At 63.0% G+C, this 56,094-nt stretch carries 59 protein-coding genes and 1 tRNA gene (1 of these 60 only partly in view); 33 read left to right on the top strand and 27 right to left on the bottom strand.

The features are described 5' to 3' along the window. From IT775_RS18380 to IT775_RS18345, 8 genes are all read right to left on the bottom strand, one after another. Positions 1-421, bottom strand: partial view of a carbon-nitrogen hydrolase family protein gene (locus tag IT775_RS18380; protein ID WP_212702715.1) — the beginning only. Its footprint begins 458 nt before the window's first position; the window shows 421 of its 879 coding nt (coding positions 1-421); it begins with the start codon at positions 419-421; its stop codon lies off the left edge, out of view. A gap of 45 nt (positions 422-466) precedes the next feature. Continuing rightward, positions 467-1,057: a GNAT family N-acetyltransferase gene (locus tag IT775_RS18375; protein WP_212702700.1), complete on the bottom strand. Its 591-nt coding sequence runs from the start codon at positions 1,055-1,057 to the stop codon at positions 467-469. Positions 1,058-1,219: 162 nt separating this feature from the next. Beyond that, positions 1,220-1,681, bottom strand: coding sequence for an arsenate-mycothiol transferase ArsC (locus tag IT775_RS18370; RefSeq protein ID WP_212702699.1), 462 nt, complete (start codon positions 1,679-1,681; stop codon positions 1,220-1,222). 3 nt (positions 1,682-1,684) lie between these two features. Continuing rightward, positions 1,685-2,164, bottom strand: coding sequence for a UPF0262 family protein (locus tag IT775_RS18365; RefSeq protein WP_212702698.1), 480 nt, complete (start codon positions 2,162-2,164; stop codon positions 1,685-1,687). 183 nt (positions 2,165-2,347) lie between these two features. Further along, a complete protein-coding gene (gene hisD, locus IT775_RS18360; RefSeq protein WP_212702697.1) occupies positions 2,348-3,652 on the bottom strand; it encodes a histidinol dehydrogenase in 1,305 nt (434 codons plus the stop codon). Positions 3,653-3,908: 256 nt separating this feature from the next. Then, on the bottom strand, positions 3,909-4,385 hold the full coding sequence (locus tag IT775_RS18355) for a DUF2948 family protein (protein ID WP_212702696.1): 477 nt from the start codon (positions 4,383-4,385) through the stop codon (positions 3,909-3,911). Next, positions 4,382-5,650 (bottom strand): UDP-N-acetylglucosamine 1-carboxyvinyltransferase, encoded by a 1,269-nt coding sequence (murA, locus tag IT775_RS18350; protein WP_212702695.1) that lies wholly within the window; start codon positions 5,648-5,650, stop codon positions 4,382-4,384. The genes IT775_RS18355 and murA overlap by 4 nt, the downstream gene beginning before the upstream one ends. Continuing rightward, positions 5,650-5,820, bottom strand: coding sequence for a hypothetical protein (locus IT775_RS18345; RefSeq protein ID WP_212702694.1), 171 nt, complete (start codon positions 5,818-5,820; stop codon positions 5,650-5,652). Before IT775_RS18345 ends, murA begins: the two co-directional genes overlap by 1 nt. A gap of 118 nt (positions 5,821-5,938) precedes the next feature. On the opposite strand from IT775_RS18345, the gene IT775_RS18340 reads away from it, so the two are divergent. Continuing rightward, positions 5,939-6,013: transfer RNA gene (locus IT775_RS18340), tRNA-Thr, on the top strand. 523 nt (positions 6,014-6,536) lie between these two features. Here the strand turns inward: IT775_RS18340 and IT775_RS18335 are convergent. Beyond that, positions 6,537-6,782: a hypothetical protein gene (locus IT775_RS18335; protein WP_212702693.1), complete on the bottom strand. Its 246-nt coding sequence runs from the start codon at positions 6,780-6,782 to the stop codon at positions 6,537-6,539. Positions 6,783-6,955: 173 nt separating this feature from the next. Next, the gene (locus IT775_RS18330) at positions 6,956-8,701 is read right to left on the bottom strand and encodes an SLC13 family permease (RefSeq protein WP_212702692.1); all 1,746 of its coding nucleotides are present in this window, start codon (positions 8,699-8,701) and stop codon (positions 6,956-6,958) included. A 146-nt stretch (positions 8,702-8,847) separates the two neighbouring features. On the opposite strand from IT775_RS18330, the gene IT775_RS18325 reads away from it, so the two are divergent. Further along, positions 8,848-10,236 carry an SLC13 family permease gene (locus tag IT775_RS18325; RefSeq protein ID WP_212702691.1) on the top strand — a complete coding sequence of 463 codons (1,389 nt, stop codon included), beginning with the start codon at positions 8,848-8,850 and terminating at the stop codon, positions 10,234-10,236. Positions 10,237-10,242: 6 nt separating this feature from the next. Here IT775_RS18325 and IT775_RS18320 read toward each other — a convergent pair whose 3' ends face one another. Continuing rightward, positions 10,243-10,728 carry a MarR family winged helix-turn-helix transcriptional regulator gene (locus tag IT775_RS18320; RefSeq protein ID WP_212702690.1) on the bottom strand — a complete coding sequence of 162 codons (486 nt, stop codon included), beginning with the start codon at positions 10,726-10,728 and terminating at the stop codon, positions 10,243-10,245. 215 nt (positions 10,729-10,943) lie between these two features. Here IT775_RS18320 and ectA point away from each other — a divergent pair, with 215 nt between their 5' ends. The 9 genes from ectA (at position 10,944) to ptsP (ending at position 20,429) form a co-directional block, all read left to right on the top strand. Continuing rightward, on the top strand, positions 10,944-11,474 hold the full coding sequence (ectA, locus tag IT775_RS18315) for a diaminobutyrate acetyltransferase (protein WP_212702689.1): 531 nt from the start codon (positions 10,944-10,946) through the stop codon (positions 11,472-11,474). Positions 11,475-11,530: 56 nt separating this feature from the next. Then, positions 11,531-12,817 (top strand): diaminobutyrate--2-oxoglutarate transaminase, encoded by a 1,287-nt coding sequence (gene ectB / locus IT775_RS18310; RefSeq protein ID WP_212702688.1) that lies wholly within the window; start codon positions 11,531-11,533, stop codon positions 12,815-12,817. Positions 12,818-12,822: 5 nt separating this feature from the next. Beyond that, positions 12,823-13,224, top strand: a complete 402-nt coding sequence (locus tag IT775_RS18305) for an ectoine synthase (RefSeq protein WP_212702687.1) — start codon at positions 12,823-12,825, stop codon at positions 13,222-13,224. Between the two features lie 14 nt (positions 13,225-13,238). Further along, a complete protein-coding gene (locus IT775_RS18300; RefSeq protein ID WP_212702686.1) occupies positions 13,239-14,663 on the top strand; it encodes an aspartate kinase in 1,425 nt (474 codons plus the stop codon). 191 nt (positions 14,664-14,854) lie between these two features. Further along, positions 14,855-15,313 carry a DUF1178 family protein gene (locus IT775_RS18295; RefSeq protein ID WP_212702685.1) on the top strand — a complete coding sequence of 153 codons (459 nt, stop codon included), beginning with the start codon at positions 14,855-14,857 and terminating at the stop codon, positions 15,311-15,313. Between the two features lie 20 nt (positions 15,314-15,333). Beyond that, positions 15,334-15,978: an SDR family NAD(P)-dependent oxidoreductase gene (locus IT775_RS18290; RefSeq protein ID WP_212702684.1), complete on the top strand. Its 645-nt coding sequence runs from the start codon at positions 15,334-15,336 to the stop codon at positions 15,976-15,978. A 120-nt stretch (positions 15,979-16,098) separates the two neighbouring features. Next, positions 16,099-16,740: a LysE family translocator gene (locus IT775_RS18285; RefSeq protein ID WP_246525722.1), complete on the top strand. Its 642-nt coding sequence runs from the start codon at positions 16,099-16,101 to the stop codon at positions 16,738-16,740. Positions 16,741-16,880: 140 nt separating this feature from the next. Beyond that, positions 16,881-18,119, top strand: a complete 1,239-nt coding sequence (locus tag IT775_RS18280) for an aspartate kinase (RefSeq protein ID WP_212702682.1) — start codon at positions 16,881-16,883, stop codon at positions 18,117-18,119. Positions 18,120-18,188: 69 nt separating this feature from the next. Beyond that, a complete protein-coding gene (gene ptsP, locus IT775_RS18275; protein ID WP_218958648.1) occupies positions 18,189-20,429 on the top strand; it encodes a phosphoenolpyruvate--protein phosphotransferase in 2,241 nt (746 codons plus the stop codon). A 4-nt stretch (positions 20,430-20,433) separates the two neighbouring features. Here the strand turns inward: ptsP and IT775_RS18270 are convergent, their stop codons facing one another. From IT775_RS18270 to IT775_RS18260, 3 genes are all read right to left on the bottom strand, one after another. After that, positions 20,434-21,594 carry a cytochrome P450 gene (locus IT775_RS18270; RefSeq protein ID WP_212702681.1) on the bottom strand — a complete coding sequence of 387 codons (1,161 nt, stop codon included), beginning with the start codon at positions 21,592-21,594 and terminating at the stop codon, positions 20,434-20,436. Positions 21,595-21,661: 67 nt separating this feature from the next. Further along, the gene (locus tag IT775_RS18265; protein ID WP_212702680.1) at positions 21,662-22,429 is read right to left on the bottom strand and encodes an EcsC family protein; all 768 of its coding nucleotides are present in this window, start codon (positions 22,427-22,429) and stop codon (positions 21,662-21,664) included. Positions 22,430-22,480: 51 nt separating this feature from the next. Then, positions 22,481-22,969, bottom strand: coding sequence for a GNAT family N-acetyltransferase (locus IT775_RS18260; RefSeq protein WP_212702679.1), 489 nt, complete (start codon positions 22,967-22,969; stop codon positions 22,481-22,483). Positions 22,970-23,082: 113 nt separating this feature from the next. Between IT775_RS18260 and IT775_RS18255 the strand changes: the two genes are divergently transcribed. From IT775_RS18255 to IT775_RS18245, 3 genes are all read left to right on the top strand, one after another. Further along, positions 23,083-23,688, top strand: a complete 606-nt coding sequence (locus tag IT775_RS18255) for a flavin reductase family protein (RefSeq protein ID WP_212702678.1) — start codon at positions 23,083-23,085, stop codon at positions 23,686-23,688. Between the two features lie 67 nt (positions 23,689-23,755). Next, positions 23,756-24,625 carry an S-methyl-5'-thioadenosine phosphorylase gene (locus IT775_RS18250; protein ID WP_212702677.1) on the top strand — a complete coding sequence of 290 codons (870 nt, stop codon included), beginning with the start codon at positions 23,756-23,758 and terminating at the stop codon, positions 24,623-24,625. 289 nt (positions 24,626-24,914) lie between these two features. Next, positions 24,915-25,457 carry an adenine phosphoribosyltransferase gene (locus IT775_RS18245; protein ID WP_212702676.1) on the top strand — a complete coding sequence of 181 codons (543 nt, stop codon included), beginning with the start codon at positions 24,915-24,917 and terminating at the stop codon, positions 25,455-25,457. 68 nt (positions 25,458-25,525) lie between these two features. On the opposite strand, the gene IT775_RS18240 is transcribed toward IT775_RS18245, so the two are convergent. The 11 genes from IT775_RS18240 to coxB all read right to left on the bottom strand — a co-directional run bounded on the left by IT775_RS18240 (position 25,526) and on the right by coxB (position 35,531). Continuing rightward, positions 25,526-26,941: an FAD-binding oxidoreductase gene (locus IT775_RS18240; protein WP_212702675.1), complete on the bottom strand. Its 1,416-nt coding sequence runs from the start codon at positions 26,939-26,941 to the stop codon at positions 25,526-25,528. Between the two features lie 39 nt (positions 26,942-26,980). Continuing rightward, the gene (locus IT775_RS18235; RefSeq protein WP_212702674.1) at positions 26,981-27,808 is read right to left on the bottom strand and encodes an MBL fold metallo-hydrolase; all 828 of its coding nucleotides are present in this window, start codon (positions 27,806-27,808) and stop codon (positions 26,981-26,983) included. A 104-nt stretch (positions 27,809-27,912) separates the two neighbouring features. Continuing rightward, a complete protein-coding gene (locus IT775_RS18230; RefSeq protein WP_212702673.1) occupies positions 27,913-28,497 on the bottom strand; it encodes a GNAT family N-acetyltransferase in 585 nt (194 codons plus the stop codon). After that, positions 28,497-29,759: a M16 family metallopeptidase gene (locus IT775_RS18225; protein WP_212702672.1), complete on the bottom strand. Its 1,263-nt coding sequence runs from the start codon at positions 29,757-29,759 to the stop codon at positions 28,497-28,499. Before IT775_RS18225 ends, IT775_RS18230 begins: the two co-directional genes overlap by 1 nt. Continuing rightward, positions 29,756-31,144, bottom strand: coding sequence for a threonine synthase (thrC, locus tag IT775_RS18220; RefSeq protein WP_212702671.1), 1,389 nt, complete (start codon positions 31,142-31,144; stop codon positions 29,756-29,758). The genes IT775_RS18225 and thrC overlap by 4 nt, the downstream gene beginning before the upstream one ends. Continuing rightward, a complete protein-coding gene (locus IT775_RS18215) occupies positions 31,141-31,839 on the bottom strand; it encodes an SURF1 family protein (protein ID WP_212702670.1) in 699 nt (232 codons plus the stop codon). Before IT775_RS18215 ends, thrC begins: the two co-directional genes overlap by 4 nt. A 242-nt stretch (positions 31,840-32,081) precedes the next feature. Further along, the gene (locus IT775_RS18210; RefSeq protein WP_212702669.1) at positions 32,082-32,882 is read right to left on the bottom strand and encodes a cytochrome c oxidase subunit 3; all 801 of its coding nucleotides are present in this window, start codon (positions 32,880-32,882) and stop codon (positions 32,082-32,084) included. Between the two features lie 24 nt (positions 32,883-32,906). Further along, on the bottom strand, positions 32,907-33,482 hold the full coding sequence (locus tag IT775_RS18205; RefSeq protein ID WP_212702668.1) for a cytochrome c oxidase assembly protein: 576 nt from the start codon (positions 33,480-33,482) through the stop codon (positions 32,907-32,909). Between the two features lie 2 nt (positions 33,483-33,484). Then, a complete protein-coding gene (locus IT775_RS18200) occupies positions 33,485-33,655 on the bottom strand; it encodes a hypothetical protein (RefSeq protein WP_212702667.1) in 171 nt (56 codons plus the stop codon). 1 nt (position 33,656) lies between these two features. After that, entirely contained in the window at positions 33,657-34,595 is a 939-nt protein-coding gene (gene cyoE, locus IT775_RS18195) for a heme o synthase (RefSeq protein ID WP_212702666.1), read from the bottom strand. 87 nt (positions 34,596-34,682) lie between these two features. Beyond that, positions 34,683-35,531 carry a cytochrome c oxidase subunit II gene (gene coxB / locus IT775_RS18190; protein WP_212702665.1) on the bottom strand — a complete coding sequence of 283 codons (849 nt, stop codon included), beginning with the start codon at positions 35,529-35,531 and terminating at the stop codon, positions 34,683-34,685. 195 nt (positions 35,532-35,726) lie between these two features. Here coxB and tldD point away from each other — a divergent pair, with 195 nt between their 5' ends. Together tldD and dprA are read left to right on the top strand one after the other, a co-directional pair. Further along, complete coding sequence (gene tldD / locus IT775_RS18185; RefSeq protein WP_212702664.1) at positions 35,727-37,148, top strand: metalloprotease TldD; 1,422 nt, start codon at positions 35,727-35,729, stop codon at positions 37,146-37,148. A gap of 125 nt (positions 37,149-37,273) precedes the next feature. After that, complete coding sequence (gene dprA / locus IT775_RS18180; RefSeq protein WP_212702663.1) at positions 37,274-38,407, top strand: DNA-processing protein DprA; 1,134 nt, start codon at positions 37,274-37,276, stop codon at positions 38,405-38,407. 11 nt (positions 38,408-38,418) lie between these two features. Here the strand turns inward: dprA and IT775_RS18175 are convergent, their stop codons facing one another. Next, entirely contained in the window at positions 38,419-38,862 is a 444-nt protein-coding gene (locus IT775_RS18175) for a hypothetical protein (protein WP_212702662.1), read from the bottom strand. A gap of 153 nt (positions 38,863-39,015) precedes the next feature. On the opposite strand from IT775_RS18175, the gene topA reads away from it, so the two are divergent. The 3 genes from topA to IT775_RS18160 all read left to right on the top strand — a co-directional run bounded on the left by topA (position 39,016) and on the right by IT775_RS18160 (position 43,140). Then, positions 39,016-41,607, top strand: a complete 2,592-nt coding sequence (gene topA, locus IT775_RS18170; protein WP_212702661.1) for a type I DNA topoisomerase — start codon at positions 39,016-39,018, stop codon at positions 41,605-41,607. Between the two features lie 205 nt (positions 41,608-41,812). Beyond that, complete coding sequence (locus IT775_RS18165) at positions 41,813-42,517, top strand: CoA transferase subunit A (protein ID WP_212702660.1); 705 nt, start codon at positions 41,813-41,815, stop codon at positions 42,515-42,517. Then, positions 42,517-43,140, top strand: a complete 624-nt coding sequence (locus IT775_RS18160) for a 3-oxoacid CoA-transferase subunit B (protein ID WP_212702659.1) — start codon at positions 42,517-42,519, stop codon at positions 43,138-43,140. The genes IT775_RS18165 and IT775_RS18160 overlap by 1 nt, the downstream gene beginning before the upstream one ends. A gap of 33 nt (positions 43,141-43,173) precedes the next feature. Here IT775_RS18160 and IT775_RS18155 read toward each other — a convergent pair whose 3' ends face one another. After that, positions 43,174-43,992 carry a lytic transglycosylase domain-containing protein gene (locus IT775_RS18155; RefSeq protein WP_212702658.1) on the bottom strand — a complete coding sequence of 273 codons (819 nt, stop codon included), beginning with the start codon at positions 43,990-43,992 and terminating at the stop codon, positions 43,174-43,176. A gap of 359 nt (positions 43,993-44,351) precedes the next feature. Here IT775_RS18155 and IT775_RS18150 point away from each other — a divergent pair, with 359 nt between their 5' ends. The 14 genes from IT775_RS18150 (at position 44,352) to IT775_RS18085 (ending at position 56,012) form a co-directional block, all read left to right on the top strand. Further along, positions 44,352-44,549: a Flp family type IVb pilin gene (locus tag IT775_RS18150; protein ID WP_212702657.1), complete on the top strand. Its 198-nt coding sequence runs from the start codon at positions 44,352-44,354 to the stop codon at positions 44,547-44,549. Positions 44,550-44,817: 268 nt separating this feature from the next. After that, positions 44,818-45,012 (top strand): Flp family type IVb pilin, encoded by a 195-nt coding sequence (locus tag IT775_RS18145; protein WP_212702656.1) that lies wholly within the window; start codon positions 44,818-44,820, stop codon positions 45,010-45,012. Positions 45,013-45,261: 249 nt separating this feature from the next. Next, positions 45,262-45,456, top strand: coding sequence for a Flp family type IVb pilin (locus IT775_RS18140; RefSeq protein ID WP_212702655.1), 195 nt, complete (start codon positions 45,262-45,264; stop codon positions 45,454-45,456). Positions 45,457-45,643: 187 nt separating this feature from the next. Next, the gene (locus IT775_RS18135) at positions 45,644-45,850 is read left to right on the top strand and encodes a hypothetical protein (protein WP_212702654.1); all 207 of its coding nucleotides are present in this window, start codon (positions 45,644-45,646) and stop codon (positions 45,848-45,850) included. Between the two features lie 119 nt (positions 45,851-45,969). Beyond that, complete coding sequence (cpaB, locus tag IT775_RS18130) at positions 45,970-46,836, top strand: Flp pilus assembly protein CpaB (protein ID WP_212702653.1); 867 nt, start codon at positions 45,970-45,972, stop codon at positions 46,834-46,836. Positions 46,837-47,043: 207 nt separating this feature from the next. After that, on the top strand, positions 47,044-48,471 hold the full coding sequence (locus IT775_RS18125) for a type II and III secretion system protein family protein (RefSeq protein ID WP_212702652.1): 1,428 nt from the start codon (positions 47,044-47,046) through the stop codon (positions 48,469-48,471). A 4-nt stretch (positions 48,472-48,475) separates the two neighbouring features. Beyond that, entirely contained in the window at positions 48,476-49,144 is a 669-nt protein-coding gene (locus tag IT775_RS18120; protein ID WP_212702651.1) for an OmpA family protein, read from the top strand. Positions 49,145-49,358: 214 nt separating this feature from the next. Further along, entirely contained in the window at positions 49,359-50,612 is a 1,254-nt protein-coding gene (locus tag IT775_RS18115) for a CpaE/TadZ family protein (RefSeq protein WP_212702650.1), read from the top strand. A gap of 22 nt (positions 50,613-50,634) precedes the next feature. After that, positions 50,635-52,086 carry a TadA family conjugal transfer-associated ATPase gene (locus tag IT775_RS18110; RefSeq protein ID WP_212702649.1) on the top strand — a complete coding sequence of 484 codons (1,452 nt, stop codon included), beginning with the start codon at positions 50,635-50,637 and terminating at the stop codon, positions 52,084-52,086. A 5-nt stretch (positions 52,087-52,091) separates the two neighbouring features. Continuing rightward, a complete protein-coding gene (locus IT775_RS18105) occupies positions 52,092-53,060 on the top strand; it encodes a type II secretion system F family protein (RefSeq protein ID WP_212702648.1) in 969 nt (322 codons plus the stop codon). Positions 53,061-53,071: 11 nt separating this feature from the next. Next, the gene (locus IT775_RS18100) at positions 53,072-54,028 is read left to right on the top strand and encodes a type II secretion system F family protein (RefSeq protein WP_212702647.1); all 957 of its coding nucleotides are present in this window, start codon (positions 53,072-53,074) and stop codon (positions 54,026-54,028) included. 11 nt (positions 54,029-54,039) lie between these two features. Continuing rightward, a complete protein-coding gene (locus tag IT775_RS18095) occupies positions 54,040-54,600 on the top strand; it encodes a tetratricopeptide repeat protein (RefSeq protein ID WP_212702646.1) in 561 nt (186 codons plus the stop codon). 30 nt (positions 54,601-54,630) lie between these two features. Beyond that, positions 54,631-55,479, top strand: a complete 849-nt coding sequence (locus IT775_RS18090; RefSeq protein ID WP_212702645.1) for a tetratricopeptide repeat protein — start codon at positions 54,631-54,633, stop codon at positions 55,477-55,479. 8 nt (positions 55,480-55,487) lie between these two features. After that, entirely contained in the window at positions 55,488-56,012 is a 525-nt protein-coding gene (locus IT775_RS18085; RefSeq protein WP_212702644.1) for a prepilin peptidase, read from the top strand. The last annotated feature ends 82 nt before the right edge of the window (positions 56,013-56,094 follow it).

Genomic DNA, 56,094 nt, shown 5'->3' with positions numbered 1-56,094 from the left:
TCTTCAGCGCACCGCCCCCAGCAACGCCCCAGTCTTCGCGTTCGAACCGGGTCATGATCTGCTTGTCCTGATGGTCGATATCGCCGGACGGCGCGAAAAACGGCGCCCGGTTCACCACCTTGCCGCCATCCTCGACCGGGGCCGAACCGCCGAGGATATAAACCCCGAATTCCCGCGCCAGCCGCGCCAGCACGGTATTGGACCGCCCCACCAGTTCGGACACCGCCCGGATCGACCCGGCCAGATCGGCAGCCACCTCGGTCCCGGCAAGCGAAGCCAATTCCATCGCCGCATATTCCGGAAACACCAGCAGATCGGCCCCCTGCCCCGCGGCCTCGGACACCCAGGCCCGCATTTTGTCCTCGTAGCCCGACCAGTCGTGAAACCAGTCCAACGGATAAGCTGCTGTTGCCACTTTCACGATGGATCCCTTCTTCATTTCAAATTCACCCGCACCGGCATCGCTTCAACGCTCCAACCCACGCATCCAGAATTGCAGGGGCTTTTCGGTCTGCACGCTGTCGCCCACGTCCTTCCAGCGAAACCGCGCCACCACCCCGGGCAGCTTTGCGTATCCGCGCTTGGACCAGAAATCGTCCAGGGGCCGATAATTCTCCGGGCGCATCGGATGATTTCCCGGTCGCATTACCGCGCAGAAGGCGGTTTTCGTGCGCCCCAGGTTCCGCGCATGGTCTTCGCGCAGATCGAAAAAACGGTGTCCGATCCCGCGCCCGCGATACCCCGGCAGCAGCACCGATTCGGCGCAGTAGAAAACATTTTCCAACCGCTCGTCCGTACCCGCGAAGGCTGCTGCGAAATCATCGGCATGGTCTTCCATCGGGGTGCCGGTCGCCGCGCCGACCAGCCGGTCACCGTCGAAAGACCCCACCACCACCGCACCCTCGCTGTCACGGTAGCTTTGCATGTAGCGTTTTTCGTAATCCAGATCGCCGTCGTAGAGATACGGCCAGTCACGGAACACCGCGATCCTGAGCCGCGCGACATCCTCCAGCGCCGCCTCGAGCGCGCTGCCGGTGAGAACCTCAACCCGGATCATCGCAATATCTGCCGGTTACGCCCCGCCGGCCCGGAAAAGATGGACATTGGAAATACCTTTAACATTTTCCCGCAAAAGAAAAGCCCAAAGGTACGGATGCGGGACGGGCATCCGTTTCCACGGCGCGAACCGTTTCCCCGCGTCACGGCTAGGGGAAGGCGTTCACACCTCTTGGCGCGGCTCGCCCCAGCGGGCGATCAGCTGCTCGACGATCTGGTCGCGGCTTATGCGATAGGCTTCGAGCTTGTTCTCGCGGGTTTCGCCCTGGCCGCTGGGATCGAAGATCGGCCAATAGTCGACCTCAAGATGGTAGATCCGGGTCAGTTCCTCGGCCTGGAGCTTGCTGGCCGGGGTCAGCGCCACGATCAGGTCGAAGGAGGACAGGTCTTCGCCATATTCCTTCAACTCGTCGAAACCGCGCGCCTTGTGGCGCGACAGCTCCACCCCGATTTCCTGGCACACGGCAATCGCGAAACCGTCGATTTCCATGTCGCCCTTGACACCCACCGACTGCACATAGGTGCCGGAGCCGTAGAATTTCTTCATGATTCCCTCCGCCATCGGCGAGCGGACGGAGTTGTGGTCGCAACAGAACAGGACCGATTGTGGCAGGGGATCGACCACGCCTCAGCCTCCGAAATGCAGCACGCAGATCAGCGTGAACAGGCGCCGCGCGGTGTCGCTGTCGACCACGGCCTTGCCTTCCAGCCGGTCCTGCAGAATGCGGGCGCCTTCGTTGTGGATGCCGCGCCGGGCCATGTCGATGGTTTCGATCTGGCTCGGCGGCATGTTTTTCACCGCGTCATAATAACTTTCGCAGATCGCCCAGTAATCCTTGACCACCTGACGGAACGGCGACAGCGACAGATGGAATTCCGCCGCCTTCTGCGCATCCTCGGTGACGATGTCGAACACCAGCCGTTTTTCCTTGATCGACAGCCCGACCCGATAGGGCCCGTCGGGTATCACCCGATCGTCGCGCTTGGGCAGATCGAAGCTGTTGTCTTCCAGCAGATCGAACATCGCCACCTTGCGCTCCTGCTCGATCTCGGGCGTCGGCGGCGGCAGGTTGCGGTCATCCAGTTCGATGTGACTGATACGGGACATGGGTTCAATCTCGCTGTGCTTTTGACAAAACCCTGTTAGCCTGCGACCTCTTCCGGCGCAATACGCAGGCAAGATACGTGGCGGCACAGAGCACCGCCGGCCCCGCGGGGACAAGCCACGGCCGTTTGGGATTGTTGCGCAGCCCCCGCCCACCCTGATGGACAAGCTGAAGGGGGAGCCCCCTCAGTCCTCGTTCAATTGATCGAGCCGCGCCCGCACCGACAGCCCATGCGCCTGCAGGCTTTCCGAAATCGCCAGCGTTTCGGCGGCCGGGCCGATGGCGCGCAGCGCCGCGGGCGTCATCTTGGCCAGCGTGGTGCGCTTGAGGAAATCCATCACCGATAGACCCGAGGAGAACCGCGCCGAGCGCGCGGTGGGCAGCACGTGATTGGGGCCGCCGACGTAATCTCCGATCGCTTCGGGGGTCCAGCCGCCGAGGAAAATCGCCCCCGCATGGGTGATCTTCTCGGCCAAAGCATCGGGATCGGCGACGCAAAGCTCCAGGTGTTCCGGCGCCACCCGGTTCGACAGCTCCGCGGCCCGGTCGAGGTCATCCACCACGATCACCGTGCCGAAATCGCGCCAGCTCGCCCCGGCAATGGCGCGCCGTTCCAGCGTTTCGAGGTTGCGCTCCACCGCCGCGATCACCGCCTTGGCGAAATCCGCGCTGTCGGTGATCAGGATCGATTGCGCGCTTTCGTCATGTTCGGCCTGGCTCAGCAGATCCAGCGCGACCCAGTCGGGATTGGCATCGCCATCGGCGATGACGAGGATTTCCGACGGACCGGCGATCATGTCGATGCCCACCTTGCCGAACACCCGCCGCTTGGCGGCAGCAACGAAAGCGTTGCCCGGCCCGGTGATCTTGTCCACCGGCTGCACGGTTTCGGTGCCATAGGCCAGCGCCGCCACTGCCTGCGCCCCGCCGATGCGGTAAATCTCGTCCACGCCGGCGATCTGTGCCGCCAGCAGTACCAGCGGATTGGCCACCCCGTCCGGGGTCGGCACCACGATGGCAAGCCGCTCCACCCCGGCCACCTTGGCCGGGATCGCGTTCATCAGAACCGAGGACGGGTAAGAGGCCAGCCCGCCCGGCACGTAAAGCCCCGCCGCCGACACCGGCGTCCAGCGCCAGCCCAGCCCGGCGCCAGCCTCGTCGGTCCAGTAGGCATCCTCGGGCAGCTGCTTTTCGTGATAGGCGCGGATGCGCGCGGCGGCCAGTTCCAGCGCCTCACGTTCGGGCCCGGGCACTTGGGCCACGAGGTCCGCGATCTCGTCTTGCGAAAAGCGCAAAGTCTGAGGGGTCAATTCCAGCCGGTCGAACTTCGCCGTCAGCTCGATCAGCGCCGCGTCGCCGCGCGCGCGCACATCGGCGATGATGCCGGCCACGACATCGTCCACATCAGGGCTGTCCTCGCGCTTGGCGCCCAGAAGCGCGGTGAAGGCGGTTTCGAAATCGGCGTCGGTTGCGTTCAGGAATACAGGCATGGTCCCTCCGGGTGATTGCCCCGACATACAAGCCCCGCGCGCCAGCCTCAAGCATTCCTGTGGCGGGAAATGAGGGGCGCTGCCCCTCTTGGCCCAAGGGCCAATTCACCCCGGGATATTTTCAAAAAGGAGAAGCATAGAGGGCAACAATCCTTCTCCTTTTTCCAAATATCCCCGCCGGAGGCATCCCCGAGCGAATTTGGCGCAGGCAAATTCGCGAGATATCAAGCGCGCGCTGAAAGCGCGCACGATCAGGTCACGCCTCGTCTGGATGTCCCGGTGCCTTGCCCGAGGGTGCGCGATAGGGGCGGGTGACGTCCTTCAGAACCGCTTCCAGCGCCTCCACCTGCAGCCGGATCGCGCCGTCGCCGGCAAGCGTCAGCTCCACCGTGCCGCCCGGCGCCTCGCCCGGCTGCCAGTCGAGCGCCAACAGCGACAGGACCATGTCCTTGTCGCCGCGCTCGATGCCTTGCGAGGCAACCTTTGCGACATTTTCAAAGACCAGCAGCGATTGCACCCGCTCGGCGCCGTGGCGGTCGCGGCCACGGTCTTCCCAGCGGAACCGGTTGAGCAGCAGCGCAAAGCGCCTCTCGCCCGGGCGCCATGTCATTTCGCCGGCCGGGAACACCGCATCCTGCACCAGCGCCGAGATCACCCGCAGGTCATCCGGTTCCAGCGCGCCGAGATTCAGAGGCGTCTCGCGCCCGTCTTCGAACCGTGCGTCTTCGCTCATTCCGCGTTCACCCGTTCTATCCGCGCGCCGATATTGCGCAGTTTTTCCTCGACCCGTTCATAGCCGCGATCCAGGTGATAGACCCGGTTCACGATGGTTTCGCCTTCCGCCGCCAGCCCGGCGAGGATCAGTGAAACGGAGGCGCGCAGGTCGGTCGCCATCACCGGCGCACCCTTGAGTTTTTCCACCCCCGTCACCGTCGCGGTGCCGCCGTGGACCTCGATTTCGGCCCCCATGCGCATCAGTTCGGGCGCATGCATGAAGCGATTCTCGAAGATGCGTTCTTCCAGCACCGAGGTGCCCTCGGCGGTGCACATCAGCGCCATCATCTGCGCCTGCAGGTCGGTGGGGAAGCCCGGGAAGGGTTCGGTCACCACGTCTACCGCGCGCACCCGGCCGTTCTTGCGCGCCACCTTAAGACCGCTGTCGGTTTCTTCCACCGAAATACCCGCCGCGTCGAGTTTTTCGCAGAAGGCGCCGACCAGATCGATTCGACCGCCCAAAAGCTCCACTTCGCCGCCGCAGATCGCCGGGGCCAGCATGTAGGTGCCCAGTTCGATCCGGTCGGTCACCACCGGGTGGGTGGCGCCGCTCAGACGGTCAACGCCTTGAATGGTGATGGTCGAGGTTCCTTCGCCCTCGATCTGCGCCCCCATCTTGCGCAGGCAATGCACCAGGTCGACGATTTCCGGTTCCCGCGCGGCGTTTTTCAGGACCGTGGTGCCCTTGGCCAGCGTCGCCGCCATCACCACGTTTTCGGTCGCGCCGACCGAGGCGAAACGCAACTCGTGCACCGCGCCTTTCAGCCCGCCCGGCGCCTTGGCGTGCAGGTAGCCGTCTTTCAGCTCGATCTCCGCACCCATCGCCTCGAGCGCCGTAATGTGCAGATCCATCGGCCGCGCGCCGATGGCGCAACCGCCGGGCAGCGACACCTCGGCATGGTGTTCGCGCGCCAGAAGCGGCCCCAGCACGAGGTTGGAGGCGCGCATCTTGCGCACGATGTCGTATTCGGCCCGGGTGGTGCTGAGGTTGTGGCTCGACATCGCCTGCACCTGGCCGTCCTGCATGCTGGTCACCTCGGCGCCCAGCGATTGCAGCAGTTCGGTCATCGTCTTGATGTCACTCAACCGCGGCGCATTCGTCAGCGTCAGCGGTTCTTCGCTGAGCAGCGTCGCCGGCATCAGCGTCAGGCATGCGTTCTTGGCCCCGGCGATCGGGATCTGCCCCTTCAGGGGGCCGTTGCCCGTCACGATAATCGAATCCATCAGTCCTGCCCCTTGTCGTTGTTGTCCGGCCCGTCCGCTGGCCCGCCTGCCGCCCGGGCGCGCGCCTGCGCCTTGCGTTTGGCCATATTGGCCTTCAGCGCGGCCTTCAACCGATCCTCGCGCGGGTCGGTCTTTTTCGGTTGTTTTTTGCCGTGATACTTCTGCTCCATGGCACTGTCTTACATTAGGGCGAAAAAACCGTCCAGATAACGCTTGCACCCGGAATCATTTAGGGCTAATCAGCGCCCCACGGTCGGACAGGACATGTTCCAGCGACCGGAAAACGGCGCTGCTGTAGCTCAGTGGTAGAGCACTCCCTTGGTAAGGGAGAGGTCGACAGTTCAATCCTGTCCAGCAGCACCATCACCACCTCCACAACATACTGAAGAAGGCGCAAGTTCTTCTTTTTGACGCCATTCAACGGCCCAAACGTCCACCTTTCAAAGCCCAGAAAGGTTGCCAATCCCGCGTCATATCCATCGGGCGGTGCGCTCGACCGCCAGAGCCTGGAGGAGCTGACGTTTCCTCTTGCCCGAACCGAGCTGGACCGGCTGTCAGGGAATCTTTTTTCACACGCGCGCACCGCGTCGGGGAATCGCCGACACGATGCGATATCGCTGTCAGCGAATTGTCGCCGTACACCCTTCAAATTCAGTTCGACGACGGCCGGTTGCCGGCCGTTTCCCACCCCTTGCGAAGCTCTGCGCCATCGCCGCGGCATCCGCGGCCCGTGCATCGCATGAGCCAAATACCCTCGATCGTCGCAGCAGCGATCCGGGACCGGGCACCGGTTGAGCCCCCCAACCGCAGAACGAATCCATTTGTCCGCTCAAAATCTCTCGGACCGAGCAGCAGTTCCCTATCGACCTAATTCGTTCACACGGTTTCAGCAGCCATCGTCTTCGTTCGGGAAGCTGACGGAGTTTTCAAGTGCGGCATCACTGGGCTTCACTGCGAGAGCGGAAATCTCGCTTTCGATGGCCTCAAAGCTTTTGGCGTCGTCAATGCTCCAGATCTGGTTCATTGCTTCATCGCAAGGGGTTGTGGTGCCGGCAATTGAAGCGCCGACCATCAGCACCGATGTGATGACCGTGATTGCAAGAGTTTGGATGGTTTTCCGATTGCCTGTCATCTTGACGATCCTTTCGTGTGTCGTTGGACCATGGGCAAGGTCATCATACCACGGAAAGGCCCTGAATTGGGGCGCGCTGAGAATCGGACCCTGTCCATCAGCGATCTTCAGCCCCCTCCCATCGCCCGCAAGAGCTGACCTTGATCGGAGGTGAAGCGGCAGACCACGCCCATTCAGAGCGGCCAGAGCATCGGCACCAGCAGCAGAACGATCGCCACCGACACCGCCGTCAACGGCACTCCGGCAAGGATGAAATCGCGCAACCGGTAATGGCCCTTGCCGTAAACCAGCAAAAGTGCCGGTTCGAGCGGCGCGATGAAGGACAGCGAGGCCGACAGGGTGACGATCACCGCCAGGGGACGCGGATCGACACCCAACCCGGAGGCGATCGCGACCGCGACGGGCAACACGGTCAGCGCGGCGGCCGCATTCGACAAGGCCTGGGTCAGCAGGATCGTCAGCAGCGACAACATGATCAGCACCGCGGTCTGCCCCAGCGGCGCGACATAATGTAGGATGCCTTCGGCCAACCAATCCGCAGCCCCGGTCTGCAGCATGGCAAGCCCAAGCCCCGACATGCCGCCAATCAGGATCAGGATATGCCAGGACACCTTGGAAAAAGCATCGCGCAGGGTGAACCGCCCGGCCAGCACCAGAGCCATCACCGCGCTGAGCAACGCTACCCCCATCGGCAGCAGCCCGAGCGACGACACCGCGATCGCGGCAAACAGCGCGCTGAGCGTATACCAGCCTTCCCTGCGGCTGGGCGCGACCGGTTCGGATCGCCCCGACAGATAGATATCGACGTCGTCATCGACCCGTTCCATACCTTCCCTGTTGCCGGCCAGGAACAGGATGTCGCCCGCGCGCAGCCGCATCAGGCCAACCCGGGCAACACGCTCGTAACCTGCGCGCCGCACCCCGACCACCGACACATCCGGGGCCAGCCGGCGCCGCATCCCAGCCACAGACAGGCCGGTCCAGCGCGATCCCGGCAGCAGGATCGCCTCGGCGGTGATCTCGGCCGGGGCATCCTCGGCCACCCCGTCGAGATGGAACCGGTCATCCGCGGCCAGCCGCGCCAGGGCGGAAGCGGCGGCATGCACCAGGATATGATCACCTGCGTGCACCTTGCGGCGGCCATGCGGTGCGACCCGCCCCTCTTCAGTGTCGATGGCCAGAGGCGTTGCCCCCAGATCGGGAAGCCCGAGGTCGCCAAGCGCCGTTTCGGCCACCTTGGATCCCTCCACGACGATCAGGTCGGCCAGGAACAGGTCTTCGCGTATTTCGCGGTCGCTGCCGCGTTCGCGTTCGGGGATGAAATGATTGCCCAGCAACACCACGGTGACGATACCGGCAGCGGTCACCGCGATCCCGACCCAGAAGAATTCGAACAGGTGGAACGGTTCCAGCCCCATCCGCGTGATCACCCCGTTCGCCGCGATGTTGGCCGAGGTACCGATCAGCGTCGCGCAGCCCCCCATCATCGAGGCAAAGGCCATCGGCATCATGAACCGCCCCGGGCTGACCTTGGCCTTATCCGCCGCGTCACTGGCGATAGGCATCATCACGGCGGTGGTGCTGGTATTGCTGAACACCATCGACAACGCCGCCGAACTGGCCATCAGCCGTGCCACGATCGCCGCCGGTGAGCGCCCTTTGCGACCGGCCAGCCACGACGATAGCCCATGCATCGCACCCGATTCCGACAACCGCCGCGACAGGATCATCACGCAGGCAAGCACCACGATCGCTTCGCTGGCGAAGCCCCGGAACGCTTCCTCGGCGGTCATGACACCACTGCCCGCCAGCATCAGGACAAGACCCAGAGAGGTGACTTCCGGCGGCACCAGTTCGGTCACCAGCAACACCGCCGCGGCGACGAAAAGCAGAAGAACGAAAGCGATTTCAACTGTCACGATGCGCGCCTCACCTGCCCGGGTTTCCCCCCCATGGTGCGGATTGGCGCGGAATTGTCCATGACCTCTTCGATGTCATGGCACGGAAAGGCTCCCCGCCCCCTGGCGGACCTTTTCAATCCCGCAGGCGCTGCTAGGGTGCCGTCATGAGTTTGAAATCTTCCGCCATCGCGCTTGGACTTCTGTTGCTGATCCTGCCGGTTGTCATGCCAGTTCCGACCGGCATGCCCGCCGCGGCCTGGCTGGCTGCGGGGCTGGCCCTGACCATGGCGGCGTGGTGGCTGAGCGAGGCCCTGCCCCTGGCGGCGACGGCGCTGCTGCCGCTGGCCGTGGCGCCGCTTCTGGGCATTTCGGGAATCGCCGAGGTGGCAAGCCATTACAGCCATCCGCTGATCATCCTGTTTCTCGGCGGTTTCCTTCTGGCCCGGGCGATCGAACGCTGCGGATTGCACCGGCGCCTGGCCGCGACGCTGCTCGGCGCCGCCGGCAAGCGCCCGACGCATATCCTCGCCGCGGTGATGGCGACCACCGCCTTTCTCAGCCTTTGGATCAGCAACACCGCCTCGACCATGGTGATCGCGCCGATCGCCGCCGCGATCGCCGCGTCGCAACCCGACCGGCCCCAATTCGGCACCGCGCTGATGCTGGGCGTGGCCTTCGCCGCCACCATCGGCGGGATGGGGTCGTTGATCGGAACGCCGCCGAACGCGATCTTCGCCGCCCATGTCAGCACCGCCTACGGAATCGAGATCGGGTTTGCGCAGTGGGCGGCGATCGGGATTCCGGTGGCGCTGGTGCTGTTGGGGATCACGTGGCTGGTGCTGTCGCGTCTCAGCCCGGGACTGCGCGCCGACGAACTGAACCTGTCCTTCGGCAACCAGGCGGCCCCGATGAGCGTGGCGGAAAGGCGCGTCGCGGTGATCGCGGCGCTGACGGCGCTGGCGTGGATCACGCGCCCCCTGCTGGATTGGCTGTTTCCGGCGCTGATGCTGTCGGATGCGGGCATCGCCATGCTGGCGGCGATGGCGCTTTTCATCACCCCCGACGGCGATAACGGCAGGCTGCTTGACTGGGACACGGCTGCCGGGCTCCGCTGGGACGTGCTGATCCTGTTCGGTGGCGGACTGGCGCTGGCCGGAATACTGGACCAGACCGGGCTGGCCGGATGGATCGGCGGAAAAATCGACACGCTTGGCCACCTGCCCGAAATCCTGCTGCTGTTTGTGATCGCCGCGCTGATCGTCTATATTGGCGAACTCGCCAGCAATACCGCGATGGCAGCCATTTTCCTGCCCATCGCCGGGGCGGCAGCCGCAACGTTGCAGGTCGATCCGGTGATTTTCATGCTGCCGGTGGCGCTGTCCGCCTCGATTGGTTTCATGCTGCCGGTCGCCACCCCGCCCAACGCGATCGTGTTCAGCAATCCGTCGGTCACGCGCGGCGACATGCTGCGCGCAGGCGCCCTGCTTGACGTGATCGGGATCGGGATTGCGGTCGCCGCGGGGGCCCTTCTGGCCCCGGTGTTCTTCGGCTGAGAAGCCTCAGCCCGTCGTCGTCGCCCGGTGGATGTCACCGGTGTCGAGCACCGGCGAGGCATCGATATCCTCGGCATCGAGCATCGAGGCAACCCGTTCCAGAGACGCGACAAGCATCGCCTGCTCCCAGTCCTCCATCGCGGAAAACTTGCGAACGAACCGCTGCTGCAGCGGATCGGGCGCGTCGGATAATGTCTGGCGCCCGGTTTCGGTCAGCACGATATTGGTCTGCCGTCGGTCGACCGAGGATTTTTCCCGGCTGACCAGCCCCTGCTTAACCAGCTTGTCGACCAGCGACGTCACCGTGGCCTGCGACACGCGCATGCGCGTCGAAATTTCCTTGGCGGTGGTCTGCCCCTTCTCCGCAACGATCTGCAACACCCGAAACTGAACCGCGGTCACGCCCGAGGACTGGGCCAATTCGCGCCCAAACAATTCCGTCGCCCGCAAGATGCGACGAAGTGCAATCAGACTGACGTCAACGCGATCCATGAAATTCCTCAAGTACAGAACTTGGAAAGGATATGGAGTGTTTCTTCGCATATCAACACAATAATAATTTAGACAACCAAAGCAATACCTGTGTGAAAAATCGCATTATCACTAACAAAAATAGGCATTTTGAGGTATTTTTGCTTAGACTGTTGAAGTTTTTACTTCGCAGTGTTATTTAGTCTCTCGAAGCAATCAAGGAGGCAGCTCGAACAATGCGACACACACGGGGACTAGAAGGCAAAGCACTACCGAATCTCCGTGAGCCCAGCGCCGAGGACGGCGCAGATATCTGGGAGCTTGTGCGCAGCTGCAAACCGCTCGACGAAAACTCTATGTATTGCAATCTGATCCAGTGCGATCACTTCCGCGAAACCTGCGTGGTGGCCGAACTGGACGGTGAAGTCGTTGGCTGGATTTCCGCCTACATCCTTCCCTATGACCCCGAGACGCTGTTCGTCTGGCAGGTCGCCGTAGCCGAAAAGGCGCGCGGGATGGGATTGGGCAACGCGATGCTGCAAAGCATCCTCGGCCGTGATGCCTGCGACGGCGTCCGCCGGGTTCAGACCACGATCACCAGCGACAATGACGCGTCCTGGTCGCTGTTCCGCAAATTCGCGCGCGTCAAGGATGCGGATATCGAATCGCAGCCTTACTTCACCCAGGCTCTGCACTTCCGTGATCGCCATGCGACTGAAAACATGGTCACGATCACGCTGAAACAGCAGATGCGCGCCGCTGCCTGAGCATGTGGCGTCAGCCTGCCCTCACCTTTCCCATAACGTTACCCGAAGGAAGTCATATGTTGACGTCTCCGTCCGACCCCACTGTATTTCAACGCCGCGAATCCGAGGCGCGGTCCTACTGCCGCGGCTTCGATGCCGTGTTTGCGCAGGCGGCCGGTTCCGAACTGATCGACGCCGAGGGCAACCGCTACATCGATTTCCTGGCCGGCTGTTCGTCGCTGAACTACGGCCATAACGATCCCGACATGAAAACCGCGCTGATCGAGCATATCAGCGGCGACGGGATCGCCCACGGCCTGGACCTGCATACAGAGGTCAAGGCACGGTTCCTGAGCGCGTTCGAGACCCACATCCTGAAGCCGCGCAACATGGATCACCGCCTGATGTTCACCGGCCCGACCGGCGCCAACGCCGTCGAGGCGGCGATCAAGCTGGCGCGCAAGGTGACCGGCCGAACCAACGTGATCAGCTTCACCAACGGCTTCCACGGCGTCACGCTGGGGGCTCTTGCCGCGACCGGCAACAGCTATCACCGGGGCGGCGCCGGCATTCCGCTGAGCGGCGTGGCCCGGATGCCCTATGACGGCTACATGGGATCCAAGGTGGACACCGCCGACCTGCTGGAAAAGATGCTGAGCGACCCGTCCTCGGGCATAGACGCACCCGCCGCGATCATTTTCGAAACGGTGCAAGGCGAAGGCGGCCTGAACGCCGCGAGCCCCGAATGGGTTCGCAAGGTGGCCGCGATCGCCAAGGCACACGGCGCGCTGCTGATCATCGACGACGTGCAGGCCGGTTGCGGCCGTGCCGGCAGCTTCTTTTCGTTCGAAGACTTCGGCGTTGTTCCGGATATCGTGACGATGGCGAAATCGATCTCGGGCTTCGGCCTGCCGATGGCGCTGATGCTGGTGCGCCCCGAACACGACAAGTTCGGCCCGGCCGAACATAACGGCACCTTCCGCGGCAACACCCATGCCTTCGTCACCGCCCGGATCTCGATCGAAAAATTCTGGGCCGACGAAACCTTCCAGGACCAGTTGGCGCAGAAGGAACGGATCATCCTGTCGGGACTGGCTGCCATTTCCGAAATGGTGCCGGGCGCGCGGCTGAAGGGCCGTGGCCTGATGCGCGGCGTCGATGTCGGATCGGGCGATCTGGCCGCCGCAATCTGCGCGCGTGCCTTCGACAACGGGCTGATCATCGAAACCTCGGGTCCCAATGACGAGGTAGTCAAGATCCTGGCCCCCCTCACCACTCCCGACACCGTGCTGCGCAAGGGGCTGAACATCCTGATGGATGCCGTGCGCGACACCACCACAGACATGAAATTCGCAGCGGAGTAACGCACATGATCGTCAGAGACTTCAACAAGATCATCCAGGATGAACGCGACCGCGTCGTATCGGATGCGCAGTGGACCAGCGTTCGGATGCTGCTGGCCGATGACGGGATGGGCTTTTCCTTCCACATCACCTTCCTGCAGGAAGGGTCGGAACACACGTTCGAATACAAGAACCATTTCGAAAGCGTTTACTGCATGCAGGGCAAGGGATCGATCACCGATCTGGCCACCGGCGAAACACACAAGATCGAACCGGGCGTCATGTATGCGCTGAACGAACACGACCGCCACATCCTGCGCGCCGAGGAAGAACTGGTAATGGCCTGCGTCTTCAATCCCCCGGTCACCGGCACCGAGGTGCACCGTGAAGACGGGTCCTACGCCCCGGCGGAGGAACTGGCGGAGTAATCCGGAGTTATCCCATGACCCATACAGTTGAAAAAATCGGCGGCACGTCCATGTCCCGACTGGACGCGCTGCGCGACACGCTGTTCATCGGCGACCGCGACGACGATACGCTTTATGGCCGTATCTTCGTGGTGTCGGCCTTTGGCGGCATCACCAACCTGCTTCTGGAACACAAGAAGACGGGCGAAGCCGGGGTCTACGCGCTGTTTGCCAACGCCGATTCCGATCACGGCTGGCACGAAGCGCTGGACCGGGTGTCGGCGGCGATGATCCAGGCGCATGACGCGGTTCTGGATCACGACGCCGATCGCGAACAGGCCGCGCAATTCGTGCAGGAACGGATCGAAGGCGCGCGCAACTGCCTGATCGACCTGCAGCGCCTGTGTTCCTACGGCCACTTCCGGCTGGCCGAACACATGCTGCAGATCCGCGAATTGCTGTCCGGCCTGGGCGAAGCGCATTCGGCGATGACCACCACGCTGATTCTGCAACGCCACGGCGTCAACGCGCGGCTGGTCGACCTGTCGGGCTGGCGCGACGACGGCGACGTGACGCTGGACGAACGGATCAACGCGGCGATGGAGGGCATCGACCCGATGACCGAAATGCCCATCGTCACCGGCTATGCCCAGTGCGCGGAAGGTTTGATGCGCGAATACGACCGCGGCTATTCCGAAGTGACCTTTTCGCGGCTTGCGGCGCTGACCGGCGCGCGCGAAGCGATCATTCACAAGGAATTCCACCTGTCCTCGGCCGACCCGAACCTCGTGGGCCAGGAAAACGTGCGCAAACTGGGCCGGACCAATTACGACGTGGCCGACCAGCTGTCGAACATGGGGATGGAGGCGATCCACCCCAAGGCGGCGAAAACGCTGCGCCAGGCCGAGGTGCCCCTGCGCGTCACCAACGCGTTCGAACCGGGCGATCCGGGCACGCTGATCGACGATCAGCCGGCGGATGCCGCCGCGGTGGAAATCGTCACCGGGCTCGACATCATCGCGCTGGAGCTGTTCGAACAGGACATGGTGGGCGTCAAAGGTTACGACGCCGCGATCCTCGACGTGCTGACACGCCACGATGTGCGCATCGTGTCGAAAGTGTCGAACGCCAACACGATCACCCATTACCTCGACACCTCTCTGAAGGCGATGCGGCGGGTCGAAAAGGATCTGGCTGCGCGTTATCCGCAGGCCTTGATCACCAGCCGCAAGCTTGCGCTGGCCTCGGTCATCGGTCGCGATCTGAGCGGGCTGTCGGTGCTGACCCGCGGCCTGCAGGCGATTGCCGAAAACAGCATGGAGGCGATCGGAGCCAGCCAGGGACCGCGCAATGTCGACACCCAGTTCATCGTCGAGCGCGACGACCTGAAACCGGTCATCAAGGCGCTGCACGATGTCTTCATCGGCGACGGCAAACAGTCCCTGCGCAGGGCCGCCTGACCGTATCGCCGGTCCTGAACAACTACGAGAAATGGCCTGCGCCCCGGTCCGACCGGGCGCAGGCCGTCCTTTCTGCGCCACGGCGCAGTACCCCCATGTTCAAGACACATGGACGCAATCGCACGAAACCGGGATTGATCCGTCTCCGCTTTCTGCTATCTAATGCACAGCCTGAGGCACGGAAACATCTCATGATTCAGTACTCTTTGAAATGTGCGCAAGACCACCGCTTTGACAGCTGGTTCCAATCGGCCGAAGCCTTCGACAAGCTCAAAGGCGCCGGAATGATCACCTGCAGTATTTGCGGATCGAGCGATGTCGAAAAGGCGATCATGGCGCCGCGGGTCCGCCCCAGCCGCAAGGCCCAGCCCACCGCGGCGCAGGATGGCGACCAGCCGGCACAGCCCCCCAAGCTGAGCGAACCGGCCAGCCCCGCCGAACAGGCGCTGGCCGAAATCAAGCGCAAGATCGAAGAAAACTCCGAATATGTCGGCGATAAATTCGTCAGAGAAGCGCGCGCGATGCATGATGGCGATGCGCCGGAACGGGCGATCTATGGCGAAGCGAAGCTGGAAGAGGCCGAGCAGCTGATCGAAGACGGAGTGCCCGTCACCCCGCTTCCGTTCCGGCCCGGTCGCAAGGCCAACTGATCCCAGGGAAGGATCCTTGAATGCATGTCATCATCACCGGCGCCAATCGCGGGATCGGCCATCAACTGTATCGCAACTACCGCGATCAGGGGCACGACGTGACCGGCACGGCACGCTACGGTGACGATTACCTGCCGCTGGATGTGACGATATCGGACCAGTTTGCCGGACTGACCGCCGCGATGGACGGCAAACCGGCCGACTTGCTGATCTGCAATGCCGGGGTTTACCTCGACAAGGGGCAATCGTTGGCCGACGGTTACCCGCCCGAAATGTGGGCCGACAGTTTCGCCACCAATGTCACCGGCGTGTTCCTGACCATCCAGTCGCTGCTGCCAAACCTGCAGATGACCGACGGTGCCAAGATCGCGATCATTTCGTCGCAGATGGCATCGCACACGCGCGCGCCGGGCGGCAGCTACATCTACCGCGCCTCAAAAGCGGCGGTCCTGAACCTCGGGCGCAACCTGGCCACCGACCTGAAGGGGCTGGATATCGCTGTCGGCATCTACCATCCCGGCTGGGTGCAGACCGACATGGGCGGCGGCGCGGCAGATATCACCATGGAAGAAGCCGCCAGCGGCCTGATGGAGCGGTTTGCCGAACTCGGCCCCGAAACCACCGGCTGTTTCCGCACCTGGGACGGACGCGACCACGCCTATTGAGGCCGTGACGCGGCCTTTTCCCGCGCGCATCCATCATTGACCTTGCTATCTATACGTTAAACCATTAGCGCCACACGCAACTTCATTTGCTAGACACAACCTTATTTAATGGAGGCCGCCATGGCGTGGTCAGAAATCCTTACATTTACCTTGGTCGCTTCTCTCCTGGTGATGTCGCCCGGCCCGAACGGCGTTCTGATCGCAAAGACGGTGCCCAGCTCGGGCAAGGCGGCGGGTTTCGCGAATGTCGCGGGCTTCGTCGCGGCCTTCTACCTGCATGGGGCGCTGGCCATTCTGGGCATCTCGATCATTCTCGTGCAATCGGCGCTGGCTTTCACCATCGTCAAATACCTTGGCGCGGCCTATCTGTGCTGGATCGGGATCAAGGCGCTCATCGCCGCCTATCGCGGCCTCGGAGCGGCCCAGGACATCGCGCCCTCGGCCAAGCCGAAACGGACCCTCGCCCCGGCCTTCGTCGAAGGGTTGCTGACCAACGCGCTGAATCCTAAAGTATCGATGTTCTATCTCGCGGCGTTTCCGCAATTCATCACCATCGGCGAAACCTCGGCCCTGTCGTCCTTCACCCTGGTGTTCATCCATTCGATGATCAACGCGGTTTGGTTCGGGGCGATGGTGCTGCTGTTTTCCAAGCTCGCGGCGGCCGCCCGCAACGAAAAATTCACCCGCTGGCTGAAGGGCGTCACCGGCACGGTCTTCATCGGCTTCGGCGTCAAGCTGGCGACCCTGCGGGCCGCCAGCTGAGTCATCCGCAAACGCCAACCTCAGCCGCGAAACGGGCGCCGGGTTGCTATCGCACCCGGCGCCCTTCCCTTTCTAATCCTCTTGCTCTCGCCCCCCCATTTGCATAAACCCGGCCCGATTAAAGGGACCAAGGACGAACCATGCCCGTTCTCGTGATGAAATTCGGCGGCACCTCCGTCGCCACGCTCGACCGGATCAAACGCGCCGCCAAGCGGGTGGGGCTTGAAGTGGCCAAGGGCTATGACGTGATCGTCATCGTGTCGGCGATGTCCGGCAAGACCAATGAACTGGTCGGGTGGGTCAATGAAACCTCGCCGCTCTACGACGCGCGCGAATACGACGCCGTGGTCAGTTCGGGTGAAAACGTCACCGCCGGCCTGATGGCGCTGACGTTGCAGGAAATGGGCGTGCCGGCGCGCAGCTGGCAGGGCTGGCAGGTGCCGGTGAAAACCACCGATGCCCATGCCAACGCCCGGATCGAGGAGATCCCGCCGGAAAACATCACCGCCAAGTTCGGCGAGGGCATGAAAGTGGCCGTCGTCGCCGGGTTCCAGGGCATCAGCCCCGAGGGCCGCATCACCACGCTGGGCCGGGGCGGATCGGACACCACCGCGGTGGCCTTCGCCGCCGCTTTCGAGGCGGAACGCTGCGATATCTACACGGATGTGGACGGCGTCTATACCACCGACCCGCGGATCAGTTCGAAGGCCCGCAAACTGCACAAGATTTCGTTCGAGGAAATGCTCGAACTGGCCTCGCTCGGCGCGAAGGTCCTGCAAACCCGTTCTGTCGAGTTGGCAATGCGTTACAAGGTCAAGCTGCGCGTGCTGAGTTCGTTCGAGGAACCGTCAGATGAGGCAGGCACGCTTGTCTGCGACGAGGAGGAATCCATGGAAAACCGCCCTGTATCCGGCATCGCCTATTCGCGGGACGAAGCCAAGATGACGCTGATCTCGGTCGCAGACCGACCCGGCATCGCCGCCGCCATCTTCGGGCCGCTGTCCGATGCAGGCGTGAACGTGGACATGATCATTCAGAACATTTCCGAGGAAGGTCGCACCGACATGACCTTTTCCTGCCCCACCGATCAGGTGCTGCGGGCGCAGAAGGCACTGAACGAAGCGAAGGCAAACGGCGACATCAACTTCCACGACCTGGTCGCCGACACCGATGTCTGCAAGGTGTCCGCAGTGGGGATCGGCATGCGGTCGCAATCCGGCGTCGCCGCCAAAATGTTCAAGACACTCTCGGATGAGGGGATCAACATCAAGGTCATTGCAACTTCCGAGATAAAAATTTCGGTCCTGATCGATCGGAAATACTTGGAACTTGCCGTTCAGTCGCTGCATGATGCGTTTGAACTGGAGAAAGCGACCTGAACCGGTACGCCCGCCCGAGGGTCGGCGTACGAAGAGACCGGTCGTGCCGAAACGGGTTGATGTTGAATAATGGACGGAACCGAAACGGAAAGCCGTAAACTGCTGCGTCGGCTGCGCGATGCGATGGCCGAGGATCGCGCCGGTCAGGCGCGGCTGGACAACATCACCCACCTGATCGCCGATTCGATGGGCACCGAAGTGTGCTCGGTCTACCTGTTCCGGGATTCCGAAACGCTCGAACTTTGCGCCACTGAGGGCCTGAAGCCCGAGGCGGTACACGAAACCCGGATGAAAATGGGCGAAGGGCTTGTCGGCCGCGTCGCCAAGACCGGCAGCGTGGTCAACGCGGCGGATGCGCCGTCGGCCAAGGGGTTCCGCTACATGCCGGAAACCGGGGAGGAAATTTATTCCTCCTTCCTCGGCGTGCCGATCCAGCGGCTGGGCGAAAAGCTTGGCGTGCTGGTGGTGCAGTCGAAACAGGCCCGTGAATTTTCCGCCGACGAGGTCTATGCGCTGGAAGTCGTCGCCATGGTTCTGGCCGAGATGACCGAACTGGGCGCCTTCGTCGGCGAAGGCGCCGCCCTGTCGGCGCGGCACCAGCAGGCGGTGCTGATCCGCGGCACCACCGGGCAGGAAGGCGCCGCCGAAGGTCATGTCTGGCTGCACGAACCGCGCGTGGTGGTGACCAATCCGATCGCCGAGGATCCGCACAAGGAACTCACCCGGTTGCATGAGGCGGTGGATACATTGCGGATCAGCGTCGACCAGATGCTCGCTGGCGCGTCGGGCGGCGATGCCGAGCAGACGCAGGTGCTGGAAGCCTACCGGATGTTCGCCAATTCCAAGGGCTGGATGCGGCGGATGGAAGAAGATATCAGCCGCGGCCTGTCGGCCGAGGCTGCGGTGGAAAAGGAACAATCCGCCGCCCGGTCCCGGCTGAGCCAGGTCACCGACGCCTATCTGCGCGACCGGCTGCACGATCTCGACGACCTGTCGAACCGGCTGCTGCGCATTCTGACCGGGCAAGGCCGGGATACCGGTGCGGAAATGCCCTCCGACCCGATCCTGATCGCCCGCAATATAGGTCCGGCGGAACTGCTGGATTATGGCCGGTCGCTGAAAGGCATCGTGCTGGAGGAAGGATCTGTCGGCAGCCACGCCGCCATCGTCGCCCGCGCGCTGGCGATCCCGCTGGTGATCCATGCGGGCGGCCTGGTGACCGAGGCCCTGAACGGCGACCATATCATGGTCGACGGCGATCAGGGCATCGTGCATCTGCGCCCCGACGACACCGTCGTCGCCGCCTTCCGCGACAAGATCGCGATGCAGGCCAAGGCGCAGGAACGCTATGCCTCGATCCGCGACAAGCCCGCGACCACCAAATGCGGCAAGACGATATCACTGCACATGAATGCGGGGCTGATGGCCGACCTGCCGTCGCTGGAAGGGTCCGGCGCCGAAGGTGTCGGGCTGTTCCGCACCGAATTGCAGTTCCTCGTGCGCAACCAGATGCCGAAGCGGTCGGAACTGTCGGCGCTTTACGCCAAGGTTCTGGATGCGGCGGGCGGCAAGCGCGTGGTTTTCCGCACGCTCGACATCGGGTCGGACAAGGTCCTGCCCTACATGAAGCCCAATGACGAACCCAACCCGGCGCTTGGCTGGCGTGCCATCCGCGTGGGTCTGGACAAGCCCGGCGTCATGCGGATGCAGCTGCAGGCGCTGCTGCGCGCCGCGAATGGCCGTCCGTTGACGATCATGTTTCCCTTCGTCGCGCAATACGAGGAATACACCGCCGCCAAGGCCGAGATGCAGAAGGCGATCGAACGTGAACGCATCCTTGGCCATCCTCTACCGGAAAAGCTGGAAATCGGGGCGATGCTGGAAACACCGTCGCTGGCCTTTGCGCCGGACAAGTTCTACGAAGAGGTCGATTTCCTCTCGATCGGCGGCAATGACCTGAAGCAGTTCTTCTTTGCCGCCGACCGCGAAAACGAACGGGTCCGGCGGCGTTACGACACCCTGAACGTCAGCTTTCTGACCTTCCTCGGAAACATCGTGAAACGCTGCGATGCCTCCGGCACGGCGCTGAGCTTCTGCGGCGAGGATGCCGGCCGCCCGGTCGAGGCTGTCTGTCTGGCCGCCATGGGGATGCGGACCCTGTCAATGCGCCCGGCCTCGATCGGCCCGGTCAAGAACATCCTGCGCAGCATCGACCTGGACGGATTGCGCCGGGTGATCGAGGATGCCGGCCTGCGCGGCGACCAATCGGTACGACCTGCCGTTCTGGACTACCTGCGCAAACAGAGCTGAGCGTTCAGCGCAATCGCACCGGCACCGACAACGGCCCACGGAAGGCCCAGCCACCAAAGGGGGCTTCGCCCGCCAATGCGATGCCTGGGAACCTGCCGAACAGCATCGGCAGCGCGACCTCGGCGATCAGGCAGCGCGACGCCCAGGCCCCGGCGCAGAAATGCGGCCCGGCTCCGAAGGAGATCGCGGCGGCGATATCTTGCGTCGGATCGAAGATATCCGGGCGGGCAAACACGGTTTCGTCCCGGTTGCCGGAACCGAACATGAAAAACAGCCGGTCCCCGGGGTCGAGCCGGATTCCGTTCAGGTCATGGGCCTTGGCAATGCGCCGCGGCGACATGCCGATCGGGCTGATCCAGCGGGCGTATTCCTCGAATACCTGCAGCCAGGTGATGTCGCCCGCCCGCACCGCCTGCAGCCATTCGGGATGGCTCAGCAGCGCCCAGGCTGCCCCGGCGATGGCATCGCGCGGTTCGTTCTGCCCGCCCGAGATTGCCAGCTTCACATTGGCGCGCATCTGCGCTTCATCGATCCCCGCCTGCATCTGCACCGCGATCAGAGACAGGTCCGGATCGGCCTGCAACGCGTCCATCCTTGCGCTGATATGGCGGTCGATCGAGGCGGTGCAGTCGTTGCAATTGGCGGTCACTGCCGGATCGCCCGCATAATTGGCGCAACCGTCGATCATGCCCTGGCTGACCCGATCCATTTCACGCCAGTCCATGTTGGTCAGCCCGGTGATGGATTTCAGCGCCTCGGCGCTGACCTCCATCGCGAATTCCTTGACCAGATCGGCCCGATCCCGCCCCGCCAGCCGGTCCAGCGCCCGCGCGGTCGCGTCTTCGAACTGCGCTTTCCAGACAGTCTTCACCGTCTTTGGCGACACGGTGGGGAAGATCACGCGGCGTTCGTGCATGTGAGCATCGCCATCCTTGCGCATCATGTTCTGCCCCATCAGCACGGTCATCAATCCCTCCGGCTGGTCCGACGAAAACACCTCGACGACTTTTTCGTTGGCAAAGATATCGTCGCGCCGGGTGATCAGCGTGGCGCCCAGTTGCGGCACATAGCAGATCGGCGCCTCGGCCCGCATCCGCGCCAGATCGGGATAGGGGTCGGTCCAGAACCTCTTGGGATCGATATCGTAAACCGGCGCGTCGGACATGTGCTTTCCTCCCACCCCGAGACTGCTGCAGGACAGTCCCGACGGCAAGCCGTTCCGAACGACGGGATCAGGACTTGGCAACCTCCCCGGCCACCCGTTCGCGCAATTCCCCGATCAGGAAGTCCTGCGGCAGGTCCGCCTCGATCGCCAGCCGGCGCAGGCGGAAATGCACATGCGCCATGTCCTGATAGTAACTGGTGTAGGCGTAATTCGTCGCCGCCCCCGCCATCGCGCCCAGTACCGGCACCGTCTGCGCCGCAAGCTTCTGGCCCAGCACATGCGCCAGCCGCGGCGCGACCTTCACGATCAATGATTGCAGGCTGGACCCGCGCAACGCCATGCGGGCGGTTAGAAAGGCCATATCAGCCCCGTCGTCATGGTCCAGCGGCCCGGCCGATCCGAAGACCCGAATGCAATCAAACTGCACGTTTTCCGCCGCCGGGTCGAAACCCTGTTCCGCCGCAACAGTCTGAATTCCGCGTAAAAGAATGGTGGTGGTCACCGGCAATTCCGCCAGCGCCGACGGCAAGCCACCAAATCCGCCGGCCGCCCCCATCGCCGTCGTCACGGTGGTGGTCAGCCATCCCGGCTGATCGCCGATCACGCCGCGCGACCGATGCGCCGCCTTCATCGACAGGGTCAGCGCCTTTTCGGTCGCCCCGTCCAGATTGGCACGGATCGGCCCCGGCAACCGGTTAAGCAGCTGTTCGGCCTGCCCGCCGATCATGTTCAGCACCTGGATACCGACGCCGCCGGCCTTACGGTAGCGGTTGGCCAGCGCGTCCAGTTCCGTTTCCAGATCAAACACTTCGGTCGACGCGTCTTCGATCAGCATGGGTTTGGGGCCTCCTGTCCTGTCTAAAAGATGGACATGTTCGGCCCGGCTTCAAGCGTCGAAGCGGGTGACCTCGCCCGTGACGCCGTCCCAGGCGCCGTCGCGCAGGGCGCATCCCAGCACCCTGTCCGGATTGGTCGGCGGCGGCATGATCACGCCCTCGAGCTTCTCGAACCCGAAGCGGCGGTAATAAGGCGCATCGCCCACCAGCATCACCCTGTCCCAGCCCTCGGCCCGGCCCCGTTCCAGGCTGGACTGGATCAGCAAGCCGCCCAAGCCTTCGCCCTGCCGCGTCGGGTGCACCGCCACCGGCCCCAGCAGAAGCGCGGGCGTGCCGCCGATCAGCACCGGCCAGAACCGGATCGCGCCGGCCAGAATCCCGTCGCCGTCGCGCGCCACCAGCGATAGCGCCTTGACCGGTTCGACCCCGTCGCGCAGCCGGTACGAGGACAGGGCGGTCCGCCCGGGCGCGAAACACAGGTCGTAAAGCGCCTCGACTTCCCACCAATCCTCGGCTGTTTCTGGTTTCAGCGTGTACACGGGACCTCGATTTTTCCAATCGGTATTTGACTTTCGGGTGGAAACGCCCCTAGCACGGCGCTAGGTCTGACACAAACCACAAAGGGCAGTCGCGGACAGGAGGCGAAGGGCAGATGTTCTATGAACCCAAAGACGGGCACGGATTGCCGCACAATCCGTTCAACGCCATCGTCACCCCGCGCCCGATCGGATGGATTTCCACCCGCAGCAGCGACGGGCATGACAACCTCGCCCCCTATTCCTTCTTCAACGCGGTGGCCTACACCCCGCCGCAGGTGATGTTCTGTTCCACCGGCAAGAAACCGGATCAGGCCGACACAAAGGACAGCGTCGCCAATATCCGCGACACCGGCGTTTTCGCGGTCAATGTCGTGTCCTACGCCTTGCGCGACGCGATGAATGCCAGTTCCGCCACCCTGCCCGCCATACAGGATGAATTCGCCCATGCCGGGCTGGACAAAGCGGAATGCCGGACCATCCCCTGCGCCTATGTCGCGGCCGCCCCGGCGGTGCTGGAATGCAAGTTGTTGCAGATTGTCGAACTTGCCGGCGACGCCAACCGCATGGTGATCGGCGAAGTGACTGGCGTGCATATGAGCGACGAATGCCTGAAGGACGGGGTATTCGACGTGACCACCTACCAGCCGCTGACACGGCTGGGCTATCGCGATTATTCGGTGATCCGCGACCTGTTTTCTCTGACACGGCCCGACGATTGAGAACGCCCCCTTGCCACCGGGGAGCACCTGCGTAATCTGACGTCGAAGCAACAGGGGATACAGGCAAATGGACACGTATATCGGCGTCATCGGCGGCTCGGGCATCTACGACATCGACGGGCTGGAACGGGCGGAATGGACCACCGTGACCGGCCCCTGGGGGGCACCGTCGGACCAGATCCTGACCGGCGTCTACGAGGGTGTGAAAATGGCCTTCCTGCCGCGCCACGGCCGCGGCCACGTCCATTCGCCCTCCACCGTGCCCTACCGCGCCAATATCGACGCGCTGAAACGGCTGGGCGTGACCGACGTGATTTCGGTGTCCGCCTGCGGATCGTTCCGCGAGGAAATGGCGCCGGGCGATTTCGTCATCGTCGATCAGTTCATCGACCGCACCTTCGCCCGCGAAAAGAGCTTCTTCGGCACCGGCTGCGTCGCCCATGTCAGCGTCGCCCACCCGACCTGCCCGCGCTTGTCGGAGGCCTGCTATTCGGCGGCGAAAGACGCCGGGATCACCGTGCACAAGGGCGGGACTTACCTGGCGATGGAAGGGCCACAGTTTTCGTCGCTGGCCGAATCCAATCTCTACCGCGAAAGCTGGGGCTGCGACGTGATCGGCATGACCAACATGCCCGAGGCGAAACTCGCCCGCGAAGCCGAGCTTTGCTATGCCTCCGTCGCGATGATCACCGATTACGACAGCTGGCACCCGCATCACGGCGAGGTGGACATTTCCGACATCATCGCCACGCTGACCGGCAATGCCGACAAGGGCCGCAACCTGGTGAAGCGCCTGCCCGCGCTGCTGGGCGCCGAACGCGACGCCTGCCCGCATGGCTGCGACCGGGCGCTGGAATATGCCATCCTGACCGCACCGGACGCGCGCGACCCGGAAATGGTGGCGAAGCTCGACGCGGTGGCGGGGCGGGTTCTCTGAGCACGCGCCCTCGGGGTGAACAAGCGCGAGGCCCCGTTTCGGGGCCGTTCGCGCCTGCGACCGGACGGTGATACTTGCTGCAGGCAGGGCGCGCAGGTGTGGCGCTGGTTCCGATCCGGCCGCATGCCCATGGGTTGCCCAACAGATTCTGCCGGCTTTTTTCCCGGTTTCCGTGAGATAACGCATCGGCACTACCGCTTCGGACGGCGTTGATCGCTTCGCCCCCTTGAAACCCCGGCCCGGCCTTGTCAAACCGGCTGCGGCAAGAGTTTCAAGGAAAGGCCGTCCCATGGCGCAGACCCACAAAACCGTCAAGGATTACATCCGCACCATCGTCGACTTCCCGCATGAAGGGATCATGTTCCGCGACGTGACCACGCTGTTCGCCGATCCGCGCGGGTTCCGCATGGCGGTCGACCAGATGCTGCACCCCTATGCCGGGCGGCGCATCGACAAGGTGGTGGGGCTGGAAGCGCGCGGTTTCATCCTGGGCGGCGCGGTGGCGCATCAGCTGGGCACCGGTTTCGTGCCGATCCGCAAGAAGGGCAAGCTGCCGCACACCACGATCAGCCAAGAATACCAGCTGGAATACGGCGAGGCGATCGTGGAAATCCACGATGACGCGATCGAGGCGGGCGAAACCATCCTGCTGGTCGACGACTTGTTGGCCACCGGCGGCACCGCCGAGGCGGGGATCAAGCTGGTCGAACGGCTGGGCGGGCAGATCGTCGGCTGCGCCTTCGTGGTCGACCTGCCGGAACTGGGCGGGCGCAAGCGGCTGGAGGGCATGGGCATGGATGTGCATGCGCTTTGCGCCTTCGAAGGGCTGTGACGCGGGCGTGAGGCCGGGATTGGGAGCCAGCCCCCAAACCCCCGGGATATTTGTGAAAAGAAGAAGGATCAGGCGCGCAGGACGGCGCCGGGATTCATGATGCTATTGGGATCGAAGGCGGTCTTGATGGTGCGCATCATCTGCAGCTTGACCGGGTCGCCGTAGCGCTCCAGGTCGCCCACCTTCAGCCGCCCGACCCCGTGTTCGGCGCTGAACGATCCGCCGAATTCGTGCACCAGATCATGCACCGCGCGCTGCACCGCGTCGCGCGCGCCCGGATAATCGGATTTCTGCCGCCCCTTGGCGGGGAAGACGTTGTAATGCAGGTTGCCGTCACCCAGATGGCCGAAGCAGTTGAGGCGGAAATCGCCCATGGCGCGCAGGATGGCATCGCCCTTTTCGATGAATTCGGGGATCGCGCTGAGCGGCAGCGAGATGTCGTGCGAGCTGATCGAACCGATCATGCGGTTGGCTTCGGGGATCTGTTCGCGGACGTCCCAGAACTCGTGGCGCTGCTGTTCGGACTGCGCGATCAGCCCGTCCGACACCAGCCCCGCCTCCAGCCCGGCGGCAAACAGTGCCTCCAGCGCCTCGGCCGGGTCCAGCCCGCGGGCGAGGCCCACATCGATCAACACCATCCAGTGCGGATTTTCGGGGAAGGGACGGCGCAGTTGCGGCAGTTTTTCGGCCAGGAAATCGAGCCCGGTGCCGTGCATCAGCTCAAACGCCGACACGCCCTCGCCCATGTGATCGCGCGCCAGCGACAGCAGCGACAGCGCGGCGGCGGGGTTTTCGACCACCATCAGCGCGGTGCCTTCGCCCGCCGGGCGCGGCGCCAGTTTAAGCGCGGCGGCGGTGATGACGCCCAAGGTGCCCTCGGCCCCGATCATGAGGTCGCGCAGGTCGTAGCCGGTATTGTCCTTCCTCAGCCGCGTCAGCCCGTTCAGGATGCGCCCGTCGGGCAGCACCGCCTCGATCCCCAGCGTCAACTCGCGCGTGTTGCCGTAGCGCAGCACGTTGACCCCGCCCGCATTGGTGGACAGGCAACCGCCGATCCGCGCCGATCCTTTTGCAGCGATGGTCATCGGGAACAAACGGTCGACCGCTTCGGCGGCGGCGTGGATGTCCTGCAGGATCGCGCCCGCCTCGGCCACCAGCACGTTTTCTTCCGGATAGACCGCGCGGATCGCCGTCATCCGTTCCAGCGACAGCAGAAGCGGCGCGGGGCCTTCGGTCATGATCTGCCCGCCGACCAGCCCGGTACCGCCGCCATAGGGGATTACACCGACACGGGCGGCATTCGCCGCGCGCAGCACGGTAGCCACTTGATCGGCGCTTTCAGGTGCGATGACGGCCCCGGCCTGCCCCTGCCAATGGCCGCGCGGTTCTTCGAGATAGCGCGGCTCAATGGGGCGAAAACATCGTTCAGGCAGATCCGCGCGCAGCGTGTCTAGAAAGGCGGGGGTTACAGGGGTCAGGGTCATGGCGACAGGATTAGCAGGATCGCGCGCGCCGTCCAGCCCTCAGCGCAGATAACGCGGTTGCAGCACCATCACCGTGGGCTGACGCGGCAGGGTTCTGAGCGACAGTTCCAGCGCGCTGTCCCCGGTCTGCACCACCTCGAATTCGCCGCCGATGCCGCGCAGGAAAACCGACAGGGTGCCGTCTCCGAACCAGTGCATCGGGATCACCACCGAGGATTTCAGCCGCTGCAGCACCCGGATCATCGAGGCCAGGTCCAGCGTCAGCCCGCCATCGACCGGCGCCATCACCACGTCGAGCCGGCCCAATGCGGCGTATTGCGCGGCATCCGGTTCGTGATGCAGATGCCCCAGATGTCCGATGCACAGCCCCGCCACTTCGAAGACGAAGATCGAATTGCCTTTCGGTTCGACACCGCCGAAGGAACGGATATCGGTCGACACGTTGCGGATCACCATATCGGCCAGCTCGACATGGTGATCGATCCCCTTGCCGTGATCATGGCCCCAGCCCTGCAACACATGCGGGATCGCCGGGTCCGGCGCGGCGGTCCAGTGGGTATCGTGGGCGTGGTTCATGGTTACCACGTCGGGGATGTAATCGACGTTGCCGATGAAGCCGGTGTAGTCGGTCACCGCGCCGATGCCGCCGGGCGATTGGATCAGGAAGGAAGCGTGGGCGATATAGCTGATCCTAACGGTGTGATTGGGCAAGGGATCGCGGAACGACGCCTTGTGCAGGTATTCGATCCCCGGCGCCGCATCGGCGATGGCGATGCAGTGGCTGGGCTTGCGGGTCTGGGTTTGCGTCTGGGCCTGCACGGTTCCGGCCAGTAGCAGAGCAATCAGGGTAGTGAGAATTCGGATCATGACACGGTTCCTCCCTTCCGTTCGGGAATGGTAGACCGGACAGGGGATTTGTCACGCCTCAAGCCCCTGCCACCCGATACATCGGGTTTGGGCCGGGGCCGCGATCAGATCGGTTCGGTCCGCCCGCGCCGGTCCAACCGGATACAGGCGTAAAGCACATGGGTGCGCCAGCGCCCGTCGATTTCCAGATAGCTTTGCGCCACGCCTTCGTATTTGAAACCGCATTTTTCCAGCAGGTCCCGCGATGGCCTGTTTTCCGGCAGGCAGGCGGCTTCGATCCGGCTCAGGTCCATGCGGTGGAAGCAATGATGGACCAGCGCTTCGATCGCTTCGCGCATGAACCCCTGGCGGGCGAATTGTTCGCCGATCCAATATCCCAGCGTACCCGCCTGCGCCGGACCGCGGCGGATATGGTCAAGCGTGATCGCACCCACCAGCGAGGTATCGTCGCGGCGGAACATGAACAGCGGCAGCGCGGTATCGTTCTTGACCGCCCGGTTGGACCAGTAGACCCGGTTGGCGAAGGCCTTGCGGCCCAGATGGTCGGGCGCCCAGGACGGTTCCCAGGGTTTCAGGAAGGTGCGGCTGGTGCGGCGCAGGTCGGACCAGGCCCGGAAATCGGAATGCACGGGGGGCCGCAACGTCAGGCGTTCGGTCTCGATCCGGACCTGTCGTTTCAGCTTCAGCATCAGGCGGTGCGCCTTTCCTGCAACTCCGCAAGGCTCGGGGCGCGGTCCACCGGACCGTAAAGCGCCAGCGCCGCCGGAGCCGTCACCGCCATCAGTTCGGCAAAATCCCGGACGTCGTTCAGGCCCACGGCGTCGATTTTCGCCACCACCTCGGCCAGGTCGGGCACCCGGCCCCAGATCTGCACCATCCGCGCCATCCGTTCGGCCCGGTTGCTTGGACTTTCCAGCCCCATCAGCAAACCGGCCTTCATCTGCGCGCGGGCGCGGTCGATTTCCTCGCTCGTCATGTCCTCTGCGGCGCGCTTCATCTCGTCCAGCGTGACGGTTGACAGCTGCTCCAGCTGATCGGCGGACGTGCCAGCATAGACGGTCATCATGCCGGTGTCGACATAGGCCCCCGCCTGCGCGAAAATGGTATAGCACAGGCCCCGCTTTTCACGGATTTCCTGGAACAGCCGGCTCGACATGCCGCCGCCCATGACATTGGCGTAGATCTGGGCGGTATGAATCCGGTCACTGCCATAATCCGGCCCTTCGAAACCCATGGCGAAATGCGCCTGTTCCAGGTCCTTCACCTTGCGGTATTCGCCGCCATGGAACCGCGCCGCATCGACATTTGCCGAAATCAGCGGCGACAGGTGGCCGAACAGCTTTTCGGCCTCGCGCACCAACGCATCGTGATCCACCGCGCCGGCCGCCGACAGGATCATCTGTCCCGGCCCGTATTGCTCGGCCACGAAACGCGCCAGATCCTCGCGGGTGAAACTGCCGACCTTTTCGGCCGGGCCAAGGATGGTGCGGCCCAGCGGTTGGTCGGGATAGGCCTGTTCCTGCAGCCAGTCGAAGATCACATCGTCCGGCGTATCCAGCGCCTGACCGATTTCCTGCAGGATCACGCTGCGTTCGACCTCGATTTCGCGCTCGTCGAAAATCGGATTCAGCACGATATCGGCCAACACGTCCAGCGCCAGCGGCACATCGGCCTGCAACACCCGGGCGTAATAGGCCGTCACCTCGCGCGAGGTATATGCGTTGAGATACCCGCCGACATCCTCGATTTCCTCGGCGATCTGCAGCGGGGTCCGGGTCTTGGTCCCCTTGAACGCCATGTGTTCGAGGAAATGCGCGATGCCGTTCTGTTCCAGGCGCTCGTGCCGGCCGCCGGCCAGCACCCAGATCCCGATCGAGGCCGATTGCAGCCCGGGCATGTGTTCAGTGACGATCCGGAAACCGTTCGACAGGGTATGAAGCTGGACACTCACTTGGCGATACGGTCCCTGATCAGCGTTTCGATCGCGGCCAGGTCGTTTTCGATCCGGGTGACGCGTTCCGGACGGTCATAGAGATCGGCCATGCGCGCGGGCAAATCCGGATGCCGGCCGCTGGCCTCCTCCACCGCCGCGGGGAACTTGGCCGGGTGCGCGGTGGCCAGGGTGATCATCGGAACATCCGAGTTCCGCGTTTCATTGGCGACCTTGACGCCGACCGCCGAATGCGGGCACAGCAATTCTCCGGTCGCGGCGTACATGTCGCGGATGGTGGCGCTGGTTTCTTCTTCGGAACAATGGCCGCTGTCGAACACCTCGCGCAGCGCCTGTAGGGCGCCCTGACTGACATTGAAGCCGCCCGCGTTCAATTCGTCCATCAGCTGCGATACCGCCGCGCCGTCCTGATCGTAGGCATAGTAGAGCGCGCGTTCGAAATTCGAACTGACCTGAATATCCATCGACGGGCTAATCGAGGGGATCACGCCGTCGGGCTTGTATTCGCCGGTGCTCAGGCAGCGGTGCAGGATATCGTTCTGGTTGGTCGCCACCACCAGCCGGTCGATCGGCAGGCCCATCTTCTTGGCGATAAAACCTGCGAAGATGTCGCCGAAATTGCCGGTCGGCACGGTGAAGCTGACCTTGCGGTGCGGCGCGCCAAGGCTGACCGCGGAGGTGAAATAGTACACCACCTGCGCCAGCACCCGGGCGAAGTTGATCGAATTGACCCCTGCCAGGCGCACCCCGTCGCGGAAATCGAAATCGTTGAACATGTCCTTCACACGGGCCTGGCAATCGTCGAAATGCCCGTCCATCGCCAAGGCGTGCACGTTGCTTTCGCCCGGCGTGGTCATCTGGCGCCGCTGCACCTCGCTGACCCGGCCGTGCGGGAACAGGATGAACACGTCGACCGCGTCCAGTCCCTTGAACGCTTCGATCGCCGCCGATCCGGTGTCGCCGCTGGTGGCGCCGGCGATGGTGACCCGGTTGCCGGACCGTTTCAGCGACGCCTGGAACAGCTGGCCGATCAGCTGCATCGCGAAATCCTTGAAGGCCAGCGTCGGGCCATGGAACAGTTCCAGCAGGAAATGGTTGCTGTCCAGCTGCACCAGCGGCGCGCGGGCGGCATGGCCGAAACCGGCATAGGCCTTGGCGATGATGTCGCGGAATTCATCATCGCTGAAAGTGTCGCCGATGAAGGGGCGCATCACGCGGAACGCCACCTCTTCGTAGCTCTGCCCCGAAAGCGCCGCGATCTCGCCGGCGCTCATCGTCGGGATGGTTTCGGGCAGGTACAGCCCGCCGTCGCGGGCCAGCCCGGTCAGCATCGCTTCTTCGAAATTCAGAACGGGCGCCTTGCCCCGGGTCGAGATATATTTCACAGGTCGGATCCCTTTTGCGGGTTACGTGTGCTGTTGTACATGCGCCAAAGGAACAGGCCAAGCATCGCCAGCCAAACGGCAGCGAGCCCATACCAGGTAACGGCATATTCGAAGTGATCGTTAGGGATTCCCTCGGTCCCCACCGGCAGCGGCGCCACCGGGGCGTCGTCGAAGGAGACCGCGCGGGCGATCACCAGAACCGGTTCGGCGTCCAGTTCCTCGGCCAAGACATCCACCTCGCGTGCGAACCAGATATTCTCGGCGCGGTCATTTTCCGGGGTAAAGCTGTCGCGTTCCTCGGGCCAGTGCAGGTTGCCGGTCACGGTGACATCGGCGAACGGCGGTTCGGGCGGCGTCGCCTGCAACCGGATGAAGCCCCGGTCGATCAGTATCCTGCGCCCGTCTTCGGTCTGCATCGGGTTTATCAGGCGGTACCCCGCGCCGACGGTTTTCTGGCTGACCAGAACGCGGATCGTGGGTCCGGTGATCGTACCGCTCACGGAAACCGGCAGGAACCGGTCCGCTTCGCGGTCGGGGTCGGTCGGCAAACCGATGGCATCAGCATGGATGCGCGCCTCGATCTCGGTCAGAACGCCCTGTTTCCAGTGCAAACGCTGCACCTGCCAGGTCCCCAATGCGATCAGCACGGCGGCCCCCAGCAAGCCAAAGAACAGCGGTAGGATCAATCGGCGCATACGGTCTTTCTGGTCTCAACGACGTCTGGGGTGCACAGCTGTTGCGCACCGATGCTTTCTTGCCTGTAACAAAGGGATTTTCAACCGTAATCCCCATTCTTCTTCTTTTCGCAAATATCCCGGGGGTGAATTGGCCTTCAGGCCAAGAGGGGGCAGCGCCCCCTGCCCCCGATCCTGGTTCGGTCCCAAAAGAAAAACCCGCGCCGAAGCGCGGGTTTCCCGAAAGTCGATCAAGCGCCGGTTCAGCCGCCCCAGATGTAGACGGCCGCGAACAGGAACAGCCAGACCACGTCGACGAAGTGCCAGTACCAGGCGGCGGCTTCGAACCCGACATGGGATTCGGGGGTGAAGTGACCCTTCATGGCGCGCAGCATGCAGATGAACAGGAAGATGGTGCCGACGATCACGTGGAAGCCGTGGAAACCGGTCGCCATGAAGAAGTTGGCGCCATAGATGTTGCCCGAGAAACCGAAGGCCGCGTGGCTGTATTCGTAGGCCTGGAACACGGTGAACAGCACGCCCAGGGCAACCGCCAGGGCCAGACCGTTGATCATGTCCTTGCGGTTGTTCTCATGCGCGATCGCGTGGTGCGCCCAGGTTGCCGCCGCGCCCGAGCACAGCAGGATCAGCGTGTTGATCAGCGGCAGGTGCCACGGGTCGAAGGTTTCGATACCAGCGGGCGGCCAGGCGCCGTCAACAGCGGGCGATTCCGGCCCCATCGGGTACATGGCGTGCTTGAAGAAGCTCCAGAACCAGGCCGAGAAGAACATCACCTCGGACATGATGAACAGGATGAAGCCATAGCGCAGGCCGATCTTCACCACCGGGGTATGGTCGCCGGTATTCGCTTCCTTCACGACTTCCGACCACCAGCCGTACATCACGTAAAGAACGCCTGCGAAGCCGGCAAGCAGCATCCAGGGGGAATCGGTGTGGAAATAGATCACCGCCCCGAAGAGCATGATGAACCCGAACACTGCACCCAGCAGGGGATACAGAGAGGGGGGCAGAATGTGATAGTCGTGGTTTTTCTCGTGCGCCATCGCGTTTCCCTCGTTGGAAGGTCTTTAGTTTAGGTTGCTGTCGCTGCCCGTCTCAAGCGAGGCCTGAACCTCGGGCAGGTCGATTTCGTAAAAGGTATAGGACAGGGTGATCTCGTGCAGATACTTGCCCTCTCTGTCCTCGACGATCTCGGGATCGACGTAGAACGTGACCGGCATCGTCACCCGTTCGCCTGGCTGCAACACCTGTTCGGTGAAACAGAAACAGTCGATCTTGGTGAAGAATCCGCCCGCCGCATAGGGCGCCACGTTATAGGAGGCCTGCCCGGCAACCGGGCGGTCGGTCGGATTGTAGGCTTCGTAAAACGCCAGCCCGGTTTCGCCGATGCGGATTTCCATGTCCCGCTGCATCGGCTTGAACTCCCAGGGGAAGTCACGCTCCTTCGAGGCATCGAACCGGACCTTGATCGTTTTGTCCAGGATCTGGTCGGCGCCGGCATCTGATACAAGTGTCGTGCCACCGAACCCCGTAACCCGGCAGAACAGGTCGTAAAGCGGGACCGACGCCCAAGCCATCGCCCCCATGAACAGCACGACGCCGACCAGCTTGGTCACGGTCCGGGTCTTGTTGTCCATAGCCATGATCAGTTACCCCGCTGCTGCTGAAGTTGCGCCGGTGCGAGCCCGCCCCGGGTCACCTTGACCACGGTCAGCCCGAACACGATCGCGATGAACGCCGCCAGCACGAGGCCGACGCCCAGATTGCGGCTGGAGCGGCGCTTGTGCAGTTCATGTTCGACGTTTTCGAATCCCATATTACCAGCCTCCGAAGCCATAGGGTTTCAGTGCCGCTTCGGCCAGGATCGCGCCGAAATGCAGGAACAGATACATCAGCGACAGACCGAAGAAGCTCTTCTCGGTGCGGTACTTGTCGGCGCTTGCCGCATCCTCGTCACGGCGCCAGATCTTCACCGCGCCAAACAGGAACAGCGCATTCAGGGCCACCGACACGGTCATGTAGATCGGGCCGCCGATCGAGGTCAGCCCCGTGCCTATCGCCAGCGGCGCCAGCAGGATCGTGTAGACCAGGATGTGGTTGCGGGTGACCCGACGACCGTGGGTCACGGTCAGCATCGGCACGCCCGCCTCCTTGTAATCGGCCTTCATGAACAGGGCCAACGCCCAGAAGTGCGGCGGCGTCCACATGAAGATCAGCAGGAACATCAGCACCGATTCGAGGCTCACGCCACCGGTGGCGACGGCCCAGCCGATCATCGGCGGAAACGCCCCCGCGGCACCGCCGATGACGATGTTCTGCGGCGTCCAGCGCTTCAGCCACATGGTGTAGACGACCGCGTAGAAGAAGATGGTGAAGGCCAGCAGCCCCGCCGCCGCCCAGTTGGCGGCCAGTCCCAACATAACAACCGCGAAGACCGACAGGGTCGCCCCGATGGCCAGCGCTTCTTGCGGTTCGACCTTGCCCGACGGGATCGGGCGCGACGCGGTGCGTTTCATCACCCGGTCGATATCGGCGTCCCACCACATGTTCAGCGCGCCCGAGGCGCCGCCGCCGACAGCGATGAACAGGACCGAGCAGAAGGCGATGAACGGATGCACACCGATCGGCGCGGCCAGCAGGCCGACCAGGGCGGTGAATACCACCAGAGACATCACCCGCGGTTTCAGCAGGGCGAAATAATCGCCGAAACCCGCTTCGTGGGTCGATGTCTGAGTATTGAGACTTGCGTCGCTCATCTTTTGCCTTCCAACGCCGCGCGGCTAAGCGCGGACCACTTGGTGGGATAGAAATGCCGCCCCGGTTAGAGGCGGCGCTTCGCTGTTTTACTCAGCCGAGGCGAGCTGCACCCCGGGGAGGGATGCCGGATCGCCGGCATATTCGTCGATCGCGCCCTTCAGCCACTCCTGATAGGCTTCTTCCGACACGACCTTGACGGTGATCGGCATGTAGGCGTGGTCCTTGCCGCACAGTTCCGAACACTGCCCGAAATAGATGCCTTCACGTTCCGCCTTGAACCACAGCTGGGCGATCCGGCCGGGAACCGCGTCCTGCTTCACGCCGAATGCCGGGATGGTCCAGGAATGGATCACGTCAGCGCCGGTCACGTCCATCACGACGACCTTGTTGACGGGAACCACGACCTTGGTGTCGGTGGCCAGCAGGTATTCGTCTTCGGCATAGCCGTAATCGGCCAGTTCGTCGCGGCCCAGCAGGAAGCTGTCGAAGGCGAATTCGTGATCGGTGTATTCATAGCCCCAGTACCACTGGTAGCCGGTGACCTTGATGTGGATGTCGCCCTCGGGGATTTCCTGCTGCTTGAACAGAACCGGCAGTGAGAAGGCGCCGATCACGACCAGGATCAGGATCGGGATGATCGTCCAAGCGATTTCGATCGGCGAATTGTGGGTGAAGGTCGCGGGATTCGGGTTTGCCTTACGGTTGTAACGCACGATCACCACAGCGATCAGCGCGATAACGAACAGGCAGATGGCTGTGATGATGAACAGAAGCAGACCATCCAGCGATTGCAGGTCGCGGGCCAGTTCAGTGGCGGCCGGCTGGAAACCCAGCGCACCCGCGACGGGTTTGCCGACGGTTTCGACATCTTGGGCAAAGGCCGGCGCCGCGATGGCGGTTGCTGCTGCGGCCGAAAGGCTAGAAAAAAGTCGCATATGTCACCCTGATCGGTTGAGGTGTATTCTTTGGTTTTCGGAAGGCTCCCGGTCCTTGCGGACGGAATCCCGTTGTTTTGTCGCCGCTAGAAACCATATTCTGGCATACAGAACAACAATTCCCATTGCGGCAAACGGACGCTTTTTTTGATTTAGATCAATTCCGGCCCGCTGGAAAGACAGGAAAAAATAAACATGAGCGATATGCCTTTTCGCCCCTTCGAGCAGGCGCTGGACCAGGACCAGGCCCTGAACACGTTGCGCGAAGCGACTTTGGGGGCCGACGACGGCGAACTGTTTCTGGAACGCCGTCGGGGCGAGGCGCTGGTTTTCGACGATGGCCGCGTGCGCAATGCTTCCTATGACGCCTCCGAGGGATTCGGATTGCGTGCGGTCAACGGCGAAGTGACGGGATACGCGCATTCCTCCGAGATTTCGCAAGCCGCCCTGGACCGCGCCGCGGCCACCGCGCGGCTGGCGGTCGGCGAAGGCGGCGGCACCCTCGCCGAACCGCCGCAGGCCACCAACAAGCGGCTTTATACCGACGCGGACCCGATCGCCGGGGCGACGTTCCCGGCCAAGATCGAAACCCTGCGTGAAATCGATGCCTTCGCGCGCGACCTCGATTCGCGGGTGGTGCAGGTCTCGGCCACCATTGCCGCCTCGCTCCAGGAAATCGAGATCCTGCGGCCAGAAGGCACCCACCTGCGCGATGTCCGTCCGATGACCCGGGTCAACGTCAGCGTGATCGTCGAACAGGACGGGCGGCGCGAAACCGGCACCGCAGGCGGCGGCGGCCGGGTCGGTCTCGACGAGCTGCTCGACCCCGCCGACTGGCAGGACAAGGCGCGCGAGGCGCTGCGCATCGCACTGGTCAACCTAGACGCGGTGCCGGCCCCGGCCGGTGTCATGGACGTGGTGCTGGGACCGGGCTGGCCCGGCATCCTGCTGCACGAGGCGATCGGCCACGGGCTGGAAGGCGACTTCAACCGCAAGGGATCGAGCGCCTTTGCCGGCCTGATGGGCCAGCAGGTCGCCGCCAGGGGCGTAACGGTGCTGGATGACGGCACCATACCGGACCGGCGCGGATCGATCAGCTTCGACGACGAAGGCACGCCTTCGGGAAAGAACGTGCTGATCGAGGACGGCATCCTCGTTGGCTACATGCAGGACCGGCAGAACGCCCGGCTGATGGGGGTGAAGCCCACCGGCAACGGGCGGCGCGAATCCTATGCCCATGCACCGATGCCGCGGATGACCAACACCTACATGATGGGCGGCGATGCCAAGCCCGAAGACATCGTCGCCGACCTGAAGGACGGCATCTATGCGGTCGGCTTCGGCGGCGGGCAGGTTGACATCACCAATGGCAAATTCGTGTTTTCCTGCACCGAGGCCTACCGGGTGCAGAACGGCAAGGTCGGCGCGCCGGTAAAGGGCGCAACCCTAATCGGCGACGGCGCCAACGCGTTGAAACGGATCCGGGCGCTTGGCAATGACATGGCGCTTGATCCCGGCATGGGCAATTGCGGCAAGGCTGGGCAATGGGTGCCGGTCGGCGTCGGCCAGCCGACGGTGATGATCGGCGGACTGACCGTGGGCGGTTCGGCAGCTTAACCTCGGCTTTTGGCGGCGGGGCGCCTGGGGACGCCTTGCCACTTCCCCGGCATCTGAAACGTGCTTTACCGCGCCTTAACCATGCGCGCGGTAAAGATGGGTCCGCATTATGGCGGAGCCCCGATATGACAGAACCTCGCCCCCACCCCATTCAGCCCCCCGGCAGCGATGACGACCGGTTGTCCTGGATACGTCTGCTGCGATCGCCCCGCGTCGGTGTTTCGACCTTCCATGGCCTGATGGGCGAACACGGTTCGGCGCAGGCTTCGCTCGCGGCGCTGCCGGAGGTGGCGAAGGCCGCCGGGGTCGACAATTATGCCTCCTGCAGCGAAACCGCCGCCCTTGCCGAATGGCAGGCCGCGCGGGATTGCGGCGCCAGCATGGTCTGTTTCGGATCATCCGATTATCCCCGCCAATTGGCCGAAATCTCCGATGCGCCGCCGTTTTTCTGGACCGTCGGGCGGCAGGATATCCTGCTGCAGCCGATGATCGCGCTTGTCGGTGCGCGCAACGCGTCGTCTCTCGGCACCCGGATGGCGCGCGGATTGGCCAAGGATCTGGCCGCGCAAGGCTATGTCATCGTGTCGGGGCTGGCGCGCGGCGTTGACGCCGCCGCGCATCAGGCCAGCCTCGACACCGGTACGGTGGCGGTGTCAGCGGGCGGCGTCGACGTGCCTTACCCCGCCGAAAATGCCCGGCTAGGCCGTGACATCCCGAAAACCGGTGCGCGGATATCCGAACGCCCGTTCGGGATCGCGCCGCGGCCGCGCGATTTTCCCCGCCGCAACCGGATCATTTCGGGACTGGCGCAGGCCGTCGTCATCGTCGAGGCGGCGGCGAAATCGGGCAGCCTGATCACCGCGCGCAACGCGCTCGACCAGGGGCGCGAGGTTCTGGCGGTGCCCGGCCATCCGTTCGACGCCCGCACCGGGGGCTGCAACATGCTGATCCGCGACGGCGCACGATTGATCCGCAACGCCGAAGACGTGTTCGAGGCCTTGCCGCCGCGACACGCTGTCGCCGATCAGACCGAGCTGGCCCTGCCCGATGCCGCCGCTCCCAAACGCGATCTGCAGCAGACCGCCGCGCTGCACCGGCAGATTCTCGACCGTCTCGGCCCCTCGCCCTTGGCCGAGGATCAGTTGATCCGAGACCTGCAAACCCCGGCGCATTCGGTGATGCCGGCGCTGACCGATCTGGAACTGGAAGGACGGATCAAACGGCAGCCGGGCGGATTGCTATCCCTGGCGGCGGATTAGCGACCAGCCCCTCAGCCGCCGCAAACTTCCGGGATGACCGCATGCCAGTCGGCGCAATACCCCCCGGCGGCCCACCAGACATCGGTCGCGCCGATGGAAAAATCCACCACCACCCACATGTTGCCGGATTTGACATAGAAGGCTTCCATGTTCAGCCCTTCCACGTCTGCCGGCGCATAGCCTTGGCGCAGCGCCATCGGCGTCGTCGCGGGGTCGATCGCGCCACCGCCGGGGCGCTGCGGCGACAGCATGGCGAACGCCACATCGCCCGATACCCGCAATTCGTTCACCACGAACTCCACCGGCTTGCCCAGGTTCCACCAGGCATGCGGCCGCAGCGCGTCCATCAGGTTCTTGCGCAAAGCGCTGCCGCGTTGCGGTTCGAACCAATCATCCGCCTGAGCCGCCGTCCCGCCCCCCAGAAAAAGGGCCAGCATCATCATTAGAAACTTCATCGAAATACCCTCCGGCCAACGTGCCCAAATCCGCGACACATTGGTACGAAAAGCTTGCCGATGAGCATGCGCATTGACAATCCCCACTTGCAGCGCCCATTTTGCGCCGCCATAGAACGTGCCGTATCCGTTTCGAAAAGGTCACCCCTGAACATGCCCGTTGTCGTCGTAGAATCGCCTGCCAAAGCCAAAACAATCAACAAATACCTGGGGTCTGATTACACGGTTCTGGCATCCTACGGCCATGTGCGTGACCTGCCGCCCAAGGACGGATCGGTCGATACCGAGCACGATTTCGCCATGACTTGGGAAATCGGCAACGATTCCCGCAAGCATGTCAAAGCGATCGCCGACGCGCTGAAAGACGACAACGAACTGATCCTCGCGACCGACCCCGATCGCGAGGGCGAAGCGATTTCCTGGCACCTTGAAGAGGCGCTGCGCAAGCGCCGGGCGATCAAGAAGGACACGCCGGTCAGCCGCGTGGTATTCAACGCGATCACCAAGTCGGCGGTGACCGAAGCGATGCAGAATCCGCGCGAAGTCGATAACGACCTGGTCGAAGCCTATCTGGCGCGCCGGGCGCTGGACTACCTCGTCGGCTTCAACCTCAGCCCCGTTCTGTGGCGCAAACTGCCCGGCGCGCGGTCTGCCGGCCGGGTGCAATCGGTCTGCCTGCGCCTGATCGTCGAACGCGAGATGGAGATCGAGGCGTTCAATCCCCGCGAATACTGGTCGGTGAAGGTGATCCTTTCCACCCCGCGCGGCCAGGAATACGAAGCCCGCCTGACAGTGCTGGGCGGCGACAAGCTCGACAAGTTCGGGATCGAGAACGAAACCCAGGCGGAACTGGCGGTGCAGGCGATCACCAGCCGCGATCTGACGGTGCAGTCGGTCGAGGCGAAACCGGGCAGCCGCAATCCCTCCGCCCCGTTCATGACCTCGACCCTTCAGCAGGAAGCCAGCCGCAAGTTCGGCATGGGCGCGCGGCAATGCATGAACGCGGCGCAGCGGCTCTATGAAGCGGGCTACATCACCTATATGCGGACCGATGGTATCGACATGGCGCCCGAGGCGGTGATGGCCACGCGCGAGGAAATCGAACGCCGCTACGGCAAGGATTACGTGCCCTCCTCCCCCCGCATGTACAAGAACAAGGCCAAGAACGCGCAGGAAGCGCACGAATGTATCCGCCCCACGGACATGTCGCGCGATCCCGGCCAGCTGGCCAAGCTGGAAGCCGACCAGCGCAAGCTCTACGACCTGATCTGGAAACGCACGATTTCGTGCCAGATGGAAGCCGCCCGGCTGGAACGCACCACCGTCAACATCGGCAGCGGTGATGGCCAGGTCGGCCTGCGCGCCACCGGTCAGGTGGTTCTGTTCGACGGCTTCCTGCGGGTGTACGAAGAAGGCCGCGACGATGACGTGGTGGATGACGACGACAAGCGCCTGCCGCAGATCATGGAAGGCGAAAAGGCCGACAAGCGGTCGATCAGCCCGGAACAGCATTTCACCCAGCCGCCGCCGCGCTATACCGAGGCGACGCTGGTCAAGAAGATGGAAGAACTCGGGATCGGCAGGCCGTCCACCTATGCCAGCGTCATCACCACGATCCAGGACCGCGAATATGTCCGCAAGGACAAGAACCGCCTGTTCCCCGAGGACAAGGGCCGCATCGTCACCATCTTCCTGCTGAATTTCTTCCGTAAATACGTGGGCTACGATTTCACCGCCCAACTGGAGGAACAGCTTGACGACGTGTCGGCCGGTCAGCGCGACTACAAGGACGTTCTGGCCCGATTCTGGCGCGATTTCTCGGCGGCGATCGCCGAAACCTCGGAACTTCGGATCACCGAAGTTCTGGACGTGCTGGACGACGCGCTGGCACCGCAGCTTTATCCGCCACGCGAAGACGGGTCCGATCCGCGCATCTGCCCGAAATGCGGTACCGGGAAGCTGCATCTGAAAACCTCGCGCACCGGCGGCTTCGTCGGCTGTGGCAACTATCCCGAATGCAACTACACCCGCCCGATCGCCGGCGAAGGCGCCGATGGCGACGAACGCATGCTGGGCATGGATGGCGAGGACGAGATCTGGCTGAAAGCGGGCAGGTTCGGGCCTTACGTTCAGCGCGGCGAACCGACGCCGGAAAACAAGAAACCGCCGCGCGCCTCGCTGCCCAGGGGCTGGTCCAAGGACGATATGGACCTGGAAAAGGCGCTGACGCTGCTGAGCCTGCCGCGCGAGATCGGCCAACACCCCGACGGCGGCACCATCAGTTCCAATTTCGGCCGCTTCGGCCCCTACCTGATGCACCAGTTGCCGGATGAGGCGAAACCTGTTTACGCCAACCTCAAGGATCCCAACGACGTCTTCGAAATCGGCATGAACCGGGCGGTCGAACTGCTGGCCGAGAAACGTGCCAACGGCCCCGGGCGCGGCCGGGCGGCGGCCAAGCCGCTGAAGGAACTGGGCGAACACCCCGATGGCGGCGCGATCAACGTGATGGAGGGCCGTTACGGGCCCTACGTCAAATGGGAAAAGGTCAACGCCACCCTGCCCAAGGATGTCGATCCCACGGACGTGACGCTGGAAATGGCGGTCGAGATTGCCAATGAAAAGGCCGCCAAGAAGAAACCGGCGCGCAAGACCGCCGCGAAGAAAACCGCCACCAAGAAGACCGCGGCGAAAAAAACGACGGCCAAGAAGCCAGCCGCGAAGAAAAAGACCGACTCGGAATAAGGAAGGGGCGGCGGCCGCGCGGCCGCCGCATCGCCCGGCGCGTGCCGGGCGACCCCGCCAAAGGCGTATTACTACGTATTGGCCCAAACCCCTTAATTTCTATACAAGCGGTGCGACGCGTCAGGCGCGCGCGGAGGGGTGTTTCATTGACAAGCCGCCCTTGCCCGCCGCACTCATGACGTGAAGGGCTTTGAGGGAGACATTCATGAAAAAAGTCTACGCAAACGCCGCCGAGGCGCTGGATGGCGTCCTGTTCGACGGCATGCTTATCGCGGCGGGCGGCTTCGGCCTCTGCGGCATTCCCGAACTGCTGATCGCGGCGATCCGCGACGCCGGGACCAAGAATCTGACCATCGCGTCGAACAACGCGGGCGTCGACGATTTCGGTCTGGGCGTGCTGCTGCAGACCAAGCAGGTCAAGAAGATGATGTCGTCCTATGTGGGCGAAAACGCCGAATTCATGCGCCAGTACCTCAGCGGTGAGCTGGAGCTGGAATTCAACCCGCAGGGCACGCTGGCCGAACGGATGCGTGCTGGCGGTTCGGGCATCCCCGGCTTCTACACCAAAACCGGCGTCGGCACGGTGATCGCCGAGGGCAAGGAACACAAGGACTTCAACGGCGAAACCTACATCTTGGAAGAAGGCATCTTTGCCGATCTGGCCATCGTGAAGGCGTGGAAGGCTGACACAACCGGCAACCTGATCTTCCGCAAGACCGCCCGCAACTTCAATCCGCCGGCGGCGATGTGCGGCAAGGTCTGCGTCGTCGAGGTCGAGGAAATCGTCGAACCCGGCGAACTGGACCCCGATCACATCCACCTGCCCGGCGTCTATGTGCACCGCATCGTTCAGGGCGAACACGAAAAGCGCATCGAACAGCGCACCACCCGCAAGAAGGAGGACGCATAATGCCCTGGGATCGTAACCAGATGGCCGAACGGGCCGCGCAGGAACTCGAAGACGGCATGTATGTGAACCTCGGCATCGGCATCCCGACACTGGTGGCGAACTATGTCGGCGACAAGGACATCACGCTGCAATCGGAAAACGGCATGCTGGGCATGGGCCCCTTCCCCTATGAGGGCGAAGAAGACCCCGACCTGATCAATGCCGGCAAGCAGACCATCACCGAGCTGCGCCGCACTTCGTATTTCGACAGCGCAACCAGCTTCGGCATGATCCGCGGCGGCAAGATCGCGGCGGCGATCCTGGGCGCGATGGAAGTCAGCGAAAAGGGCGATCTGGCCAACTGGATGATCCCCGGCAAGCTGGTCAAGGGCATGGGCGGCGCGATGGACCTCGTCGCCGGCGTCGGCCGCGTGGTGGTGGTGATGGACCACACCAACAAGCACGGCGTTTCCAAGATCCTGAAGGAATGCACCCTGCCGCTGACCGGCAAGGCCGTGGTCGACCGGATCATCACCAACCTTGGCGTGCTGGACGTGACCCACAAGGGCCTTCACATCGTCGAATTGGCCCCCGGCGTCAGCCGCGAGGAAATGATCGCCGCCACCGAGGCCACCATCGTCTGATCAAGATTGCGCCCGGGTTCCCGCCCGGGCGCGTCACTTCATCGCCGTGAAGACGCAGCCATCCGAAATCAGGACCGGGGGCGTCTTGCACAGACCGCGCGCCACCGAATACGCCGCCAGAACCTTGGGCACGTAATCGCGTGTTTCGCCGAACGGCGGCACCCCCGCATGGTCGCGCACGGCGCCTTCCCCGGCATTGTAGGCCGCCAGCGCCAGGATCGGGTCGCCGTCGAATTCCCCCAGCAGCCAATCGAGATAGGCAATCCCGCCGCGGATGTTTTCCTCCGCGTCGAGGCTGTCATCCACCCCGAACCGGTCTGCCGTTGCCGGGATCAACTGCATCAGCCCCTCGGCCCCGGCGGCGCTGACCGCATCGGCCCGGCCGCTTGATTCCACCGCGATTACCGCCAGCACCAGCGCCGGCGACACCCGCGTGCCGATGGTGTTGATCAGCATGCGCGTCCCTTGCGCCCGCACGATCGGCAACAGGTCGTCCAGCCGGGGCGTCGCCACCTCGCGGCCCTCGGGCGGGTTGACCAGCAGGTTCAGCGCCGGCTCCAGCCGCCCCGCGCCGGCCTGCCCGATTTCGGGGGAAACGCTCTGCCAGAACCAGCCGAACCGGCCTTCGGGCTTGGCGGCGGGCGCTACCGGCTGGCTGGCCGCGACAACCTGCTCCTGCGCAGCCGCCTGTTCCGCCGGGTCGATCTGCACCGTGATCCGCTTCTGCCCGGGCTTGGGCGGCTTGACGCGTTTGAAGGTAAAATCGGGATAGGGCTGCGGCCCCTCGGCCCGGACTGGGGCAGCGGCCGCCGCGATGCATATCGCGCAGGATAAAAGGACGCCCGGTTTCATGGCTACCCTGCTCTGCCTCGTTGTTTTCGTTACGGGCAGTATCGCAGAAATCCGGTTTTCGGACCAGTTATACGTGAAAAACAGGCCCCTATTTTTCTAAAAATTGCCACATTTGCCTGTTCCCCCCCGCCGTGAGCATCATTTGATAAGAAATTATCCTTTAGTTTCAATGCCACACAACCTTTAGGTTATAAATTTCAAAAATATCCCCTTTTTAGACAATTCCGCCAAACTCCCGCCCAAATCAAACGGCTTACTACACCCATACCACGACGGGGGAAGGCAAGTGAGAGAGGCCTGAACATCGCCGGTGGGGGAAAGAGAAAGACCACTAGAGACAGAGCTACTGGAGAGAGACCATGATCAACTTCATCAAGACCTTCCGCAAGGACGAAGACGGCGCCGTGACCGTCGACTGGGTTGTGCTGACCGCCGCTGTTGTCGGCCTGGGCATCGCCGCGGTGACCACCGTGTCGGGCGGCATCAACACCGCGGCCACCACGCTGACCAACGACCTGTCGACCGACATGACCACTGCCAGCTCGGTTGGTGGCTAATTAAACCAGCCCAAGCAAGAACATTAAAACAAGGGGCCGCGCCAATAATGAGCGCGGCCTCTTTTATTTTAGCCCGAAAGCGCCCCGTTTTCCCCGAAAGAATCCACAAAACGTCGTTAACAAATCCTTTTCGCGCCCAAATCCTGCCTCAATCAAACGGCTTACTACACCCATACCACGACGGAGACAGGCAAGTGAGAGAGGCCGGAACGTCAACGCCGGGGATAGCGAGAAAGACCACTTGAGACAGAGCTACTGGAGAGAGACCATGATCAAATTCATCAAAAACTTCCGCAAGGACGAAGACGGCGCCGTGACTGTTGACTGGGTTGTGCTGACTGCCGCTGTTGTCGGCCTGGGCATCGCCGCGGTGACCACCGTGTCCGGCGGCATCAACACCGCAGCCACCACGCTGACCAACGACCTGTCGACCGACATGACCACGGCGACCACCACCAACTAATTCAGGACTGACCTCGGTTACGGCCAAGGCCGCGCCTGTCACGGGCGCGGCCTTCATCGTTCAGACACAGGCACCGGAATAAAGGAAAAGAACGACGGAAACGTCGCGTTCATAACCTTTTCGTGCCGCATTCCTGCCCCAATCCAGCCGCCTTCTGAAAACATCCCTGCCGGGACGGGCGCCGAGTGTCGCGCAAAGGTCACCGGCGCGGGCCTCAGAACGCAACATGCAAGCCGCTGGAGAAAGACCATGATCAATTTCATCAAGACCTTCCGCAAAAACGAAGACGGCGCCGTGACCGTCGACTGGGTCGTGCTGACCGCCGCCGTTGTCGGGCTGGGCATCGCCGCCGTCGCGACCGTTTCGGGCGGCATCAACACCGCGACCAACACTCTGGTCAATGATCTGTCGTCCGACATGAGCACGGCCACGGCGACGAACTGATCCGTAACGGTCCGTGCTCGTGGGGGCCGCAACATCCAGGTGATGCGGATTTCGGAACATCCTTTCGCGGCATTCGCCCAAGATATCGAAGAAGTCACTGTAATTGCATGTCCTGAACACAGGATTGACGCGCTGGAACGCTACAACCTGAAGTTCCAACCGCCGTCAATCCCGAGAGGTCAGGACCATGACCAACGCTTCGATACGCAAATACCGACTGTTCCCTGAAGATGAATCCGGGGCGGTGACGGTGGACCGGGTCGTCCTGACCGCGGCTGTGGCCGGACTTTCCCTTGTGGTGCTCATCCCGGTGCTTTCGACCATCGAAAGCGCTTCCAATACCGCCAACGTCACACTGCAGAGCGCGTCAAGCCAAGCCAGCGAAACCAACTGATTTCCCGCATCCTGACGCGCTTGCTCCATCATTTCGCCCCAATTTTCCCCTAGCGTGACCAGAAGCCGAAACGCGGCAGACCCGAAAGGTTCCCGCCGCCTGTTGAGAAAGGAGATGCCATGCGTGCTATTTTCGGATTGGTCCTTGTTCTGGGCCTGGGCCTTGCCGGTTTTGCCGTCTATATGGCCAATCAGTATATCTCCGGCTTCGAAGCGGAACTGGCGCAGGCCAAAAACGCCCAGTCCAGCGGCGTGAAGCTGATCGACGTGGCCGTTGCCAACCGCACGCTGGCCTATGGTGAAACGCTGACCCCCAAGGATGCACGGCTGGTGAAATACCCCGCCTATGCCCTGCCCGCAGGCGTGTTTTCCACCGCCGCGGACCTGTTCCCCGATCCCAAGGACCCCGACAAGCGCCGCGTGGTTCTGCGCCCGATCGAGAAGAACGAGGTGATCATGGCGGTGAAAATCACCAAGCCCGGCGAAGATGCCGGCCTGACCTCGCGGCTCGAACGTGGCATGCGCGCCTTCGCCATCAAGGTCGATGTCGCCAGCGGCGTGTCGGGCTTCCTGCGCCCGGACGACCGCGTCGATGTCTACTGGACCGGCGAAAGCCTGTCCGGCGCCAATGCCGAAAGGCGCGAAGTCACCAAGCTGATCGAAAGTTCGGTCAAGCTGATCGCGGTGGACCAGACCGCCAGCAACGACGGCGCCACCGCCACCATCGCCCGCACGGTGACCGTGTCGGCCACCCCGGCGCAGGTGGCCGCCCTGGCCCAAGCGCAATCGACCGGGCGCCTGTCGCTGTCGCTGGTCGGGGCCGAAGACGATACCGTCGCCGATTCCATCGAGATCGACCAGCGCAGCCTTCTGGGCATCGAAGAGGAAGCGCCGATCGAAACGGTCGAGATCGAAAAGCAGATCTGCACCATCCGCACCCGGCGCGGCGCCGAGGTGATGGAAATCCCGATCCCCTGCACCAACTAAAGTGGACTTCCCCCTATCCAAACGGTGCGGCCGCTCCCGGCCGCCCGTTGCATTTCAGCCTCAACCGGCGAGGAAATGGCCGGAAAACACATGAAATGCAGGCCTGAACCTATTGATTCTTGCAAAAAATGGAAAATTCGCGCAGTCTGACCGGAAGAAACGGGCATCAGACCCGGATATAGAGGCGTGATCGAAAAGGCAGGTCACATGAAAAACAGTAGAATTTTCAAGGCCGCGCTTGTCGGTCTGTCGATGGCCATCTGCGGCTTGCATGTTCCTGACATGGCCCAGGCGCAGCAATTGCGCGTGGTGAAAAAAGGCACTTCCTCCAGCCTGAGCGTGCCGATGAACCGCGCCGTGGTGGTGGAAAGCGAAACCCCCTTCGCGGAACTGTCGATTGCCAACCCGGCCATCGCGGATATCTCTTCGCTGTCGGACCGGTCGATCTACGTGCTTGGCAAATCCCCCGGCACCACCACGCTGACGCTGCTCAACGCGCAGGGCCAGCTGATCACCAATGTCGACGTGGTCGTCGCCGCGGATGTAGCGGAATTCAAGGAACGGCTGCGGCAGATCCTGCCTGGCGAAAAAATCGAGGTGCGGACCGCGAATGACGGCATCGTCCTGTCCGGAACGGTGTCTTCGGCCATGAAGCTGCAGCGCGCGCTGGACCTGGCAAACCGCTACGCCCCGGAAAAAGTGTCCAACCTGATGACCGTGGGCGGCGTCCAGCAGGTGCTGCTGAAGGTGCGCTTCGCGGAAATGGAACGCAACGTTTCCAAATCGCTCAGTTCCTCGCTGTCGCTGAACGGCAATTCCGGCGGGGTGACGCTGAACGGCGGCAGCAACACCACCAATACGTCGGGCGGGGTGACCACCGCACTTGGCGGCAGCATTCCGGCGGTCAACGAAAACAACGGCGCCATGCTGTTCGGGTTCGGTGTCGGATCGGTTGAAGTCGGCGTCCTGTTGGAAGCGCTTGAAACCAAAGGCGTTGTGCGCACCCTTGCCGAACCGAACCTGACCGCCCTGTCGGGCCAGGAAGCGAAATTCCTTGCCGGCGGCGAATACCCGGTTCCGGTCAGCCAGGACAACGGCGCGATATCGGTCGAATTCAAATCCTTCGGGGTCGAACTGAACTTCGTTCCCCGCGTGGTGGACGGCGACCTGATCAACCTCGAACTGCGCGCGGCCGTGTCGGCGATCGATCCGTCGAACGGCTATGTCACCGACGCCTTCACCATCGATGCCTTCCGCCGCCGCGAAACCTCGACCACGGTGGAGATGCGCGACGGCGAAAGCTTCGCCATCGCCGGCCTGTTGCAGGATGAATTCATCGACAAGAACGGCCAGATTCCGTGGCTGGGCGATATTCCGATCCTTGGCGCGCTGTTCCGCAGCGCCGAATACCAGCGGTCCCAATCCGAACTGGTGATCATCGTGACCGCCCACCTGGTCACGCCCACGCGCGGCGAAGCGCTGGCGCTTCCGACCGACCGGATCACGCCGCCGTCGGAAAAGGATCTGTTCCTTTACGGTCGCGTGGCGCGCGACAAGACGCGCAAGCTGAAAGGGGCCGCCGGCGAGGTCGCCCGGCAGGATTTCAGCGGCTCTTACGGCTATGTGATGGAGTGATCCGATGAAAGCTACCCTGATCAAGATCGCATTGCTGGGCAGCGTCGCCGCGATCGCCGGATGCGAAGGCACCGACAGCTATTCCTCCTTTACCCGCGAAGCCGGGGCATTGGTCGGCGGTGGCGATTTCGGCAATGCCACCATGAACAACACGATGATCCTGTCTGGTGAAAAGACCTATGTCACCAATCTGGCCAACAGGTTCGCCGAAGAAGTGCCCAGCACTATCAATTTCGAATTCAACTCGGCTCGGATCGATCCCGATGCGGCTGCAATCCTGCGCCGCCAGGCCGACTGGATTCGCCAGTTCCCCGAGGTCCGATTCCGGGTCTACGGCCATACCGATGCGGTCGGCAGCAACCAGTACAATTACCGTTTGGGCAAGCGCCGCGCAGATGCCGTCGTCCGTTTCCTGTCGCAGCACGGAATCAGCCGGTCGCGGCTTGAAGCGGTCGTATCGCAGGGCGAAACGCAGCCGCTGGTGATGACCGAAGCGCGCGAACGGCGCAACCGCCGCACCGTTACCGAGGTAACGGGCTTCGTGCGTCGCCATCCTTCGGTTCTGGACGGGAAATATGCCCAGATCGTGTATCGCGATTATGTCGAAAGCGCCGTTGTTGCCACCACCCTGACCGGGATCGAAGGCAGCGTGACAGGCGCCAGCAGCGACTAAAACAATCCGCCCCATACCCGCGGATCGTCCAGAAATACCGCACAATTTCGAAACTTTGGCCCTAATCTCGCCCAGATTGCCCACGATCTTGGTCCCAGACGGAGTAGTGCGTTCGGCGTTTGCCGGACGTGGCGCTTGCGGGTCGAGGAAACGGGGCGTTTAAGAAACCCCGCCTTGCATTGCCCACAGCGCCGCAGCTGAAGGACAAGAGGCAATGACGAGTAGCGACAATTCATCTGCAGATGCCAGCCCGATTCTGGCCTGTACGATCAGTCGAGACGTTCAGAATTTCGATCTGCTGATCGAAGACATGGAAGCGATAATGGGCGAAGCCTGGGGCGACCTGGGTTTCAACGATGCGCTTGCCTTTTTTCAGCAACCCGGTTCGGAATCCCTTGAATTCATCGCCATAGCGATCGACCGGGACGACGAAGACAACCTGGTCCTGCTTGGCGACATCATTTCCGCGGCCAAGGGGCGGGGGATCAAGGTCATCCTGATCGCCGAAGAGGTCACCCCGGCCGCGCTGCATCAATTGCTGCGCCAGGGCGCCGACGAATTCGTCCCCTACCCGCTGCCGGAAAACGAATTGCAGGCAGCCGTCGAACGGCTGCGCACCCCCGAACCGGTTGCAGCGCCCGCCGAAACCGTCGGCGAGGCTTTGCAAGCCCCGGCAAAATCGGCCCATGACCGCGAAGGCGTGGTTCTTGCGGTGCACGGGCTGGCCGGCGGCACCGGCGCCACCACGCTGGCGGTGAACCTGGGCTGGGAACTGGTCGCGGCCGCCGGAAAAAAGGGCACGCCGCCGCGGGTCTGCATCATCGATCTTGACCTGCAATACGGGTCGGTTTCGACCTATCTCGATCTGGCCCGCCGCGACGCGGTCTACGAATTGCTGTCCGATACCGAGGTGATGGATGACGACATCTTCACCCAGGCGCTGATGTCGTTCGAAGACAAACTGTTCGTGCTGACCGCTCCGAAGGAAATGCTGCCGCTGGACCTGGTGGGACCGGAAGACATCCAGCGGATCATCGATATCGCCCGGCATCATTTCGATTACGTCATCATCGACATGCCCAAAACCCTGGTGCAATGGTCCGAAACCGTGCTGAGCGCCGCGCATGTCTATTTCGCGACGCTGGAACTGGACATGCGGTCGGCGCAGAACGCGCTGCGGATGAAACGCGCGCTGCAGGCCGAAGACCTGCCGTTCGAAAAACTGCGCTTCGTGCTGAACCGGGCCCCGAAATTCACCGACCTGAGCGGCAAATCGCGGGTCAAGCGGCTGGCTGACAGCCTCGACATCTCGATCGAACTGCAATTGCCCGATGGCGGCAAATACGTGACGCAGGCGGGCGACCACGGCGAACCGCTGGAAAAAAGTGCGGCCAAGAACCCGCTGCGCAAGGAAATCGCGAAGCTGGCCGCTTCGCTGCATGAACTTGGCCAGTCGGACACGAATTGACCGCGGATAAGGGGGACACGCGATGTTTTCACGCTACAAGAAGAAAGACCAGCCAGCGGCGGGCGCCCGGCCCTCTGCGAAAGTCGTCCCGATGCCCCATGCGGCGGAAAAACCCGAGGCTCCGGCGAAAGCCGTACGCATCCGCAAACCGGTGTCGAAAGCACCGGCGCAGACCCAGCCGATGGACAAGGAACGCAAGCGCAAGGAACGGCTTTCGGAAATCAAGCTGGACCTGCATCGCGCGCTTCTGGACAACCTGAACCTCTCGGCGCTGGAAACCGCCAGCGAAGCCGAGTTGCGCGCCGAGATCAGTTCGATCTCGGGCGAATTTCTGGAAGAAAAAGGCATCGTTCTGAACCGCGAAGACCGGTCACAGGTGTTTCAGGAACTCTATGACGAAGTCACCGGGCTCGGGCCGCTGGAAACGCTGCTGAAGGACGAGACGATCAGCGACATCCTGGTCAACGGGCCGAAACGGATCTTCGTCGAACGCTTCGGCAAGCTGGAACTGAGCGACGTCACCTTCAAGGATGAAAAGCACCTCTTGCGGATCATCGACAAGATCGTGTCGGCCGTCGGCCGCCGGGTCGATGAATCAAACCCTTATGTCGACGCCCGACTGGCCGACGGGTCGCGCTTCAACGCGATGGTGCCGCCGATCGCGGTAGACGGGTCGCTGGTGTCGATCCGGAAATTTAAGAAGGACAAGCTGGGCATCGACGACCTGGTCGGCTTCGGCGCCTTTTCCGAAGAAATGGCCGCCTATCTGCAGGCCGCCGTCGCCACGCGGCTGAACATCATCGTGTCGGGCGGGACCGGGTCGGGCAAGACCACGACGCTGAACGCGCTGTCGAGCTTCATCGACAATTCCGAACGGATCCTGACGATCGAGGATACCGCCGAATTGCAGCTGCAGCAGATCCATGTCGGCCGGATGGAAAGCCGCCCGCCCAATGTCGAGGGCAAGGGCGAGGTTTCCCCCCGCGACTGTCTGAAAAACGCCCTGCGTATGCGCCCGGACCGGATCATCGTCGGCGAAACCCGCGGCAACGAAGTGATCGACATGCTGCAGGCGATGAACACCGGCCATGACGGGTCGATGACCACGATCCACGCCAACAACCCGCGCGACGGGCTCAGCCGTCTGGAAAACATGATCGCCATGGCAGGGGTGGAAATGCCGCTCAAGGCGGTGCGCAGCCAGATTTCTTCGGCGGTCAACCTGATCGTGCAGGTTTCGCGCCTGCAGGACGGGTCGCGCCGCATGACATCGATCACAGAAATCACCGGCATGGAGGGCGACGTGATTTCCATGCAGGAAGTGTTCCGCTTCCAGCGCGTCGGGCTGACGCCTGAAAACAAGATCATCGGGCATTTCACCGGCACCGGGGTGCGCAGCCACTTCTCGGAACGGTTCCGCCTGTGGGGGTACGACCTGCCGGCCGAAATCTTCGAACCCGTCGCAGCGGAGTAACGCACATGACCATCCCCATCCAACCGCTTATCTACGGGCTGATCTTCGTTGGCGTTCTGGTCATCGTCGAAGGCCTGTACCTGACCGTTTTCGGCCGCTCGATCAGCCTCAACAGCCGGGTGAACCGCCGGCTGGACATGCTGGAAAAGGGGACGAACCGCACCGAGGTGATGGAAAAGCTGCGCAAGGAAATGGGCCAGCACATGCAATGGCGCGGGATCCCGGTCTATTCGATCCTCGCGGCCAAGGCGCAAAAGGCCGCGATCGCCTTTTCGCCGGCGCAGCTGCTGATGGTCATGGCCGCACTTTCGGGGATGGCGTTCGTCGGGCTGACAGTCGGCACCCAGACCGGTGTGCCGATCCGGCTTGGCGTGTCCGTCGCGATGGGCGTCGGCGGCGTTTTCATGTGGGTGTCGAGCAAGGCCAGCAAGCGCACGGCGATGATCGAGGAACAGCTGCCCGATGCGATCGAATTGATGGTGCGGTCGCTGCGCGTCGGCCACCCGTTCAGTTCCGCCATCCAGATCGTGGCGCGCGAAGTGGCCGACCCGCTGGCCACCGAATTCGGCATGATCGCGGACGAAGCGCAATATGGCCGCGACGTCGGCGAGGCGCTGAAGGACATGGCCGAACGGCTGGACATGCAGGATTTGCGCTTCCTCGCGGTGGCGGTGACGATCCAGCAACAATCGGGCGGCAACTTGGCCGAAATCCTGGCCGGGCTGGCCAAGGTGATCCGCGCCCGGTTCCGCCTGTTCCGCCGGGTCAAGGCGATCACCGCCGAAGCGCAATGGTCGGGAAAGTTCCTGTCCGGTTTCCCGATCCTCGCGCTGATCGGCATCAACGTGATGGACCCGCATTATTATGACGAAGTGCTGGACCACCCCTATTTCATCCCCGCATGCGTCGCGGTCGGCGTGTTCCTCGTGGCGAACATGTTCGTCATGCGGATGCTGGTGAACATCAAGGTCTGAGGAGAACCGTCATGGCAATCATCAACATGTTCCTCGGCGACATGACCAACGGCGCGGGGCCGCTCCTGCTGGTGGCTTTTCTGGGTCTTGCCCTGATCGTGATTACCCTGCCCTTCCTGTTCAAGTCGCGCCCGGACCCGCTGGACAAGCTTAAACAGACCGCCAAGGGCAACGATCCCGTCCAAAGTGAATCCCTGCGCACGGCGAAAAGCGCCAAGAAGCTGGAAAAATATTCCAGCTTCCTCGAACCGAAGAACGAAGAGGAATTTTCCAATGTCCGCCTCAAGCTGACCCAGGCCGGGTATCAGTCGAGCGGGGCCGTGATGATCTACCACTTCAGCCAGTTCGCGCTCGGCATCGGGCTTCTTGTGCTTGGCATCCTGTACTACCTGCTGTTCGTCGCCAGCGACCAGACCGACCCGCAACAGGCGGTGATGTATATCCTCGGCCCCGGCGTGATCGGCTACATGGCGCCGAAATACTGGGTCACCCGGCGCCAGCAGGAACGCCAGGAAGAAATCACCGATGGCTTTCCCGACGCGCTGGACATGATGCTGGTCTGTGTCGAGGCCGGGCAATCGATGGATCAGGCGATCATCCGCGTGTCGAAGGAAATCCGCGCCTCGTTCCCGGCGCTGGCCGACGAGTTTGAAATCGTGTCGCAGCAGATCAAGGCGGGCAAGGACAAAGCCGTCGTGCTGTCCGACATGGCCGAGCGTTGCGGCGTCCCCGACGTGTCCAGCTTCGTGACCGTGATGGTGCAATCGCAGAGCTTCGGCACCTCGATCGCCGAGGCGCTGCGCGTCTACGCCGGCGAAATGCGCGATAAGCGGGTGATGCGGGCGGAGGAGAAAGCAAATAAGTTGCCTACGAAGATGACCCTTGCCACAATGATGCTGACCGTGCCGCCGCTGCTGATCATCCTGGTCGCGCCGTCGGTGATCGGTATCATGACCTTGGGCAAATGAGCAGATAACCGATGAAAGTTTTCCGCACCGGGCTTGGCCTGGTTGCACTGACCGCTCTGGCCGCCTGTTCGACGGGCGGCCTTGGCGCATCCGACAACGTCTATGCGCCCGGCATCGCGCCGCGCGGACAGGCGGTTGACGGGCTGGTGGTGGCGCAGCGGCTGATGGAGGCGGGCGAATACGAACTCGCACTCGAAGCCTATTCCCGCGCCGCGCTGGACCACGGTTTCACCGTCGATGTGCTGTCGGGACTGGGCAGCGCCAACCTCGGCCTCGGCCGCCTCGGGCAATCCGAAAAGCTGTTGCGCCGGGCGATTGCCACTGACGAAGCCATCCCCGAGGTCTGGAACAACCTCGGCGTGGTGCTGATGGAACGCGGCAAACCGGCCGAGGCGGTGCAGATTTTCAAAACCGCCTATGCGCTCGACAATGGCGAAAGTGATGCGATTCGCGATAATTTGCGCTTGGCACTCGCAAAATCCGAAAATCCGGACTATGATGAAAAGCTAGATCAAGAATATAAATTGGTACAGCGCGGCAGCGGCAGCTATGTCATCCGCCGGATACCATGATTGGGCAAGAGCAGTACAAGGACGCAAACGATGCGCCATTCCCTTCTTGTGACCCTGGGCCTGACCGCCGCGTTGGGCCTTTCCGCCTGCGACAAGATGCGGGGCGGTAACCAGGTCGACCGCGCGATGAGCGCGGTGAACGCGATCGAGGACAACAACCTCAGTGACATCATGCTGACGGTGGCCGATGCCGACGAGGCGGTGAACTATTTCAAGCGCGCCTCGGCCGAAAGCCCCGACAAGCTGGAACTGAAACGCGGCTTGGCGAAATCGCTGGTCCGCGCCGGGCGCGCGACCGAGGCGGTGCCGGTCTGGCGCACGGTGGTCAAGGCCCCCGAGGCGACCAATGACGACCGCGTCGACCTGGCCGATGCCCTGATCCGCACCGGCAAATGGGACGAAGCCGACGAAACACTGGACACGATCCCGCCCACCTTCGAGACCTTCAAGCGCTACCGGCTGGAAGCGATGGTCGCCGACAGCAACAAGGAATGGAAGAAGTCCGACAGTTTCTATGAAATCGCCGTCGGCCTGACCACGCGGCCTGCCAGCGTGCTGAATAACTGGGGCTATTCCAAGCTAACCCGGGGCGATTACGCCGAGGCCGAAAGGCTGTTTTCCGACGCGATCCGCAACGACCCCAAACTGTTCACCGCCAAGAACAACATCGTTCTGGCGCGCGGCGCTCAGCGCAACTACACCCTGCCGGTCATCCCGATGGATCAGACCGAACGGGCCCAGCTGCTGCATACGCTGGGGCTGAGCGCGGTGAAACAGGGCGATGTCGAAACCGGCAAGAACCTGTTGCGCGAAGCCATCAGCACCCATCCGCAGCATTTCGAAGCCGCCGTGCGCAGCCTGCGGGCGCTGGAAACCTGACGACGCCCATGTCGGCCTTTTCCACTCTTGCCCCGGCGTTGCAGATACCGCAATCGGTGGCGATCTGGCTGTTCCTGCTCTGCCTGCCCGCCTGCCTGTGGTCGGCCTGGAACGACCTGAGCAGGATGAAGATCCCCAACAAGGCGGTTTTGCTGCTTGCCGTCACCTTCGTGATTGCCGCGCCATTGCTGATGCCGTTGCAACAGGTCGGTTGGCAGTTATTACAACTGGTCGTCGTTCTGCTTGTCGGCATGGTCATGAACGGTGCCGGGCTGATCGGCGCGGGCGACGCGAAATTCACCGCCGCCGCCGCGCCCTACGTGATGCTGGGCGACTGGAAGCTGGTCGTGCTGCTGTTTGCCACTACGACGCTGGCCGCGGTTGCAGTGCACCGTCTGGCCGGGCTGACGCCCTTGCGCAAGCTGGCGCCGGATTGGGAAAGCTGGACCCGCAAGGGCGACTTCCCGATGGGCCTGCCACTGGGGGGTACCCTGTCGCTCTACCTGCTGATCGGGGCGGTTTACGGCGGCTGAGGTGGTTAGGGTCAGGACCCATTGATTTCCGCCGGGTGGCGTGATTCACCGTTCGAAAAACGAGCGGTAAAATGTCTGACCT

Source organism: Thalassovita aquimarina, from assembly GCF_018219815.1.
Classification (GTDB): Bacteria; Pseudomonadota; Alphaproteobacteria; order Rhodobacterales; family Rhodobacteraceae; genus Thalassobius; species Thalassobius aquimarinus.
This window is presented reverse-complemented; position numbering and strand designations above follow the sequence as displayed.

What these genes read in the sequence shown, in the direction of transcription:
- IT775_RS18375 (WP_212702700.1), bottom strand. Translation starts at nt 1,057, where the DNA reads ATGATCCGGGTTGAGGTTCTCACCGGCAGCGCGCTCGAGGCGGCGCTG.
- IT775_RS18365 (WP_212702698.1), bottom strand. Translation starts at nt 2,164, where the DNA reads ATGTCCCGTATCAGTCACATCGAACTGGATGACCGCAACCTGCCGCCG.
- hisD (WP_212702697.1), bottom strand. Translation starts at nt 3,652, where the DNA reads ATGCCTGTATTCCTGAACGCAACCGACGCCGATTTCGAAACCGCCTTC.
- IT775_RS18355 (WP_212702696.1), bottom strand. Translation starts at nt 4,385, where the DNA reads ATGAGCGAAGACGCACGGTTCGAAGACGGGCGCGAGACGCCTCTGAAT.
- murA (WP_212702695.1), bottom strand. Translation starts at nt 5,650, where the DNA reads ATGGATTCGATTATCGTGACGGGCAACGGCCCCCTGAAGGGGCAGATC.
- IT775_RS18345 (WP_212702694.1), bottom strand. Translation starts at nt 5,820, where the DNA reads ATGGAGCAGAAGTATCACGGCAAAAAACAACCGAAAAAGACCGACCCG.
- IT775_RS18335 (WP_212702693.1), bottom strand. Translation starts at nt 6,782, where the DNA reads ATGACAGGCAATCGGAAAACCATCCAAACTCTTGCAATCACGGTCATC.
- IT775_RS18325 (WP_212702691.1), top strand. Translation starts at nt 8,848, where the DNA reads ATGAGTTTGAAATCTTCCGCCATCGCGCTTGGACTTCTGTTGCTGATC.
- IT775_RS18320 (WP_212702690.1), bottom strand. Translation starts at nt 10,728, where the DNA reads ATGGATCGCGTTGACGTCAGTCTGATTGCACTTCGTCGCATCTTGCGG.
- ectA (WP_212702689.1), top strand. Translation starts at nt 10,944, where the DNA reads ATGCGACACACACGGGGACTAGAAGGCAAAGCACTACCGAATCTCCGT.
- ectB (WP_212702688.1), top strand. Translation starts at nt 11,531, where the DNA reads ATGTTGACGTCTCCGTCCGACCCCACTGTATTTCAACGCCGCGAATCC.
- IT775_RS18305 (WP_212702687.1), top strand. Translation starts at nt 12,823, where the DNA reads ATGATCGTCAGAGACTTCAACAAGATCATCCAGGATGAACGCGACCGC.
- IT775_RS18300 (WP_212702686.1), top strand. Translation starts at nt 13,239, where the DNA reads ATGACCCATACAGTTGAAAAAATCGGCGGCACGTCCATGTCCCGACTG.
- IT775_RS18295 (WP_212702685.1), top strand. Translation starts at nt 14,855, where the DNA reads ATGATTCAGTACTCTTTGAAATGTGCGCAAGACCACCGCTTTGACAGC.
- IT775_RS18290 (WP_212702684.1), top strand. Translation starts at nt 15,334, where the DNA reads ATGCATGTCATCATCACCGGCGCCAATCGCGGGATCGGCCATCAACTG.
- IT775_RS18285 (WP_246525722.1), top strand. Translation starts at nt 16,099, where the DNA reads ATGGCGTGGTCAGAAATCCTTACATTTACCTTGGTCGCTTCTCTCCTG.
- IT775_RS18280 (WP_212702682.1), top strand. Translation starts at nt 16,881, where the DNA reads ATGCCCGTTCTCGTGATGAAATTCGGCGGCACCTCCGTCGCCACGCTC.
- ptsP (WP_218958648.1), top strand. Translation starts at nt 18,189, where the DNA reads ATGGACGGAACCGAAACGGAAAGCCGTAAACTGCTGCGTCGGCTGCGC.
- IT775_RS18270 (WP_212702681.1), bottom strand. Translation starts at nt 21,594, where the DNA reads ATGTCCGACGCGCCGGTTTACGATATCGATCCCAAGAGGTTCTGGACC.
- IT775_RS18265 (WP_212702680.1), bottom strand. Translation starts at nt 22,429, where the DNA reads ATGCTGATCGAAGACGCGTCGACCGAAGTGTTTGATCTGGAAACGGAA.
- IT775_RS18255 (WP_212702678.1), top strand. Translation starts at nt 23,083, where the DNA reads ATGTTCTATGAACCCAAAGACGGGCACGGATTGCCGCACAATCCGTTC.
- IT775_RS18250 (WP_212702677.1), top strand. Translation starts at nt 23,756, where the DNA reads ATGGACACGTATATCGGCGTCATCGGCGGCTCGGGCATCTACGACATC.
- IT775_RS18245 (WP_212702676.1), top strand. Translation starts at nt 24,915, where the DNA reads ATGGCGCAGACCCACAAAACCGTCAAGGATTACATCCGCACCATCGTC.
- IT775_RS18240 (WP_212702675.1), bottom strand. Translation starts at nt 26,941, where the DNA reads ATGACCCTGACCCCTGTAACCCCCGCCTTTCTAGACACGCTGCGCGCG.
- IT775_RS18235 (WP_212702674.1), bottom strand. Translation starts at nt 27,808, where the DNA reads ATGATCCGAATTCTCACTACCCTGATTGCTCTGCTACTGGCCGGAACC.
- IT775_RS18230 (WP_212702673.1), bottom strand. Translation starts at nt 28,497, where the DNA reads ATGCTGAAGCTGAAACGACAGGTCCGGATCGAGACCGAACGCCTGACG.
- IT775_RS18215 (WP_212702670.1), bottom strand. Translation starts at nt 31,839, where the DNA reads ATGCGCCGATTGATCCTACCGCTGTTCTTTGGCTTGCTGGGGGCCGCC.
- IT775_RS18210 (WP_212702669.1), bottom strand. Translation starts at nt 32,882, where the DNA reads ATGGCGCACGAGAAAAACCACGACTATCACATTCTGCCCCCCTCTCTG.
- IT775_RS18205 (WP_212702668.1), bottom strand. Translation starts at nt 33,482, where the DNA reads ATGGCTATGGACAACAAGACCCGGACCGTGACCAAGCTGGTCGGCGTC.
- IT775_RS18200 (WP_212702667.1), bottom strand. Translation starts at nt 33,655, where the DNA reads ATGGGATTCGAAAACGTCGAACATGAACTGCACAAGCGCCGCTCCAGC.
- cyoE (WP_212702666.1), bottom strand. Translation starts at nt 34,595, where the DNA reads ATGAGCGACGCAAGTCTCAATACTCAGACATCGACCCACGAAGCGGGT.
- coxB (WP_212702665.1), bottom strand. Translation starts at nt 35,531, where the DNA reads ATGCGACTTTTTTCTAGCCTTTCGGCCGCAGCAGCAACCGCCATCGCG.
- tldD (WP_212702664.1), top strand. Translation starts at nt 35,727, where the DNA reads ATGAGCGATATGCCTTTTCGCCCCTTCGAGCAGGCGCTGGACCAGGAC.
- dprA (WP_212702663.1), top strand. Translation starts at nt 37,274, where the DNA reads ATGACAGAACCTCGCCCCCACCCCATTCAGCCCCCCGGCAGCGATGAC.
- IT775_RS18175 (WP_212702662.1), bottom strand. Translation starts at nt 38,862, where the DNA reads ATGAAGTTTCTAATGATGATGCTGGCCCTTTTTCTGGGGGGCGGGACG.
- topA (WP_212702661.1), top strand. Translation starts at nt 39,016, where the DNA reads ATGCCCGTTGTCGTCGTAGAATCGCCTGCCAAAGCCAAAACAATCAAC.
- IT775_RS18165 (WP_212702660.1), top strand. Translation starts at nt 41,813, where the DNA reads ATGAAAAAAGTCTACGCAAACGCCGCCGAGGCGCTGGATGGCGTCCTG.
- IT775_RS18160 (WP_212702659.1), top strand. Translation starts at nt 42,517, where the DNA reads ATGCCCTGGGATCGTAACCAGATGGCCGAACGGGCCGCGCAGGAACTC.
- IT775_RS18155 (WP_212702658.1), bottom strand. Translation starts at nt 43,992, where the DNA reads ATGAAACCGGGCGTCCTTTTATCCTGCGCGATATGCATCGCGGCGGCC.
- IT775_RS18150 (WP_212702657.1), top strand. Translation starts at nt 44,352, where the DNA reads ATGATCAACTTCATCAAGACCTTCCGCAAGGACGAAGACGGCGCCGTG.
- IT775_RS18145 (WP_212702656.1), top strand. Translation starts at nt 44,818, where the DNA reads ATGATCAAATTCATCAAAAACTTCCGCAAGGACGAAGACGGCGCCGTG.
- IT775_RS18140 (WP_212702655.1), top strand. Translation starts at nt 45,262, where the DNA reads ATGATCAATTTCATCAAGACCTTCCGCAAAAACGAAGACGGCGCCGTG.
- IT775_RS18135 (WP_212702654.1), top strand. Translation starts at nt 45,644, where the DNA reads ATGACCAACGCTTCGATACGCAAATACCGACTGTTCCCTGAAGATGAA.
- cpaB (WP_212702653.1), top strand. Translation starts at nt 45,970, where the DNA reads ATGCGTGCTATTTTCGGATTGGTCCTTGTTCTGGGCCTGGGCCTTGCC.
- IT775_RS18125 (WP_212702652.1), top strand. Translation starts at nt 47,044, where the DNA reads ATGAAAAACAGTAGAATTTTCAAGGCCGCGCTTGTCGGTCTGTCGATG.
- IT775_RS18120 (WP_212702651.1), top strand. Translation starts at nt 48,476, where the DNA reads ATGAAAGCTACCCTGATCAAGATCGCATTGCTGGGCAGCGTCGCCGCG.
- IT775_RS18115 (WP_212702650.1), top strand. Translation starts at nt 49,359, where the DNA reads ATGACGAGTAGCGACAATTCATCTGCAGATGCCAGCCCGATTCTGGCC.
- IT775_RS18110 (WP_212702649.1), top strand. Translation starts at nt 50,635, where the DNA reads ATGTTTTCACGCTACAAGAAGAAAGACCAGCCAGCGGCGGGCGCCCGG.
- IT775_RS18105 (WP_212702648.1), top strand. Translation starts at nt 52,092, where the DNA reads ATGACCATCCCCATCCAACCGCTTATCTACGGGCTGATCTTCGTTGGC.
- IT775_RS18100 (WP_212702647.1), top strand. Translation starts at nt 53,072, where the DNA reads ATGGCAATCATCAACATGTTCCTCGGCGACATGACCAACGGCGCGGGG.
- IT775_RS18095 (WP_212702646.1), top strand. Translation starts at nt 54,040, where the DNA reads ATGAAAGTTTTCCGCACCGGGCTTGGCCTGGTTGCACTGACCGCTCTG.
- IT775_RS18090 (WP_212702645.1), top strand. Translation starts at nt 54,631, where the DNA reads ATGCGCCATTCCCTTCTTGTGACCCTGGGCCTGACCGCCGCGTTGGGC.
- IT775_RS18085 (WP_212702644.1), top strand. Translation starts at nt 55,488, where the DNA reads ATGTCGGCCTTTTCCACTCTTGCCCCGGCGTTGCAGATACCGCAATCG.